The 57,671-nt window shown below is 38.6% G+C and carries 48 protein-coding genes, 1 other RNA gene and 2 pseudogenes (1 of these 51 cut by a window edge); 39 read left to right on the forward strand and 12 right to left on the reverse strand.

Features of this window, described 5'->3' with window-relative positions:
- From LI954_RS04700 to LI954_RS04735, 8 genes are all read left to right on the forward strand, one after another.
- A protein-coding gene (locus LI954_RS04700) for a branched-chain amino acid aminotransferase (protein ID WP_324254746.1) crosses the window boundary here: on the forward strand, window positions 1–791 show its 3' portion. It extends 235 nt beyond the left edge of the window; only the last 791 of its 1,026 coding nucleotides appear in the window; its start codon lies beyond the left edge, outside the window; it ends in the stop codon at window positions 789–791.
- 206 nt (window positions 792–997) lie between these two features.
- On the forward strand, window positions 998–1,291 hold the full coding sequence (locus LI954_RS04705; protein ID WP_202068640.1) for a WXG100 family type VII secretion target: 294 nt from the start codon (window positions 998–1,000) through the stop codon (window positions 1,289–1,291).
- 106 nt (window positions 1,292–1,397) lie between these two features.
- Complete coding sequence (esaA, locus tag LI954_RS04710) at window positions 1,398–4,775, forward strand: type VII secretion protein EsaA (RefSeq protein WP_229443830.1); 3,378 nt, start codon at window positions 1,398–1,400, stop codon at window positions 4,773–4,775.
- Window positions 4,772–5,233: a hypothetical protein gene (locus LI954_RS04715; RefSeq protein ID WP_229443831.1), complete on the forward strand. Its 462-nt coding sequence runs from the start codon at window positions 4,772–4,774 to the stop codon at window positions 5,231–5,233. The genes esaA and LI954_RS04715 overlap by 4 nt, the downstream gene beginning before the upstream one ends.
- A 7-nt stretch (window positions 5,234–5,240) precedes the next feature.
- On the forward strand, window positions 5,241–5,513 hold the full coding sequence (locus tag LI954_RS04720) for an EsaB/YukD family protein (RefSeq protein WP_324254748.1): 273 nt from the start codon (window positions 5,241–5,243) through the stop codon (window positions 5,511–5,513).
- Entirely contained in the window at window positions 5,497–6,711 is a 1,215-nt protein-coding gene (gene essB / locus LI954_RS04725; RefSeq protein WP_229443833.1) for a type VII secretion protein EssB, read from the forward strand. The genes LI954_RS04720 and essB overlap by 17 nt, the downstream gene beginning before the upstream one ends.
- Window positions 6,712–6,930: 219 nt before the next feature.
- The gene (gene essC / locus LI954_RS04730) at window positions 6,931–11,175 is read left to right on the forward strand and encodes a type VII secretion protein EssC (RefSeq protein WP_229443834.1); all 4,245 of its coding nucleotides are present in this window, start codon (window positions 6,931–6,933) and stop codon (window positions 11,173–11,175) included.
- Between the two features lie 267 nt (window positions 11,176–11,442).
- Window positions 11,443–12,267 carry an aldo/keto reductase gene (locus tag LI954_RS04735; RefSeq protein ID WP_229443835.1) on the forward strand — a complete coding sequence of 275 codons (825 nt, stop codon included), beginning with the start codon at window positions 11,443–11,445 and terminating at the stop codon, window positions 12,265–12,267.
- 139 nt (window positions 12,268–12,406) lie between these two features.
- Here the strand turns inward: LI954_RS04735 and LI954_RS04740 are convergent, their stop codons facing one another.
- On the reverse strand, window positions 12,407–13,129 hold the full coding sequence (locus LI954_RS04740; RefSeq protein WP_229443836.1) for a gamma-glutamyl-gamma-aminobutyrate hydrolase family protein: 723 nt from the start codon (window positions 13,127–13,129) through the stop codon (window positions 12,407–12,409).
- Between the two features lie 724 nt (window positions 13,130–13,853).
- Window positions 13,854–14,231 carry a VOC family protein gene (locus tag LI954_RS04745; protein ID WP_202068653.1) on the reverse strand — a complete coding sequence of 126 codons (378 nt, stop codon included), beginning with the start codon at window positions 14,229–14,231 and terminating at the stop codon, window positions 13,854–13,856.
- A gap of 258 nt (window positions 14,232–14,489) precedes the next feature.
- On the opposite strand from LI954_RS04745, the gene LI954_RS04750 reads away from it, so the two are divergent.
- Window positions 14,490–14,933, forward strand: coding sequence for an NUDIX hydrolase (locus LI954_RS04750; protein ID WP_202068654.1), 444 nt, complete (start codon window positions 14,490–14,492; stop codon window positions 14,931–14,933).
- A 264-nt stretch (window positions 14,934–15,197) separates the two neighbouring features.
- Here the strand turns inward: LI954_RS04750 and yidA are convergent, their stop codons facing one another.
- The 4 genes from yidA to LI954_RS04770 are packed head-to-tail and all read right to left on the reverse strand — an operon-like array spanning window position 15,198 to window position 18,621.
- Complete coding sequence (gene yidA, locus LI954_RS04755) at window positions 15,198–16,007, reverse strand: sugar-phosphatase (RefSeq protein WP_202068655.1); 810 nt, start codon at window positions 16,005–16,007, stop codon at window positions 15,198–15,200.
- 29 nt (window positions 16,008–16,036) lie between these two features.
- Window positions 16,037–17,407, reverse strand: coding sequence for an HD domain-containing protein (locus LI954_RS04760; RefSeq protein WP_229443837.1), 1,371 nt, complete (start codon window positions 17,405–17,407; stop codon window positions 16,037–16,039).
- Entirely contained in the window at window positions 17,391–18,269 is an 879-nt protein-coding gene (locus tag LI954_RS04765) for a lipoate--protein ligase family protein (RefSeq protein ID WP_229443838.1), read from the reverse strand. Before LI954_RS04765 ends, LI954_RS04760 begins: the two co-directional genes overlap by 17 nt.
- Window positions 18,259–18,621, reverse strand: a complete 363-nt coding sequence (locus LI954_RS04770) for a hypothetical protein (protein WP_202068659.1) — start codon at window positions 18,619–18,621, stop codon at window positions 18,259–18,261. The genes LI954_RS04765 and LI954_RS04770 overlap by 11 nt, the downstream gene beginning before the upstream one ends.
- A gap of 378 nt (window positions 18,622–18,999) precedes the next feature.
- Here LI954_RS04770 and LI954_RS04775 point away from each other — a divergent pair, with 378 nt between their 5' ends.
- The 11 genes from LI954_RS04775 (at window position 19,000) to LI954_RS04825 (ending at window position 30,620) form a co-directional block, all read left to right on the forward strand.
- A complete protein-coding gene (locus LI954_RS04775; RefSeq protein ID WP_229443839.1) occupies window positions 19,000–19,995 on the forward strand; it encodes a thiamine pyrophosphate-dependent dehydrogenase E1 component subunit alpha in 996 nt (331 codons plus the stop codon).
- Window positions 19,995–20,987: an alpha-ketoacid dehydrogenase subunit beta gene (locus LI954_RS04780; protein ID WP_229443840.1), complete on the forward strand. Its 993-nt coding sequence runs from the start codon at window positions 19,995–19,997 to the stop codon at window positions 20,985–20,987. Before LI954_RS04775 ends, LI954_RS04780 begins: the two co-directional genes overlap by 1 nt.
- On the forward strand, window positions 20,988–21,935 hold the full coding sequence (locus tag LI954_RS04785; protein WP_229443841.1) for a sugar-binding transcriptional regulator: 948 nt from the start codon (window positions 20,988–20,990) through the stop codon (window positions 21,933–21,935).
- A 20-nt stretch (window positions 21,936–21,955) separates the two neighbouring features.
- Entirely contained in the window at window positions 21,956–22,390 is a 435-nt protein-coding gene (locus LI954_RS04790; protein ID WP_202068663.1) for a DUF1934 domain-containing protein, read from the forward strand.
- A gap of 75 nt (window positions 22,391–22,465) precedes the next feature.
- On the forward strand, window positions 22,466–23,095 hold the full coding sequence (gene rpoE / locus LI954_RS04795; RefSeq protein ID WP_236671945.1) for a DNA-directed RNA polymerase subunit delta: 630 nt from the start codon (window positions 22,466–22,468) through the stop codon (window positions 23,093–23,095).
- 251 nt (window positions 23,096–23,346) lie between these two features.
- Window positions 23,347–24,105, forward strand: coding sequence for an IclR family transcriptional regulator (locus LI954_RS04800; protein WP_202065628.1), 759 nt, complete (start codon window positions 23,347–23,349; stop codon window positions 24,103–24,105).
- Window positions 24,106–24,318: 213 nt separating this feature from the next.
- Window positions 24,319–24,966 (forward strand): bifunctional 4-hydroxy-2-oxoglutarate aldolase/2-dehydro-3-deoxy-phosphogluconate aldolase, encoded by a 648-nt coding sequence (locus LI954_RS04805; RefSeq protein WP_229443842.1) that lies wholly within the window; start codon window positions 24,319–24,321, stop codon window positions 24,964–24,966.
- A 2-nt stretch (window positions 24,967–24,968) separates the two neighbouring features.
- A complete protein-coding gene (locus LI954_RS04810; protein WP_229443843.1) occupies window positions 24,969–25,979 on the forward strand; it encodes a sugar kinase in 1,011 nt (336 codons plus the stop codon).
- Between the two features lie 75 nt (window positions 25,980–26,054).
- Window positions 26,055–26,894, forward strand: coding sequence for a 5-dehydro-4-deoxy-D-glucuronate isomerase (gene kduI, locus LI954_RS04815; protein WP_229443844.1), 840 nt, complete (start codon window positions 26,055–26,057; stop codon window positions 26,892–26,894).
- A 324-nt stretch (window positions 26,895–27,218) separates the two neighbouring features.
- The gene (locus LI954_RS04820) at window positions 27,219–28,007 is read left to right on the forward strand and encodes a gluconate 5-dehydrogenase (protein ID WP_202066189.1); all 789 of its coding nucleotides are present in this window, start codon (window positions 27,219–27,221) and stop codon (window positions 28,005–28,007) included.
- A 1,002-nt stretch (window positions 28,008–29,009) separates the two neighbouring features.
- Entirely contained in the window at window positions 29,010–30,620 is a 1,611-nt protein-coding gene (locus LI954_RS04825; RefSeq protein ID WP_229443906.1) for a CTP synthase, read from the forward strand.
- 106 nt (window positions 30,621–30,726) lie between these two features.
- Here the strand turns inward: LI954_RS04825 and LI954_RS04830 are convergent, their stop codons facing one another.
- Window positions 30,727–33,015, reverse strand: a complete 2,289-nt coding sequence (locus LI954_RS04830) for a PBP1A family penicillin-binding protein (RefSeq protein ID WP_229443845.1) — start codon at window positions 33,013–33,015, stop codon at window positions 30,727–30,729.
- 33 nt (window positions 33,016–33,048) lie between these two features.
- Window positions 33,049–33,663: a Holliday junction resolvase RecU gene (gene recU, locus LI954_RS04835; RefSeq protein ID WP_202065638.1), complete on the reverse strand. Its 615-nt coding sequence runs from the start codon at window positions 33,661–33,663 to the stop codon at window positions 33,049–33,051.
- Window positions 33,664–33,725: 62 nt separating this feature from the next.
- Between recU and LI954_RS04840 the strand changes: the two genes are divergently transcribed.
- From LI954_RS04840 to nth, 7 genes are all read left to right on the forward strand, one after another.
- Complete coding sequence (locus tag LI954_RS04840; protein ID WP_202065640.1) at window positions 33,726–34,259, forward strand: SLOG family protein; 534 nt, start codon at window positions 33,726–33,728, stop codon at window positions 34,257–34,259.
- A 93-nt stretch (window positions 34,260–34,352) separates the two neighbouring features.
- Entirely contained in the window at window positions 34,353–34,769 is a 417-nt protein-coding gene (gene gpsB, locus LI954_RS04845) for a cell division regulator GpsB (protein ID WP_202065647.1), read from the forward strand.
- Window positions 34,770–34,798: 29 nt separating this feature from the next.
- Window positions 34,799–35,170: RNase P RNA component class B (gene rnpB, locus LI954_RS04850), an RNA gene on the forward strand.
- A gap of 327 nt (window positions 35,171–35,497) precedes the next feature.
- A complete protein-coding gene (locus LI954_RS04855; protein ID WP_202066192.1) occupies window positions 35,498–36,670 on the forward strand; it encodes a THUMP domain-containing class I SAM-dependent RNA methyltransferase in 1,173 nt (390 codons plus the stop codon).
- Between the two features lie 2 nt (window positions 36,671–36,672).
- Entirely contained in the window at window positions 36,673–38,184 is a 1,512-nt protein-coding gene (locus LI954_RS04860) for a carboxypeptidase M32 (protein ID WP_229443846.1), read from the forward strand.
- A 14-nt stretch (window positions 38,185–38,198) separates the two neighbouring features.
- Window positions 38,199–38,918, forward strand: a complete 720-nt coding sequence (locus LI954_RS04865) for a DnaD domain protein (RefSeq protein WP_229443847.1) — start codon at window positions 38,199–38,201, stop codon at window positions 38,916–38,918.
- 12 nt (window positions 38,919–38,930) lie between these two features.
- Complete coding sequence (gene nth / locus LI954_RS04870; protein ID WP_202065655.1) at window positions 38,931–39,581, forward strand: endonuclease III; 651 nt, start codon at window positions 38,931–38,933, stop codon at window positions 39,579–39,581.
- A 127-nt stretch (window positions 39,582–39,708) separates the two neighbouring features.
- On the opposite strand, the gene LI954_RS04875 is transcribed toward nth, so the two are convergent.
- Complete coding sequence (locus LI954_RS04875; protein WP_229443848.1) at window positions 39,709–41,508, reverse strand: glycerophosphoryl diester phosphodiesterase membrane domain-containing protein; 1,800 nt, start codon at window positions 41,506–41,508, stop codon at window positions 39,709–39,711.
- A 745-nt stretch (window positions 41,509–42,253) separates the two neighbouring features.
- Window positions 42,254–42,643 (reverse strand): annotated as a pseudogene (locus tag LI954_RS04880) (TVP38/TMEM64 family protein); the annotation flags it as partial.
- 881 nt (window positions 42,644–43,524) lie between these two features.
- On the opposite strand from LI954_RS04880, the gene rimM reads away from it, so the two are divergent.
- The 3 genes from rimM to rplS all read left to right on the forward strand — a co-directional run bounded on the left by rimM (window position 43,525) and on the right by rplS (window position 45,570).
- Complete coding sequence (gene rimM, locus LI954_RS04885) at window positions 43,525–44,049, forward strand: ribosome maturation factor RimM (protein ID WP_202065658.1); 525 nt, start codon at window positions 43,525–43,527, stop codon at window positions 44,047–44,049.
- A complete protein-coding gene (gene trmD / locus LI954_RS04890; RefSeq protein WP_229443849.1) occupies window positions 44,039–44,782 on the forward strand; it encodes a tRNA (guanosine(37)-N1)-methyltransferase TrmD in 744 nt (247 codons plus the stop codon). Before rimM ends, trmD begins: the two co-directional genes overlap by 11 nt.
- Before the next feature lie 440 nt (window positions 44,783–45,222).
- Entirely contained in the window at window positions 45,223–45,570 is a 348-nt protein-coding gene (gene rplS / locus LI954_RS04895) for a 50S ribosomal protein L19 (RefSeq protein WP_202065660.1), read from the forward strand.
- Between the two features lie 108 nt (window positions 45,571–45,678).
- Here rplS and LI954_RS04900 read toward each other — a convergent pair whose 3' ends face one another.
- The gene (locus LI954_RS04900) at window positions 45,679–46,365 is read right to left on the reverse strand and encodes a phosphoribosylaminoimidazolesuccinocarboxamide synthase (RefSeq protein WP_229443850.1); all 687 of its coding nucleotides are present in this window, start codon (window positions 46,363–46,365) and stop codon (window positions 45,679–45,681) included.
- 804 nt (window positions 46,366–47,169) lie between these two features.
- Between LI954_RS04900 and LI954_RS04905 the strand changes: the two genes are divergently transcribed.
- The gene (locus tag LI954_RS04905) at window positions 47,170–48,069 is read left to right on the forward strand and encodes a hypothetical protein (RefSeq protein WP_202065668.1); all 900 of its coding nucleotides are present in this window, start codon (window positions 47,170–47,172) and stop codon (window positions 48,067–48,069) included.
- A gap of 555 nt (window positions 48,070–48,624) precedes the next feature.
- Window positions 48,625–48,915 (forward strand): hypothetical protein, encoded by a 291-nt coding sequence (locus LI954_RS04910; RefSeq protein WP_229443851.1) that lies wholly within the window; start codon window positions 48,625–48,627, stop codon window positions 48,913–48,915.
- 240 nt (window positions 48,916–49,155) lie between these two features.
- Here the strand turns inward: LI954_RS04910 and LI954_RS04915 are convergent, their stop codons facing one another.
- Window positions 49,156–50,025 carry an AraC family transcriptional regulator gene (locus LI954_RS04915; RefSeq protein WP_229443852.1) on the reverse strand — a complete coding sequence of 290 codons (870 nt, stop codon included), beginning with the start codon at window positions 50,023–50,025 and terminating at the stop codon, window positions 49,156–49,158.
- A gap of 168 nt (window positions 50,026–50,193) precedes the next feature.
- Here LI954_RS04915 and rhaB point away from each other — a divergent pair, with 168 nt between their 5' ends.
- The 7 genes and pseudogenes from rhaB to LI954_RS04945 all read left to right on the forward strand — a co-directional run bounded on the left by rhaB (window position 50,194) and on the right by LI954_RS04945 (window position 57,311).
- Entirely contained in the window at window positions 50,194–51,660 is a 1,467-nt protein-coding gene (rhaB, locus tag LI954_RS04920) for a rhamnulokinase (protein WP_229443853.1), read from the forward strand.
- Complete coding sequence (gene rhaA, locus LI954_RS04925; protein WP_229443854.1) at window positions 51,661–52,908, forward strand: L-rhamnose isomerase; 1,248 nt, start codon at window positions 51,661–51,663, stop codon at window positions 52,906–52,908.
- A 73-nt stretch (window positions 52,909–52,981) separates the two neighbouring features.
- Complete coding sequence (gene rhaD, locus LI954_RS04930; RefSeq protein ID WP_229440889.1) at window positions 52,982–53,809, forward strand: rhamnulose-1-phosphate aldolase; 828 nt, start codon at window positions 52,982–52,984, stop codon at window positions 53,807–53,809.
- A 129-nt stretch (window positions 53,810–53,938) separates the two neighbouring features.
- Window positions 53,939–54,016: pseudogene (locus tag LI954_RS16315) on the forward strand (1,3-propanediol dehydrogenase); the annotation flags it as partial.
- A 1,076-nt stretch (window positions 54,017–55,092) separates the two neighbouring features.
- Window positions 55,093–56,316, forward strand: a complete 1,224-nt coding sequence (gene arcA, locus LI954_RS04935) for an arginine deiminase (protein ID WP_229443855.1) — start codon at window positions 55,093–55,095, stop codon at window positions 56,314–56,316.
- Window positions 56,317–56,677: 361 nt separating this feature from the next.
- Window positions 56,678–57,001 (forward strand): DUF3139 domain-containing protein, encoded by a 324-nt coding sequence (locus LI954_RS04940; protein ID WP_229443856.1) that lies wholly within the window; start codon window positions 56,678–56,680, stop codon window positions 56,999–57,001.
- A 1-nt stretch (window position 57,002) separates the two neighbouring features.
- On the forward strand, window positions 57,003–57,311 hold the full coding sequence (locus LI954_RS04945; protein WP_229443857.1) for a hypothetical protein: 309 nt from the start codon (window positions 57,003–57,005) through the stop codon (window positions 57,309–57,311).
- The last annotated feature ends 360 nt before the right edge of the window (window positions 57,312–57,671 follow it).

Consider the following 57,671-nt stretch of genomic DNA (forward strand, 5'->3'; position numbering starts at 1 on the left):
AAGAAAATGCAAAACGAATGAACCGCAGTGCTGAACGTCTATTGATGCCTCAGGTTCCGGAGGAAAAGTTTGTAAATGCAGTTAAAGAGGTAGTGAATGCAAATAGAGACTTCGTACCGCCATATGGTTCGGGCGCTACTTTATATATTCGACCTTTGCTTATAGGGGTTGGAGAAGGGATTGGTGTCAGTCCAGCCCCAGAATATCTGTTTACAGTTTTTTGCATGCCGGTTGGTGCCTATTTCAAGGGCGGTCTGACGCCTACAAACTTTATTGTATCTGACAGTGATCGGGCAGCACCGCATGGAACAGGAGCTGTGAAAGTCGGTGGAAATTATGCAGCCAGTTTGTATCCTGGAAAAGCAGCTCATGACAGACATTTTTCGGATTGCATCTATCTGGATCCGGCAACACATACAAAAATAGAAGAGGTTGGTTCTGCCAATTTCTTTGGAATTACAAAGGATAATCGTTTTGTTACACCGATATCCCCGTCTATTCTGCCAAGTATTACGAAGTACTCACTTTTATATTTAGCTGAACATCATTTGGGGATGGAAGTTGTTGAAGGGGATGTTTATCTGGATGGGCTGGATCAGTTTTCAGAAGCAGGTGCTTGTGGAACTGCAGCAGCTATCTCTCCGATCGGAGGCATTCAAAATGGTGATTCGTTCCATGTTTTTTACAGCGAAACAGAAGTAGGTCCTGTTACGCAAAAATTGTATGATGAACTGACAGGAATTCAGTTTGGCAAAATCGAGGCTCCGGAAGGCTGGATTCAAAAAGCCTGACAAAAAATAAAAAAGAAAATACTTAATCGGCGTATTCTATTAAAAGGGTACGTCGATTTTCTTTGTGTCTATAAATATAAAAAAATTTTGTGGTTCAATAATTTTTACAAAAATTGCGTATATTACTTTTGAGCGTGCCGTTTTTAAAGATGAATTGAAAGGTGAAAGGCATGAAGCATTTAAACTAAAAAATTGGAGGAATGAATGTGGCAGATTTAACGGTAAATTATCAGCGTTTAGAAGAATTATCCGGAGTTTATGGAACAAAGGCAGAAGAAATCAGAGGGATTTTAGATCACTTGACTTCAGCGCATCGTGAGACGATGAATGAATGGAGAGGGGAAGCAGCGCAACAGTTTGATGGACAGTTTATTGAACTGACACCCAAAGTCCAGCAGTTTTCGGAGCTTTTGGATGAAATTGACAGCAGATTGAAAAAGACCGCCAATGTTTATGAAGAAACCGATCGGCAGCTTAAAGGCATGCATGGATTTCAATAGCAGATGACAGCGATGAGTAAATACAATTTGGAAGGTGAATTACTTTAGTGTTTAAACTATAAATCAGCTTGCTGAAAAAGAGAGCAATGACAAAGGAGCAGGAGTGATGATGAATAGAAAGAAACTTATTTACATATTAAAAGCTGTTTGGATATTGCTTGTTCTTCTCATACTGCTGCTGTTTATAAATAAAAAGTTCAGTACTGTTTCATCAAATAATGAAAAGGAGACTGTACGGCTAAATATTGCCTTAGTGAACGAAGATCAGGGAGTAACAAGCAACAATAAGTTGTATCAGCTTGGATCGGACTATGTAAAAAAAGTTGAAAAAGAGACAACACATGATTGGTATACTGTCGCAAGAGGAACTGGCGAGAACGGACTGAAGAACGGTTCTTATCATCTACTGATTATTATCCCAAGTAATTTCTCTGAGAAGCTGCTTGATTTGGATAATCCTTCACCGGAAAAACTACGGCTGAATTATAAAGTCAATGGGGACGGGAACAGTACGTTTGAGAATGAATCAAAACGAATTGGACAGCAGATTGTAAATGAATTAAGCAAGCAATTAGTAGATATGTATGTAGTCAGTATTATTGATAACTTATATACAGCTCAAAAGAATATTGAGAAAGTGTATGGCAGTGAACAAGATCTGGAAGAGGGATTCAAAAAAAACATGTATCTGCCGGCAGCTCATCTTAAAGAGTCTTTTCCACAAATTTCTACTCAGATTGAGGAGACACAGCAGGCAAACCAAATGGTAAAGGATCATTTTACTCATTTAAAAGAAACGGTTGTTTTTTCTGAGGATAATTTTAGTGGGTTCGAAACAGAATTAGAAAAACTTTTGGCTATGCGATCTGAAGGAAAATTGACTTATGAAGATCTTGTTCAGTCATTGATTTCTTTGGATAATACTCTTTTGAGTCAGGAAACAACGGAACTATTTTCCGCAATCAATAAATCGAGTAATTTTTTTTCTGACTTGTTTTTCTCAGCAAAAGAAGATCAGTATTTTTATCAGGCAAAAGCATTAAGTTTCAATTTATCAGAATCCAGGCAGCTTATTCAAGATCAGATTGAACAATTGATCAGGCTTCGTACTGATTTTTTTAACCAGAATAAAAAACAGTTTTACCGAATCTTTGGATATGATGAAGCAGAACAGATGGAAAACGGTCAGAAAATTACATTAGGAGATGTAATAACCAAAAAACGTAAAATTGATTCAGGATCAGAAAGTATAGAAACGGATTCTTTTCTTAATCAAGCTGTAAAAGTAAACAGAAGGCAAATTGAAAAGCTGCAGGAAAGGTTGAATTCATTGCCGATAAGGAACACTGCTGATCATTCAGAATTTCTAAAGATATTTCGATCTAACGATAGGCTGTATGGAAAATCAGAGGAGCAAGAAAAGTGTTTGCTCGATGAAATTGACAGCTTTTTAACTGCAATCCAAGAACAGGTTAATCATATCAATTTGCGAATAGATGAATATAATAAGGGAGAGGGAATATCAGCTGTTGAAAGTACTGGAATAGAGCTGCCCTTATTAGACTGGAGCACTAACAATTCAACAGTTTTGAAAGAACCTGACAGTTATTATAAAAATTTTGAATCTGCATACTATTTACTAGCTGAAGAAAAGGAGAAGCTTTGCAGCAGAACAGCTTCATTTAACATTCATTGGGAAAATAATAAGCGAAGGGCACTGTTACAACTAACTGTTCCTGAATGTGTAGATTTTAAATCGCTCTCAATGAATGGAGAAGGAAGTACGCTTGTTTATGTATCTGGAGATAGATATATCTATGAAGTTGATGAATTTTCTGATAAACGAATCTATACAATTACTTATCGATTAAAAGGAGAAGGAGAGAATCTGGCAGTTACCAATAATTTTTTGATAAGCGTTTCTCAGATGACAGAAGAGATGAACGAGAAAGAGCTGGGAGTGAGCCCATCACCAAATGAAGAAGCTGACACCGATTCTCCTACTTTAAAAGCAGCTAAACCAACTGAACAGGAGTCTGGTAAAGAAATTATTGTTCCGAATCCGAATATCGATCAAATTGACAGGATTCTGGAATGGGCGCTTCCAGTAGATGTTTCTTTATTCTTGACTGAGGATTTCCAGAAAATAGCGAATGCTTATTCAGAGCAGGCTGGAAAGATAAAAGAACTGTATGAACAGGTTGTAGATGAACTTACTGCCTTTGAAACTGAGTCGTTTTTAAATGAGCAATCATATTTAAATATGGACTTAACAGTTTTTTTCAATATAGTTATAGATGAATTATTTGCAAGTAATGGCGGTGATTTTGATAAACAGAATCAGAATCTGCATGAGCTTCTGAGAATAGCTGATTCAATGGCAGAGAAAAGCAGTGACCTACAAATTATGTTGGAAGAAATACAGAAAAATACTGAGAACTTGAATACAATGGTCGGCAGACAGCTGCAAAAACTAAGTGATTGGCAGAAAATGACACAAACTGCTATGGGGGAAAAGGGACCGGCGGATGTAGTCAATGAACAAACAAATTCCAGTATTCCAGCAATTGACGATTCCTTTATGAAGCTTCTCACGAAGTCCGAAGAAGTGAGAGAAGCCTCTCAAAAGATCATTCAGGAGACTTCAGAAATAGAAGGAGCTTTTGATTTGTTTAACAGAGAGATTCAGGAGGCTCAGAAAAACAGTATGAATCTTTCTGCCAATGCAGAAAAGTTTAAACAGGAGATGTCGGGAGCATTTGCTGGCAACCGTGATTTTTTTGAAGAGTTTACGGATGTATTAAACAATGTTTATCAGGAGGGAATGCCTAACAATACGCTGTTGGAATTTATATCAGATCCGGTGTTCGGAAATTTAGAGACAGCTGTTCAAACAAGCTTGACTAATCAATCTTTTGCATGGGTTTTAATCATGTTTACAGTAAGTTTGTTTCTATCCTTTGTTTTTGTATTTCAGCCGCCAGTTCAGAGACTTAAGGTATTTTATTCGAAGCAAAAATGGATTGGTCAAAACATAGTAGATACCCTGTTGCTTTGTGTGAGCTGTCTTATTTTGGGAATCATTTTGACAGCACTGAGTATCAGTGAACTTCAAATTCCAAAAGATTTTCAATTTATTTGGGGAGTAGTGCTGCTAATTTTTTTGACACTCTTTACTTTGATAAATCATTACTTATTAAAACAACTTCACCTTGCAGGCTTTGCTGTAAGTCTCTTTATATTTGTCAGTTATATATTTTCTGTCAGCTCGTTTGGCAATGAGGCTGGTTCTAACTGGATGTTGGATGTATTACAGCGAATAAGTCCTCTTGAGAATGGTCAGGCAGTTCTAAATGACGTTTTATCAGAGAAACTATTGGATAGTGCAAAGTTATTCATCTATGGGGTGGTTCTTTTAGAACTGGTCCTATTCAATATTTTTATTTGGAAACCGCAAAAAAATTTGAAAGAAGAAATAGGATGAAGAAAGCGGCTGTTTGTGTCGGTATTTTGGGTTGTATGTTTTTTGAAATGTCTATCGGGCAGGCCAAAGAAGGGTTTCAGGAAAACAGTTTGAATATAAGAGGGGAACGTTTAACGGAAAACCATACAAATAAGAGTAAAAAACAAAGCAATATCATTCAAGAAGACTTATTTGTACTGGAAACAATGGACGAGCTTAGACAGAGAAAAGAGATGGCTGACAGGGAGATGCGGCAGGAAAAAGCACAATTATTTTTAAAAGAGTTAATAGCTGTTGAAACACCTGATTTAGAACTGTTATTTACTGGGAATGAGCAACTAAAACTAAGGGCATATTCAGAAAAAGGTTCGTCAGACTTGTTTTCTGCCACTTTCGTTCTCCCTGCGATATTTATAGCAGTTAATCTTGGAGGAATTACAGGGGTATTCTTATTTTATGCTAAAAAAAGAGGAGGTTAGTGTGAATATCAGCAACGAACATATAAATATCACACTTTCATATTCAAATAATGAAAAAGCAGGTGTGGATTTGCGAATTCCTGTTACCAGCAGTGTTTATTCTCTAATCAGGGAGGTGAACGAGATATTTAATAAAGATATTTTATTAAAAAAATATCAGCTCAAGGTTTTAAATAAAGGTATTCTTTTGGGAGAAGAAGACAGGCTGAAAGATTACTCTTTAACTGATGGTGACAGGATTGAAATATTGGAGAATGAAGCATATGAAAGAAATGACTAAGAAATGTATGATTACTTTTGAAAATCACAGTTTTAGATTTGCTAAAACAAAAAGTAAATGGCTGCTAAGTATACAGAAATCAGATGTTCGAATACAATCCCGTCAAAAACTGACTTTACTGGAAATTTCTCATCCTCTGCTTTTACCTATGAACTGTCATCAGAAAGAAGAAGCTGTTATAGAAATTTATACTCTTCCGTATGAATACTTAAATTTTGAGGATTTAAAGAAACATTCACATGAAGATAAGTTAAGAGCAATGGTTAATACTGCTTCGATAGAGGAACTGCTCGATTTGCCTCTGACATTTTTTTTGCATCCGGACAATCTTTTATTCAATCATAATCTGATTCCCTCACTAGCATACAGAGGACTAAGGGAAAAGATGCCGCCTTTTATCATCAATAAGAAGAAGCTGCTGCGTCAGTATAAATGCCTGATCCTTGAATTGTTTGAAAAAAATCAGAATTTTTCAACTCTTTATGAAGGACAGCTGGAAATAAAGAATGGAAATTCTTTTATTCAGACAATTATTCAATTGGAAAGTATAGAGGAAATCAGAGCCTATTTAATGGATACTTATCTCCAGACCACAGCATATTCAGAAAGAACGATGTGTAAAGTCAGCAAAGTAAAATTTATGTGGATGAAACGGATGGCATTATGTATGTCCATACTGTCTGTGGTTATGTTGGGTCCGCTTATCTATGGCAGCTTTTTTTACATTCCGTTTCTATATCGGATGCAAGAGGCAGATACTGCATTTTTGAAAGGAAATTATGAAGAAGTAATCACTACTCTTAAAAATGAACAAATAGAAAAAATGCCGTTTACACAAAAGTATGAACTTGCATACAGTTTTATTCAGGGAGAAATTTTGCAGGAAAAACAACGAGCTGTTATTTTAAACAATATTACCTTGCGTTCAGAGGAAGATTATCTAAACTACTGGATTGAAAATGGTCGGGGGAATTATGATGAAGCTCTGGATATTGCAAAAAAACTTGAAGATTCAGATTTAATTCTATTTAGTATTATTCAAAAAATGGAACAGGTGCGAAATGACGGAAGTCTGAAAGGAACAGAAAAGGAGGTATTTATGATGGAGCTGGAGGAAGATTACGTCCGCTATCAAGAAAAGCGCAGCAAAATGATGGATGAAGCAGTAGAAAGTTTTTCTGAGGAGGTGGAGAAATAAATAAGTAAATGGCAGATAATTTTATATTATGGCGAGTTTCGTTATCAGTTATTTTTAGATAAAACACAAACCTACTACTTTTCAGAAGAGGCTGCAGCAACCCTTCATCTTCCATTACCGAAAGAAAACAGCTTTTTTCTTTGTTATAAAAATGGCTGGCAGCTGTCACATAATTTTACAGAACAGGTAATAGAAGTCAATGTTTTCTATACCTTTTCTGTGACTGCAGAACAAAAGCTTACACTGATTGTTACTCCTGCAAAAAAAATACAGATTTTTGATTTACTTGATAAAAAAGAGCTATTGATCAGTAATCAAAAGAATGTCGGATTAACTATTACTGATCATGATTTTTCCGCCCTTCTCAAGAAAATAAACGCCAAGTGGCAGCTGATTCTGATAAGCGGATCAGGTATGTTGAATAATCAATATATGATAAAGAGTGAATATCTTTTGAAAAAAGGAGATGAAATATCTTTTGGCATCCATACATTAAAAATCTTTCACCGGGAGATACATGCAACTTTTGGGACTGTGATTGACACTGAACTATGTGAAATTGATATTTCCCGTTATGAAGAATATACAGAGTATCCTGATTTTCATCGTTCGCCGAGAATTATTTATCGCGGACAGAAAGAGGAAATAACAATAAATTCTCCGAGTGCTCCTCTAAAGGCTCCAAATGACCAGCTGATTAAAACAATCCTTCCACCGATAACTATGCTTGCAGTAACCGGAGTTATGGCATTTTTCCGTTCAAATGTATTCTTCATGATGGCAAGCGGCATTACCACCTTGATGACTGTTGGATTTTCAATTCACAGCTATTTTAAAAACAGAAGAGAGTATAAAAAAGACATGGAAAAACGCGATGAAGGGTACAGTCGCTACTTGACCGATAAAGCTATTACACTGTATCAATTGAATGAGAAACAGAAACTGGGACAGCTTTATCATTTTCCAGATATAATAGAACTGCTGAAAATGGGGCGGTCATATAACGCCCGAATTTATGAAAAGATACCCGGACATTATGATTTTTTGTTTTATCGTCTGGGCTTGGGCAAGATAAGCAGTACGGTCAAACTTACCTATGCTAACAAAGAGCGTCAGGGGGAAACAGATGCTCTTGAACGTCAGGCTTATGAGCTTTATTCGAAGAATCTTAAGCTCGAAAAAATGCCGATTTTATCTAATTTAGTGAAAGCCTCTGTGGGGTACATTGGTCAACGAGAACTGGTATTGGAGCAGCTGCATCTGCTGATACTGCAGCTGTCTTTTTTTCACAGCTATCATGATTTACAGTTTATTATCGTTTTTTCTGAAACAGAAATGGATCAATGGTTCTGGTTGCGCTGGCTTCCGCATATCAAATTACAAGATGCAAATATCAGAGGTTTTGTTTACGATCAGAGAAGCTGTGATCAGGTGATGAACGCTTTAAATCACAGGTTAAAGGATCGGAAGAAGATGGTGGAACAGACTGGGAATAATAAAACTGCTAGCTTATTTACACCTCATTATGTATTGATAATTACAGATGAAAAATTAATTCTGGATCATAGTATTATGGATATCCTAAATGAGGAAACCGGTAAACTAAGCTGTAGTGTCGTCTATGTAAAAAATGAATTAAGCAGTCTGTCTGATTATATAAAAACAATTATTGATATTCGTGATAAAAATACAGGAATTTTGCTGCTTGAAGAGGGGGATTTAAAAGAAATTTCATTTAAGCCGGATCATTTTCCGGAAGAATTTGATTTCGAAGAACTGCCACGGCTGCTGGCACCGCTGAATCATCTGCAAACTATCCAATCAGCGATTCCGGAAACTGTTACTTTTTTTGAGTTGTATGGTGTAAAATCTTTTGAAGAGCTAGGGGTAATTGAGCGCTGGAGGAACCATTCTCCGCATAAAACACTGTCAGTGCCTATAGGAATGCGGGGAAATGAAGAAAAGCTGCTTCTTAATCTTCATGAAAAAGCCCACGGACCACATGGGCTGATTGCTGGAACAACTGGGTCCGGCAAATCTGAGCTGTTGCAGACCTATATTTTAAGTTTAGCAGTCAATTTTCATCCGCATGACCTTGCATTTCTTCTTATTGATTATAAAGGCGGAGGACTGGCAAATCTTTTCAGTAAGCTTCCTCATATGCTTGGAAGTATAACAAATTTGGATGGCTCCCAAAGCAGAAGAGCTTTGATGTCTATCAATGCAGAGTTAAAACGTCGGCAAAAGTTGTTTGCAGAGAATGACGTAAATCACATTAACCAGTATCAGATACTTTATAAAAGAGGTGTCGTCCTAGAACCTCTGCCGCATCTGTTTTTGATTAGTGATGAATTTGCAGAATTAAAGTCAGAGCAGCCTGAATTTATGAGTGAGCTGATTTCTGTCTCACGTATCGGGCGCTCCCTGGGAATTCATTTGATTCTGGCAACACAAAAGCCTTCTGGGGTAGTTAACGATCAAATATGGAGTAATTCCAATGCCAAACTCTGTTTAAAGGTTGCGGATCGATCAGACAGTATGGAAATGCTGAAGACTCCTGATGCATCAGAACTTGTTCAGCCGGGTCGGGCTTATTTGCAGGTTGGGAACAATGAAATTTATGAGCTGTTTCAAAGTGCATGGAGCGGAGCTGGTTATCAGCCGGAAAAAAAGAAGCAGCAAGATGATGACCATAGAATCTACCGAATCAATGAGCTGGGACAATACGAGCTGTTGAACAGAGATTTAAGCGGTCTGGAAAAATTTGAACATATAAATCGAAATCCTACACAGCTGGAAATAATTATTGAAGGAATCTGCACTATTACTAAGGTCAAAAAGATTCAGGAGATTCCAAGACCATGGCTTCCTCCGCTAAAGAAGAGATTGTCAGTCAATGAACTGCATCCCGCAGATTTTAAACATTTATGGCTAACTGAAAAGCAAAAATTAGAACCTGTCCTAGGTGTTGTTGATTTACCTGGAAAACAAAGGCAGAAATTGTTGAAGATTAATCTAACAGAAGAGGGACACATGGTTGTCTACAGCAGTCCGGGATATGGGAAAAGCACCTTGCTGCAGACGGTGGTTATGGATTTGGCTCGCACACATAATCCTGAGCATCTAACCTTTTATCTTCTGGATTTTGGAACAAATGGATTGCTGCCTTTGAAAAACCTTCCTCATGTTGCTGAAATAATGGAATGTGATGAGAATGAGAAGATCCTCAAGTTTATGAAAAGAATCAATGGTGAATTAAAAAAAAGAAAAGTATTGCTAAAAGAATATACAGCTGCCAGTCTTGAAATATATGAGGCAGCAAGCGGCAAGGTTGAGCCGACTATCTTGATAGTAATCGATAATTTTGAAGGTGTGAAAGGATCGGATTTTGAGGGGGAATTTGAGATGATGCTTAATCAGACTGCTCGTGAAGGTGCGGCAGTCGGCATTCATCTACTTCTTTCTGCCGGACGTCAAAATTCGCTGCGTATGTCGTTGTCAGGAAATATCAAAGTTCAGATCCCCTTACATCTGATTGATGATTTTGAAGCAAAGTCAATTGTTGGAAGAACAAGTATTGCGATAGAGGACCTCCCTGGAAGAGGGTTAATCAAAATGGAAGAACCAGAATTATTCCAAACAGCTTTGCCTGCTTCAGGAGAAGACACATTGAAACTCATTGAAGCAATTCAAAAGGAAGTCAATGCCATGAATACTTACTGGATGGGAAAACGACCCAAACCTATTCCTATGGTCCCCATGCTTCTCAGCTTTGACAGCTTTAAAGAAATGAAAGCTGTTCAGCAAATGGTGTGCCAAGGACTTCTTCCACTAGGCTTAGACTTTGAACAGGTTGAACCTGTAACTTTTGAGTTAAATCGTCAATTGAATCTTGCATTAATCGGTGACTCGCCCAAACCACTTCTGACATTAAAATGTTCAATGTTATTGTCTGTGGAACTGCTGACCGGTCAAGTTAATACTGTTGTTATCGATTCCGGAAAGATTAGTACAGGAAAGAATTTATCCGTTCATTCGTACAGGGATCAACCTGCAGAATTTATCGAATTTAAAGAAGAATTGTTGTGTGAAGTGAGAAGGAGAGAGCAGGCTGGATGTCACGGGCAGAAACCTTGGCTAATCTATATTACAGAGATGGAAAAGTTTGAACAGACAGTTCACCTGACAGAAGATGAGCTGAAAAAAATATTGTTGTCAGCTGAGCAGACAGGCATCCATCTCATTATTGCCGGAGATCATCGATATATGGCTAAAACACGAGTCGGGCTTCCCAGATACTATCGGCAATTAATTCAAACTGCTGTTTTTGCTATGAAAATCTCGGATCAGGAATTTGCGGGAAAATCTTATATATCCAAAGAACCAGAACTGGCGGAATCCAGCGGCTATTACTATACAGAAAAAGAGTTTATCAAGATTAAATTCGTACAGGAGATCAGCTGAAGCAGACATATGGAAGATGATCCAGATACAGAAAGACTTTGAATGGAAGGTTACAGTATATGGTGTCCCTATATTTTTTGTTTGAATTGATTTTACGAAAATTTGATACAGATTCGCCATCAGCTTTATTCTGCTGAATTTGATCAACTGCTGCTTATCAAAAAGGTCTGATTTTCTTTGTTTTATAGACCAAATTTTTTTTTAATCAGTCTGTTTTTGGCGTATAATGAAAGAAGTATTGGATTTAAAGAAAGGTGGAGTAATATTATGACGTTCGAGAAGACAAAGAAGTTAGCAAATGGATCGGTCATTCCTCGTTTAGGTTTAGGTGTCTGGCGTGTTCAGGATGGACAAGAGGTCATTGACTCTGTGAAATGGGCGCTGGAAACAGGCTATCGATTGATTGATACGGCAGCTGTGTATAAGAATGAAGAAGGAGTAGGAGAAGGCATACGATTGTCTGGTATTCCCAGAGAAGAAATTTTTGTGACAACCAAACTGTGGAATGAAGATCAGGGCTATGAATCCACGATGAAAGCTTTTGACGAAAGTTTAAATAAGCTGGGATTGGACTATGTTGATCTGTACCTGATTCATTGGCCGGTGAAGGATAAATATAAAGAATCTTGGAGAGCAATGGAGGAGATTTATGAAAGCGGACGGGCAAAGGCTATAGGGTTGTCTAATTTTCATAAGCATCATGTTGAAGATATTTTGGCAGATGCGAAAGTCAGACCTGTGGTGGATCAAATTGAACTTCACCCTACACTTAGTCAGGCACCTCTAAGAGAATATTTAAAAAAAGAAAATATCGCAGTTGAAGCATGGTCTCCGTTGGGACAAGGAAAAAGTTTGGAAAATCCTGTTTTAGTTGAAATGGGTAAGAAATATGGAAAATCAGCTGCTCAGGTAATTATTCGCTGGCATCTGCAAAATGACATTATTGTTATTCCTAAATCTGTTCATGAAGAACGAATCAGAGAAAACTTTGATGTGTTTGATTTCGAACTTAGTCAGGAAGATTTAAAAGTAATTGATGACTTGGATATGAATGAACGTCTAGGTGCTGACCCTGATAACTTCAATTTTTAATCTAGAAATTGGCAAGAATGTCTATTCCAGATTTACCATAAATTATTGAAATGACCTCAACGGGTATTACAAGCAATAATATACAAAGAAAGACGACAGCCTGAAAAAATTACTTGGGACTGTCGTTTTTGTTTTGATGTTATAGCTGATTAACAAAGTAATCGAATAATGCACATTCTCTTTCATCTTTGTCAAAATTTAATTCGGGATGCCATTGTACAGCAAGAAGACGCTGTTCCGGATTTTTGGCTTCTACTCCTTCAATAATTCCGTCTGTCGAGTAGGCAGTGGGAATAAGTTCAGGCGACAGATCGCGAACAGCCTGATGATGATAGGAATTTACCCGTTTCTTTTCTCCTAGGATATTCTGCAAAATACTGCCTTTTTCTGTAACAATAGAATGTGTGGCAAATTCAGGTGTTGTTGGCTGTTGAACATGTTTAACCTTCCAGTCTTTGTATTCAGAAAGATCCTGATACAAAGTTCCTTTTAAAGCCACGTTCAATAATTGCATCCCGCGACATACTGCAAAAATTGGTTTTTTCTGTTTCATTGCTTCAGTGATCAGTGCCAGTTCGAAAATATCACGATTCCTATTAGTTTCTTCCAGTTTTGGTTGAGGCTCTTCACCATAAAGATCAGGTGATACATCCTGTCCGCCTGCTAAAAGCAGCTTGTCTATTTGATTAATATACGTTTTAGCCAAAGCTGAAGCTCCAATAGGCAAAATGAAGGGGATTCCCCCAGTTTTCTGTATGCCATTCACAAAGCCCTGCGGAGTATATGAAACCTGATTGCCATGAAAGAATTCTGTAGGATGAATTAATTGATTTCCGGCGATGCCGATAATAGGTTTGACCATAACTTGTCTCCTTTATTCTTTTATTTTTCTGACTGTAACGTAGTTTCTGTCTGAAAACTTTAGTGGCGAGTCTTTTCGAAAAAATAAATATAGGCTAGTTCTGTTTAAAGAAGAAATGTTACTATATTCTTTAACTTGTCATATTGTTACCATGATTCATCCCCCAGAAGCTAATACTTTAATAAATTACTTAGGAAAATAGGGGGTTATTATCAGCTTTCAACAAATAACTAATTGAAGCTCCTGTTTTTGACGAAATAGCATAGGCAATTTGGGAATAGTTAGCTGAAAATTTTCTTTTTTTATTTCTGGAGGGACGAATCATATCATTCTGCTAAATGAATGTTTACTATAGAAAATTTTTGTATCTATGAGTTTCACTACACTACACTACACTTCGTTTCGATCTCATCAATTTCTAAACGGCAAAGCCATTAAGAATTGAAGGACCTTGTTTGATTCTCGATAGTTTTCAGACAGGTCATAGTTATGCGGAAACAAGATATAAAGATTAACATCAGCTTCCTTTGGTGTTCAACTGTATGTTTACTTCAAGTAAACCAGTTTAAAATTTCTTTTTCTATTTTATCACTTTTAGCAGGAAAGGCTATTAAAGTGTTTTAACGTATTGAAAAAAAGAATCCAGATCTGAAGAAGCATCCCGGATTCCTTTTCAGAATAATCCATAAGAGAAAGACTGTTATATTTTCTCCGCTGTTCAATTTTAATATTTTGTACGAATTACTTCTACTTTGTAACCATCTGGATCTGTTATGAAGTAGTAAGAAGGCGGTGTTCCAGGAAGTCCTTTCATGTCTGTTACATTAAATTCAGCATCTTTATGTTTGCTGTGAAGAGCTTCAATATCATCTGTGCTGATTGCAATATGACCATAGCCGTTTCCAAGATCATATGCTTCATGATCATAATTATAGGTTAGTTCAAGCTCATATTCATCTCCTGGAAGAGTTAAATAGACTAAGGTGAATTTATTTTCAGGAAAATCCCGTCTGCGGCTTTCTTCAAAACCAAATGCCTTCTGATAAAATTCCAGAGAAGCTTCCAAATCTTTTACACGGACGCAAGTGTGTGCCATTTTCATCTGTGAATCATCCTTTCAAATTAAAAATATCAAATAAATAGTGTTTCCTTTTTAATACTAGCACAGAGCGTATAAAAAGATAAGTTTTTGCTTGTTCATTAAAAATTTCTAATGTAGAATTAAAAGGATTAACAGGCTTTCGAAAGTTCTGGATGAACTAGATGGCGAAGGAATGAGAATCAGAATAATTATGTGAAGTCAGTTGGTTCATCTATTTAGTCAATCAGCTGAGGTCAAAAAATTCAAGGAGTTGCTTTTATGGAAATTCCCACTTTTGGAGAAAAATCAAACCAGAGGGATTATAAAAAAAGGTTGGGTGCGTATATTGTTGTAACAAGAAATAATCAGCAGGAGATGGTATTAATTCAAGCACCAAACGGGGCATACTTTCTGCCTGGTGGAGAAATAGAAAAGGGGGAAACAAAGGAACAGGCAATTGATCGGGAAATGCTGGAAGAATTGGGTATTGAAGTAGTCATTGGTGCGTACCTGGGACAGGCAGATGAATATTTTCATTCACGTCATAGAGAGACAGATTATCATAATCCTGGCTATTTTTTTATTGCTTCGGAATGGACACAAGTCAGTGAGCCTCTTGAGAAATGTAATGGTATTCAATGGGTGATGATTGATGAGGGGATTGAACTTTTGAAAAGAGGAAGTCATAAATGGGCAGTCCGCAAATGGCAAAACAGCTTATAAAGTCGTGATTCAGCTTTTGTAAATAGGCAGGAAAAAAGCTGCAAAATTTTCAGATTTTAAACAGTATAAAGTATGAGGATTTTTTTAGAAGAGAAACAGATAAATCAGAGCTTTTTTCTATATTCAAAATATTGAGTTTGAATGTTCATTATGAATAACAGTACTGCTGCTTTTTTAAAGAGGAAGTTGTGACAAAGCTGCTCCATGCGACGAGTAATCGCAGGAGCAAGCTTTGTCACAACTTTCTTTTCTTGAATTAAAAAGTCAGTTCAAATATTTAAATAAAACTTCAGCCACACCATCTTCATCATTTGAAGAAGTATGCACATCCGCAGCATTTTTAACATTTTCAGTTGCATTGCCCATAGCTACGCCAATACCTGCTTTTTCAATCATGGACAAATCATTTTCATTGTCACCAATCGCCATGGTTTCTTCAATCGGAATATTTAAATGAGCAGCCAGTTTTTCAAGGGCATTTCCTTTGCTGGCTTCTTTATTTAAAATCTCATAGTAAAATTCTGTACTTTTAACAGTTGTGTATTTCTCCTTTAAGCTGCTCGGCAGCTGACTGATAGAATGATCTAAAATCTTAGGTTCATCGATCATCATCATTTTAATCACGTTAATATCTGGCGTGATTTCTTCCACTGAACGATATTTCAGCGGCATATCCACCAGATAAGCTTCATGAACTGTATATTTGCCAATATCACGATTAAAAGTATAAATGTTCTGCTCATCACTCATGTGTAAATGGCTGCCGACCTTTCTGGCTTCCAGCTCAATTTCAAGGAAATCAGTGTAGGACAGCGTATATTTTGAAATCACTTCTTTGGATTTTGTTGCCTGCACCAAAGAGCCGTTATAGGTAATCACATAATCATTGTCCCGATAAAGATTCAGCTCCTCCAACAGGCTTTTCACACCCGGCAACGGTCTGCCGGTACATAATACAATAAATACACCCTGTTTGTTGGCCTTTTGCACAGCTTCTTTTACCCGGGCAGTGATATTTCTGTTGGAATCCAGTAATGTTCCGTCGATGTCGATTGCTACTAGCTTAATTGTCATGTTTTCCTCCTGCAGTGTCTATTAAAAAATTAAACTTTATTGTCAATAATTGCGCCATTATGAATAAATGACTGAAATTCATGGTAGGTTTCTTCAAATAAATCCAAATGCTGATCTTTTGCTGGTTGAAGCATTTCTTTAGGGAAGTAAAAGCGTCGATCTCCTTGGCCCTGACCGGCAAGCGCAGCAACTAGTTGGCTGACTTTCGAAAGCTCTACCAGTGTTCCGTCTTTTTGAATGATTTCAATTTGTGTCCGGTGACTGTTTTTTTCCGGGCGATAGAAGTCATACGGTAAATCATAGCTGGAATTAATTGCTGTATAATATTTTGGATTATAACCAACTTTTTCTATCAGCATTTTTAAGTGCTCGATTATCAGCGGATCTGTTTCGTTCGAGAATTTGGCTGATTTTAAAGGCTTGCGCATTAAAAAGCGTTTTGTCAAATCGGTCAGTACAGAGTCGCCTAGTTCACTCCATTGTGTAAAGTAGGTAGTCAGAACACCATCATCCAGTTTTAGATATTCCTGTAGTGTGTAATCTCCTTTGAAAAAGGGGACCAGCAGTTGTGAGTGCAGAAGATAGTCGTCAGGCTGCTCTTCATACAGACTTTTAGCCCGATGGAGCAGATGATCTAAAATAACTTCCATTCCTCTGGAAACTGGATGGAAATAGACTTGAACATACATTTGGTAACGACTGACAATGTAATCTTCTACTGCGTGCATGCCGTTCATTGTAAAGGCCAAACCGCCTTTATATGGTCGGATAACACGTAGAATTCTGGTCAAATCAAAAGTGCCGTATTCTGTACCGGTAAAATAAGCATCTCTCAGCAGGTAATCCATCCGATCTGCATCGATCTGACTGGAAATCATTTGGACTACCTGAGGATTTCTGTATTCCTTGGTAATCACGCTGGCAACCTTCTGAGGAAAGTCAGCTGAAACCTGATTGAGGATTTGAAAGACGTCAGTTTCCGGAGAAGTGATTATTTCCACAGTAATCTTTTCGTGATCTGTTTGAAAGATATGTTCAAATGTATGTGAATAAGGTCCATGACCCACATCATGCAGCAAAGCGGCACACAGGGCTACCAAACGTTCCTCATCATTCCAGCCATCTTCTCCAATCTGTTCAACAGAATAATTCCGTTGAAAAATATCACAGATTCTTCTGGTTATTTCATAAACGCCCAGTGAATGAGAAAAACGGCTGTGTTCTGCGCCGTGAAAGGTCAGGGAAGAGGTACCCAGCTGTTTGATTCGTCGAAGTCTTTGAAATTCTGCAGAATTAATCAGGTCTAAAATCACCTGATGTTGGACATGAATGTAATTATGGACAGGGTCCCGAAAGACTTTTTCAATAGGCAGTAACTGATTTTTATAAGAAATGGTCATGCAGTTCCTCCTCCAGCTGCTGATTGCGCTGAATCATTTTTTTCAGCTGTTTTTTATAGTCTGTCTGAATTTCAGACAGCTGCATTAAACTGTTTATCTTTTTTTCCTCAACCAGCATTTGATTTTCTTCTTGAAAGACATGCAGCAGCCTTTCCTTTACACTATCGATTGCCAAAGGTTTCTTCAGCAGATTGCCAAGATTTTCCATTACTGCTGGTTCAACCGGCGGAAAACCATTCTCTCCGAAGCCTTCCTTTAATCCATGTTGATAAAATCGTCGGACTGCTTCTCCTCTGGATTGTTGATTGCCGTTAATGCTTAGGTAAGCCATTACGGCAACGCCGTCTTTTATTCGTCGTTGTGCGATGCCCGCAAATTTTTTCCCGGCGATACTTAAATCAAATGTACCAGGGCAGTAGGAATTGGAAATTTCATAGGCCTCAATTGTTTTCCCGCTGGTTTCAAAGGCTGAATGAATCCATTCTCTAAAAAAATGATAGGCATTGTCAATTGAGAGTTTATGTTCTGCTGACTGCGGCAGAATGAGAGAGACATTCAGTATGCCCTTATCAGCGATTACACCTAAGCCTCCTGAGTTGCGAATAATCGGTTTATAGCCATCTGCTTTCAGCGATGCAATCCCATCAGAGAAATAAGGAACACGAGTGTCTTTCATGCCCAAAATCATCGTTTGGTCCAACTGCCAGAAATGCAGGATCGGCTGTTTATGAATACCTGAAAAAATCGTCAGGGTATCTGTCAGCGCAAAAGGAGAAAGAACTTCCGCTTTGGAAAGGGTACCTTGATCGATTATAAAAGCTTCTTGGTTTGAAAGGAGTGTTTTTAAAAGGCTATTCTTCATCTGCTTCTTCATCCTGTTTTGCTTTTGAGACATAGTTTTTTACTTCTTTATTCATCTGCGAATATTCATTTGAAAACCGAACAGGTTTGCTGAGCAGCCTCATCGGCATCGAAGACAGGAATTTGCTGAAATCTTTCCGTGCTTCTTCGGTTAAGCGTCCAGGCTTGGACATCATGCGCTCATAGAGATAATGATGGAATTCTTTCATTGCATCTACATCGATACTCATTTTATTATGGCATTCCTCACATTCAATACTTGAAATTATTTCGTTCATATATTGAATGTCGTGGAGTGTTTCCTTCTGGCAATGCATACAAAAAAGCATTGCTTCTTCATCGTGAAACAACATTGTCTTCACCTCCCTTATATATTATAAACCATTTATGGCTAAAATTATGTAGTAAAAGTATAAAGAAAAATTTATTTTTAAATGAATAAAGGAACAAACGTGCTGATTGACTTGCAACGAAGCAAGGAAAAAGATAGAATGTTTACATATGATTTGATGGTGAACAAATGTAAAGGCGGAAGATGGCAGAGATTGATAAATTAGATTGGTTAAATGATAGGCACGTTTATGGCAGGCGGTCTGTGGTCATATTTTTATGAAGGAAGAAAACTGCCTGTTCAGTTATGCAATTATTTTGCAGTCAAATCAGCTGCTGTTAAACTAAATGCTTTTATTTAGAATTAAGATGAACCCAAATGCAGATAAAAGGAGAAACGCATGATTGATCAGAAGAAAGCAGAAAAATCTGCCAGCTTTGCACTAAACAGCTACCGGACAATGTGGGAAATAAGATTGTTTGAAGAAGCTGTACAGGACTTATTTGACGATGGAAAAATGTACGGTACAATGCATCTTTGTATCGGGCAGGAAGCAACGGCGGCTGGCGGAGCGGGTGTATTGAACAAGACAGATTGGGTACTCTCCACTCACAGAAATCACGGGCATGCGATTGCCAAAGGAACGGACCGCAGAGCAATGCTGGCAGAAATTCTTGGAAAACAGACAGGAACTAACCGGGGGAAAGGCGGCAGTATGCATATTGCAGATTTAACTGTTGGAAATTTGGGCTCAAATGGTATTGTCGGCGGCAATTTTCCGATTGCTGCGGGTGCGGCTTTAACAGCTAAAATGAATCAGACAGAGCAGGTAGTTCTTTGTTATGGCGGTGATGGTGCAACGAATGAAGGAAGTTTTCATGAAGCGTTGAATCTGGCTTCTATTTGGGCTCTTCCGGTTGTTTATCTGATTGAAAATAATCAGTACGGCATGAGCAGCGCCATTCAACAAATGGTGAATGTCAAAAAGCTTTCTGATCGGGCTGAAAGCTATGGAATAGAGGGGCTGACAATTGATGGAAATGATGTGTTTGCTGTTCAAAGAGCAGTAGAAATATCCGTTGAAAAAGCACGGAAAGGCGGCGGTCCAACCCTGATCGAAGCTATTACTTACCGTTATAAAGGTCATTCGAAATCAGATAAGCTCGTTTATCGTTCGAAAGAAGAATGTCAGTACTGGATGGAAAATCACGATCCAATTTTAAAGCTTGAGCAACGATTAGCGGAAGAATTTTCAATATCAAATGCGCAGCTGGCTGAGATCAGAACAGCTGTTCAGCAGGAAACAAAAGAAATGGTTCGATCTGTTTTAAATGATCCTGAGCCTGAATTGAAAGAACTGTGGCAGGATGTTTATCAGGAAGGAGTGAAGCAATAATGCGGACGATTACTTATTTGGAAGCATTAAATGAAGCTCTGGGAGAAGCGTTAAGTGCTGATTCAAAAGTCTTTCTGTTAGGCGAGGACATCGGTTTGTATGGCGGCGGTTTTGGTGTGACGAAAGGTCTTCAGGAAAAGTATGGTTCTGAACGCGTAAGGGAGACACCCATCTCTGAAAGTGCCATTGCAGGTGCGGCTGTAGGAGCGGCTATGACAGGGATGAGACCGATTATGGAGCTGCAGTTTTCAGACTTTATCACAGTGGCGATGGATCAGCTGGTGAATCAGGCAGCTAAAATTCATTATATGTATGGTGGGAAAGCCAGTGTACCAATGGTTATGAGAACGGCAGGAGGATCAGGAACCGGAGCTGCTGCACAGCACTCGCAAAGTCTGGAAAACTGGATGACCCATATTCCCGGACTGAAGGTTATTCAACCTTCCAACGCCTATGATGCGAAAGGCCTGCTGCATGCTGCAATTGAAGACGATAACCCGGTGATGTTTTATGAACATAAATTACTTTATAAAACAGAAGCGTCTGTACCGGAAGGAAAGTATGTTTTGCCTTTGGGGGTTGCAGATATTAAACGGGAAGGAACGGATGTAACAGTTGTTGCAACAGGGATTATGGTTGAAAAAACACTGAGAGCTGCAGAGGAGCTCGGTAAGTCAGGAATTAGTGTAGAGGTGATTGATCCAAGAACACTGGTTCCTTTAGATAAAGAGACGCTGCTGAATTCTATTGACAAAACCCGTCGTGCAGTAGTGGTAACGGAAGCTGTTAAAAACAGCGGCTTTAGCGCTGAGCTGACAGCAGTTATTGCCGAGTCTGCGGTCAGCAGAAAACTTTTGCATCCGGTTGTTCGTTTAGGCGGAGAATTTGTCCCGATGCCTGCACAGCAATTACTTGAAAAACGTGCGATTCCACAAAAAGAAACAATCATAGCGTGTATTAAAGAGTTGATGAATGAAAGTGATGAGGAATAGATGAAAATCAGTGAAGACCGAAGAAAAATGATGAAAATAGTCACTCTTTATTATGATAATGGGCTGACACAGGCAGAGATTGCCCGAAAAATGAAAATCTCCCGACCAGTCATTTCGAAAATTCTTCAACAGGCTAAGGAAGAAGGGATTGTGAAGGTCTCAATTCAGGATGAGTCCGCCCATACCGTAAAGCTGAGTCTGGCTCTGGAGGAAAGGTATCAGCTGGACGAAGTAATCATCGTTTCAGACAATGATCACGCACCGGATATAAAGATAAGACAAAAAGTCAGTGAGGCAGCAGCTGATTATTTGAGCAGTATTTTAGTGTCGTCGATGTCAATTGGATTATCATGGGGAACAACATTGGCAGATATGATTGATGCGCTGCCGTTTTATTCGTTCCCATCAATTAATGTTTGTCCGCTTGTCGGAGGAGTCTCCGGTGAGCATCTTTATTTTGACACCAATCATCTGGCTTTTCGTTTGTCTGAAAAATTAAACAGTCAATGCCAATATGCCTATATTCCTGCATTGGCAGAAAGTGCTGAACTGGCAGATGTATTAAACCAAAGTCAGTTGATGCACACCATCCTGATGTCTGCAAAAAAAGTGGATCTGGCAATTATAGGTGTAGGCAATCCGGTGAAACGGTCAACCTGGAATGACTTGGGATATTTCGGAAAAGAAGAAATGGAGACCATAAAAAAAGATCAGGTTAAAGGGGATGCAGTGGCCTCCTTATTTGACAAAAATGGTCAAACAGTTAACAATACTATTAGCAGCCGTATGCTGGGGATTAAAGTAGAAGATTTGGTCAATATTCCGCAGGTCATGGTGATTGGCAGCGGAAGGGAAAAAGCAGAGAGCATTCACCCGTTGCTGATGGGGAACAGCTGCTCTATTTTAGTGACAAATCAGACTGCAGCTGAAGCATTACTGGCGATGTAAAGGTAAAGGAGATTGTTTTGATGGATTTAACACAGGGAACAACTATTTCTATTCAATTGAAGACAGAAGTAAAACAAGCTGGTGAAACGAAAGATTTCTTTTTTGACCTGACTGGGCAAATCGTTAAAATAGGAGATACATTGTATATTCGCTATAAAGAAGTTCAGGATGGCGGGGAGGAAACACCGGTTACCATAAAAGTGGAGCCGGATGGAAAAGTTCAGTTGATTCGTTCGGGAGAATTACGGATGCGATTGAAATTCGGTTATCAGGAAAGACTGGAAACTACCTATCGAACGCCTTATGGTTTATTCGAAATTGCTACATTTACCCATAATGTTCGATTCAGTTTGAAAGATCAGCCGGTCTCCGGTTCAATTATTATTGACTATGATCTTTATTCTCAAAGTGAAAAAGTGGGAGAATATCATTTAGAGTTGGAATTTACTGCGTAATTCTTAAAGAATCAATTGCTTTTTTTTACATGTTTTTGTATGATAAAGTGTAGACTGTGAAAGGACGTGTACCGCTTGGAAATTAATGTATTTGAAGGATTAAATAAGAACGAACTATCCATGATTGAAGTTGCTCACGCAATTTTGGAACAAAAAGGAGATGTCATGGATTTTTCAGACTTAGTTAACCAAATCCAGAACTATCTTGAAAAGTCTGACAGTGAAATTCGTGATTCTTTAGCACAATTTTACACTGACTTGAATATTGATGGCAGTTTTATCTCTCTGGGCGATAACCGCTGGGGCCTTCGTTCATGGTATCCAATCGATTCAATCGATGAGGAAGTAACACATGGCTTGGATGAAGATGAAGAAGACAAACCACGTCGTAGAAAACGTAAAAAAGTGAATGCATTCATTATGGATACAAATGATGAAGATGTAATTGATTATAACGATGATGATCCGGAAGATGCAGAATTGACTGCTGATGACATCGATTTATATGAGGATGAAGACGACGACGATGAAGAAATTAAAGCGTACAACAGCGACCTTCAGGAAATTGGGGCAGATGAAGATACTGATGATGACTTATCCGGTATTGAAGAAGATCTGACAATTATTGACGATGAAGATGTAGACAGCGACTTTGATGATGAAGACGAAGAGGAGTATATCGGCGGGGCTGAAGAAAAAAACTAATCTGTCTTTAAAATAGGATAGGAAATGGCTTGGAAGGAATATTTTTCCAGGCTGTTTCTTTTTTTTACAGAAATAAAAGTTATTCTACTGCAGCTCTAAAAAGTATGCTGGATTTTAAATAGTGAAGAACTCTACCGAATTTACTGTAAGAAGTTTCTCAACAAAAGAATTATAAATTTTTACCAACAAAAAAAGTAGTTGCTTTTTCTCATTTGTACTATATAATTTCCTATATAGAAAGGGTGAGACGGATGTCAGAGTCAAAACCATATGGAACAGTACTTATTAAAGCAGCAAAAATTATGGATTTTTTAGCTGAGGAGTCGAATAAATCGTTGCAGGAAATTACTGCTGGGACGGGGATGACGGCTTCAACTACAATTAAAATATTGGATACCTTGGCTTTAATTGGCTATGTAAAAAAAAGTGAAGACAAAACGTATCGATTGGGTTCAAAGCTGATCCGCTATGCCAATCAGCGTCTTGAACAGCTGGATCTTGCAGAAATTACGCTGCCCTATCTGGAAAAGCTGCAGCAGACAATTGATGAAACCATTCATTTGGGGATTTTAAACGATAATGAAATTCTCTATATTAATAAATTGGAAGCCAAGCATCAGACGATTCGTATGTCTTCAAAAATTGGCATTACACGACCTTTGTACAGCTCAGCAATGGGTAAAGCTGTTTTAGCTGCATTTTCGCAGGAAGAAGTTGACCAGTATCTGGCTGAACACGTATTGGTACCGCACACTGAACATACGATAACCAATCCTTTGCGGCTGGAAAAAGAACTGGAAGAGATACGTCGTGCAGGAATTGCATTTGACGATGAAGAAGTGGAGCTGGATATCTTTTGCGTCGGAGCCTCATTGGAAAAAGAAGAAAAAGCTATTGGTGCATTCAGTGTCAGTATGCCTAAATATCGTTTGAATGAAGAGAAAAAGCAGCTGATTATACAGGCGATTCTTCAAACAAAAAGAGAGCTGGAACAGATTTTAAATAAATGAAAAGTAAATGTTTGACTAGCTGATTTGACAGAAGGATGTTGAATCAGCTTTTTCTGCTATTCATGGAAAGCTTTTACAAGGTCTACAATAAAAGCAGAAAGAATAGAATTTTCTTTCTTAAACCGTTTGCAATTTCTATTTTTACATGTATAATGAAATTATAAATTTCCTATAAATAAAATAAAATTTCCAAATAAGAAAAGAGTGATTTTTTTGAAAAAAGTTAATATTCTTCAGCGATTGAAAAAGGCCGGGGTGATTGCAGTAGTTCGGGGGAAAACAAAAGAAGAAGCATTGCAGGCCAGTAATGCGATTGTAAAAGGCGGCATGCATGGGCTTGAATTAACCTTCACTGTTCCGCAGGCAGAGGAAGTAATCAGAGAATTGGCAGAAACTTATCAGGATTCACCAGAAGTGGTGGTTGGTGCCGGAACGGTTTTGGATGCGGTGACTGCACGTCTGGCAATTATGGCAGGAGCCGATTATATCGTCAGTCCGACTTTTGATCAGGAGACTGCAGAACTTTGCAACTTATATCAAATTCCTTACTTACCAGGCTGTATGACAATCACAGAGATGAAACAGGCGTTGAAGAGCGGAGTGGATATCATTAAGCTGTTCCCGGGAAGTGCTTATGGACCAAGTATTGTTTCTGCATTTAAAGCACCAATGCCGCAGCTGAATATTATGCCGACAGGCGGAGTCAGTCTGGAAAATATGGAAGATTGGTTTAAAGCAGGAGTAATCACTGTAGGGGTTGGCGGTAATTTACTTGCACCGGCAGCAACTGGAGACTTTGAAAAAGTAACGGAAATAGCCGCACAATATATGGCAAAGTTCCGTGAAATAAAAGAAGGTTAGCTATGGGAAAAGTTGTAACTTTAGGAGAAATCATGCTGCGGCTGTCTACAACGGCTGGTACAAGACTGGCTCAGGCGGAACAATTTTCAGCACACTATGGAGGCGGGGAGGCCAACGTTGCAGTTTCGCTGGCAAATTATGGACATCATGCTGTTTTTGCCGGCAAAGTACCGACAAATGAGCTAGGGGCTGCTGTAAGGAAACATTTGAACCGTTATGGAGTGGATACCTCTCAGCTTTTGATGGGCGGTCCCAGACTGGGAACGTATTATCTGGAAGCCGGTGTTGGTGAACGTGGGGCAAGCGTTGTTTATGATCGTGCCGGTTCAAGCTTTGCAGTAATGGAAACCGTTGAATGGGACATGGATCAGTTATTCAAGGAAACAGATATTTTTCATCTGTCCGGTATCACTCCGGCTCTTTCAATGAAGTGGCGAGAACTGACTATTGATCTTTTGAAAGCTGCAAAAAGTGCCGGTTGTAAAATCAGCTTTGATATTAATTATCGGGGCAAATTATGGACACAGGAAGAAGCCGGAGAAACAATTCGAACAATTCTGCCCTATGTAGATTATTGTTCGGCTGGGGGGCTTGATGCACAGCATTTTCTGGGAATTTCACCCTATGAAGATGAATCTGAAAAAGAAAAAGCCATTTATTATTATAAAAAAATGCAGGAAGCTTATTCCAATATCTCTGTCTTTTATTCTACAAAGCGCACGGTTCACTCTGCCAGCGTTAATGAATTGACTGGCTCAGTGTGGGCAGATAATACCTATTATGAATCGCAATGTCATTTGATTGATCCGATTGTTGATCGGGTGGGCGGAGGAGATGCCTTTGCAGGAGGGCTTCTTCATGGTCTGCTGAGCAATGACAACTATCAGGAGGCGGTTGATTTTGCAACAGCGGCTTCTGCTTTGAAGCATACTGTTCATGGAGATTGTAATCAATTCAGCAGGGAAGATGTTGAAGCATTTTTAGCCCTTGGATCAGGACGAATTATTCGATAAAGATGTTAAAAGATTGAAGCAACTGAATTTTTATTAAAACGAGCAGTTGGTTAACTATAAGAGGAGGATTTGCATATGCAAAACATGGAAACACGCTATACACACAGTCCGGAGGATATCCGTCATTACTCTACAGAACAGCTGAGAAATGAGTTTTTAGTGGAAAAAGTTTTTGAGCCAGGAGTGATTACATTAACGTATACACACAATGACCGTATGATTTTTGGCGGAGTGACACCTGCACAAAAACCGCTGGAAATAATTCTGGATAAAGAACTGGGCGTTGATTATTTTCTGGAGCGTCGTGAATTGGGGGTAATTAATATTGGCGGTCCTGGATTTATCGAAATTGACGGCCAAAAAGAAGAAATGAAAAAGCAAGACGGCTATTATATCGGTAAAGAAACACGTCATGTTATTTTCTCATCACAGAACCCTGAGGACCCGGCGAAATTCTATATAAGTTCAGTTCCTGCCCATCATAAATATCCGAATGTGAAAATCAGCATTGATGATATTAAGCCCATGGAAACAGGTGAACCCTTAACGCTGAATGAACGTAAGATTTATCAGTATATCCATCCGAATGTCTGTGAAAGCTGCCAGCTGCAAATGGGCTACACTATTTTGGAACCGGGCAGTTCATGGAACACGATGCCTTGCCACACGCATGAACGTCGAATGGAAGCCTATGTCTATTTTGATATGGAACAAGATACTCGTGTCTTCCATATGATGGGTAAACCGGATGAAACCAAACATTTGGTTATGGGCAACGAGCAGGCAGCGATTTCTCCAAGCTGGTCTATCCATTCCGGAGTGGGAACAAGCAACTATTCATTCATTTGGGCGATGTGCGGAGAAAATATTACTTATACGGACATGGATATGGTTCCAATGGATCAACTGAAATAAGCAGTACAGCTACAAAAATTTGAAATTATGGGTAACTCAAAATAATCTATAAAAACGCTGTGCTAAATAACCAGCTTACTTGACAGCAGGCCTCCAACATTGAGTATTCTGATAATAAAAAGTGCAATAAGAAAGCATGTCAGAATACCAATTTTAGCTAATAATGCTCATTGCAAAGTTTCGCTTCACTACGCTGGATAACAGATCTGCTTCGGCACGAGGGGGAGAAGCAGTGAAATGGGTGTAAATCGGACTGTTGTTAAGTTTTTAGAGAATTTTTTAGAATATATTTTGAAATACGAAACTATGAAAAGGGGTTTAATTATGAATTTTAGTATGGATAATTTTCGACTGGACGGCAAAGTAGCTCTGATTACAGGCGGTGTTTATGGAATCGGTTTTGAGATTGCCAGCTCACTGGCAGAAGCAGGTGCAACGATTGTCTTTAACAGTATCAATCAGGCTTCAGTGGATGAAGGTAACGAAAATTATAAAAAAGCTGGAATAAATGCTGCCGGATATGTTTGCGATGTGACAGATGAGAAACAGGTACAGGCAATGGTTGAACAAATCAAAGCTGAAATAGGGTCAATCGATATTCTGGTAAACAATGCAGGTATTATCAAGCGTGTCCCTATGGTTGACATGTCAGCAGAAGACTTCCGACAAGTAATTGATGTTGATCTGAATGCACCATTCATCATGTCTAAAGCAGTAATTCCTGATATGATCGAAAAAGGCGGTGGGAAAATCATCAATATCTGTTCTATGATGAGCGAGCTTGGGCGTGAAACAGTCAGTGCTTATGCAGCAGCTAAGGGCGGATTGAAAATGCTGACAAAAAACATTGCATCTGAATATGGACAGTATAATATTCAGTGCAACGGCATTGGTCCTGGCTATATCGAAACGCCTCAAACAGCTCCTTTACGTGAAGACGGACATCCATTCAACAACTTTATTTTGGGAAGAACGCCAGCAAATCGCTGGGGTACAACAACAGATTTGGCAGGTCCCTCAGTCTTTCTGGCTTCGAATGCTTCTGACTTTGTGAATGGACATATCCTGTACGTTGACGGCGGGATTCTAGCATATATCGGAAAACAACCTTAAATCGTTCAAACTCCTAAGTAAAAGAATAAATAGAAACAGCTGAACACTTGAGATGGTGTTCAGCTGTTTTTGCCAGTCCCACTGATGCAGGAACATCTAGTGGGATGGTATGCGAGCCGACAATCTGATGAATGTGTAAACATTCAATCATTTTTTGGAGGTAGCTGCCAGTCCCACTGTTGCCGGAACATCTAGTGGGATGGTATGCGAGTCGACAATCTGATGAATGAGCAATAATTCATTCCTGTATTAAAAGCTTGCTTCTACGAATGCTCGTCGCATGTTTTATGGTCATACAAGACAAGCTGTATGCGGACAACAGGTTACTAGTTAGTGCTGAATCAACAGCCAGTTGCAGTTGAGGTGCTCCTATACTGACAACCGAATTTCTTCTTCTGATAGCCTCTGATTGGCTTGAACTTGACAAGATCACTAAATATTTCAGCAGTTAGTCTTTATACTTTTGATGTATGCTTTTCCTTAGAAATACTGACCACTATTATTGGCTGTGATATAGTAAATATACTTCGGTGTTGTACTGAGTGTCGCAAGTATGATTTTCAGCGTACAGATTCAACTTATGCCAACTTCCCTGCATATGTACATTCTCATTATCGGGATGATTGCTGCCGGAACTGGCATAATCTTAAAAGGCTTTTTTTAAAAGAAATAAGTTATTTGCATTTCCAGCAGATTGACTGGTTTTGAACTGCTGTTTTCTGCAAGAAGGTATTTTTGAAGAATATTGAATCGAACCGCTTTTTGTAAATGTATAACCAATTCATGAGAAACGGGAAGGAACAATTTTTATTTTATTTCTTTTGATATTACTTGACCTCCTGATGATTTGCTTGTATTATACTACTTGGGCACCTTTGAAAAGGTCAGAAAATGAACAATGTACGCTCCCTATTCTTTTTTGAATAGGGGCGTTTTCTTTTTTATTGAAGAGGGTTCATTTTTCTCTCCACACTACTACTTATAGAAGGGATTTTTGTGAATATGACAAAATATATTTTTGTTACAGGCGGCGTGGTTTCTTCCATCGGAAAAGGGATTGTCGCAGCTTCTCTTGGACGCTTATTAAAAAATCGTGGCTTGAAGGTAACGATTCAGAAATTTGATCCCTACATAAATGTGGATCCGGGAACGATGAGTCCCTACCAACACGGAGAGGTTTTTGTAACGGATGACGGTGCGGAAACAGACTTGGATTTGGGGCATTATGAACGCTTCATTGATATTAATTTGAACAAGTATTCCAATGTCACAACAGGAAAAATTTATTCCGAAGTTCTTAGAAAAGAACGCAAAGGAGAATATCTTGGTGCAACGGTTCAAGTTATTCCTCATATTACCAATGAAATTAAAGACAAAATCATGCGTGCAGCTAAAATGACGGATTCTGATATCATTATTACCGAGGTTGGCGGGACAGTAGGGGATATTGAATCTCTGCCGTTTCTGGAAGCTTTACGTCAGATGAAGGCAGATGTGGGATCGGACAATGTAATGTATATTCATACTACATTAATTCCTTATTTAAAAGCTGCCGGTGAAATGAAAACAAAACCGACGCAGCACAGCGTAAAAGAGCTCCGCAGTTTAGGTATTCAGCCAAATATTCTGGTTGTCAGAACAGAGCTGCCAGTTTCACAGGGGACAAAGAACAAGCTTGCACAATTTTGTGATGTGGCTCCTGAAGCGGTGATTGAATCAAGAGACGTGGAAACACTTTATTCCATTCCACTGGCTTTACAGGCACAGAATATGGATCAAATCGTCTGCGATCATTTAAAACTGGATGCACCAAAAGCAGATATGGCAGAATGGCGGGCACTGGAAGAAAAAGTACTTAATCTTAAAAAGAAAACGAAAATTGCACTGGTTGGCAAGTATGTGGAGCTTCCTGATGCTTACCTTTCAGTCGTTGAAGCATTGAAGCATGCAGGTTTTGCGTTTGATTCCGACATAGAGATCGACTGGGTGGATTCTCAGAAGCTTACTGCTGAAAATGCAGCAGAGAGCTTGAAGAATGTTGACGGTATTTTAGTACCTGGAGGATTTGGCGACCGCGGAATCGAAGGGAAGATTGAAGCCATTCGTTTTGCGCGAGAAAATGATGTACCTTTCCTAGGGATTTGTCTCGGTATGCAGATGGCCTGTGTGGAATATGCAAGAAATGTGGTAGGTCTTGAGGATGCCGGATCAGCTGAAAACAATCCAAGTATTACTAATAATATTATTGATTTAATGGCAGATCAGGAAAATATTGAAAATCTTGGCGGAACACTGCGTTTAGGTTTGTATCCTTGCAAGTTGAAGAAGGGCAGTGTGACAGCGGATGTCTATGGAGAACAGGAAGTTGTTCAGGAACGTCACCGTCACCGCTATGAGTTCAATAATCAGTATCGTCAGATTTTTGAAGATACTGGGATGGTTTTCTCAGGTGTATCGCCGGACAATCGTTTGGTAGAGATCGTCGAGCTGCCGGATAAAAAATTCTTTGTTGGCTGTCAGTTTCATCCGGAATTAATTTCACGGCCAAATCGTCCTCAGTTGTTGATTAAAGGCTTTGTTGGAGCAGCTTTGAGAAATAAAGAGCAGAGATAATTTTGAATAGAATTCAAATCGAATAGAATACACAAAGAAACAGCGAACAAATCAGAAGCACGTGATTTGTTCGCTGTTTTTTACTGATTTTGTTCCCCTTTATCTGTCAACTGGGCTGTAAAGGTACTTGATTCTCCCCCTCAGCGGGGTCAGTTGAGCTAGTGGGTGTTGATGATTCTGTGGGTTCTGCTGATGACTCCGTTACTTCCGATGATTCAATCGGCGGTGTCACAGGCTCTTCAGAACTGGAGGAGCTTGTTGATGACTCAACCGTACTGCTCGATTCCATTGTACTGCTGGAAGAGCTTGGGATGGTTGAAGATGGAACGGTTTGCAGATTTTGTGCTCCTTTAACATACAATTCTGAGCCAATACGAATGACACTGTCGGGCATGACCCAGTCCTCGTTGGAAACATTTTGAGCCATATAAGTCATCATTTCCCGATAGACATCTGAAGCAATCGCATAGTAATCAGAATAGATCGGGGTTGACTTTTCATCGTAGCCAGTCCAGACTGAAATGGCATAATGGGGGGTATAGCCCACAAATGTACTGTCCGGAGCAATATTTGTTACACCAGTCAAACCCATCTTTGCAATTTCTTCATCTGTATAATTGGATGTTCCTGTTTTTCCTGCTTGGATTAATCCATCAATACCTGCATTAAAAGCAGTCCCTCCGGTAATAACATCTTTCAGCATATCAGTCATCATATAAGCAGTAGAATCTTTCATTGCCCGTTTACTTGCAGGCTGGAATTCATCTTCAGCTACAGAGTCATCCTGATAGACTACTTTATTAACATAAGAAGGTTCGTTATACGTACCGCCATTTGCAAAAGCGGCATAAGCAGCTGCCAGTTTCAAAGAGGAAACCCCGTATTTAACATCATTACCAGTATCGGCAGTATTACTTGATATCGCATTGGCATCCACGATGGGATTAAATTCAATCCCCAGCCCTCTAAGAAACTCTGCCACCTTGTCACTGCCGACTTCGTTAAAGGTTTGGACAGCAGTGGTGTTTCGTGAAGTCATTATCGCACGCCGCATGGTCATTGATCCGTAATACAGCAAATCTGCATTATAGACAGAAGTCGTAGTGCCGGCAAAAGTTGTCGGTTTATCTACCATGATCTGCCCGGTCGAATAATCCAAATACTCAATGGCCGGACCATAATCTGCAATTGGCTTCATAGTTGATCCCACATCCCGGTTTGTCCGCGTTGCCAGATTCAGAATCTGCTGTGCATCTTCCGGAACATTTCTTCGGCCAATTTGTGCTCTGACTTGTCCGGTGTTCACATCAATAACAGTGGTGGCAACCTGCATTTCTTCATCAGGATACTGTACAAATTCATCAGTATTGACAATATTATAGAGCTGTTTCTGAGCATCCATGTCCAGATTTGTATAAATATCAAGTCCGTCAGTATAGACATTTTTCCCGGTTTTTGCTTCAACTTCAGCAATCACCTCTGTGACATAGTTATCCACGATTTTACGATCTCCAGATGACTGAACCTGCGGCTGCAGTCCATCTTCAACAGGAGCAGCCTTTGCCTGCTCATATTCCTCCTGAGTAATTTTATCATTGTCTCTCATTGTATAGAGAACAACATCCCGGCGTTCTTTAGTAAGATCCGGATGGACATACGGATCATAATCATTTGGCGCCTGCGGCATTCCTGCAAGTAAAGCAGTCTGGGAAAGATTTAATTCAGAAAGGGGCTTGCCGAAATAAGTCTCTGAGGCCGTCTGCATACCATAAAGTCCGTTAGCCATATAAACTTTATTTATATAATAGGTAAGGATTTCCTCTTTGGACTTTTCTTTTTCCAGTTTGATAGCCATCCAGGCTTCCTGAGCCTTTCTTTTCAGTGTCTGATCAGACTCTTTTGTAGAAAAATAAGACAGTTTAATCAATTGCTGAGTCAGCGTACTTCCGCCTTGGAGTCCACCTGTTTTGACATTTGAAAAAAAAGAGCCTACTATCCGAATCGGATCAATCCCATTATGATTGTAAAACCGTTTGTCTTCCACTGAAACAATTGCATCTTTTAATAATTGAGGCACTTCTGTCGGTTGAATTGTTTCACGCTTTTCCGAACCGAGATCCTGAAAGACATTATTGTTTATATCATAAAGCTTGGAAGAAAGAGGATCACTTAAGGCACTGTCTTCCAGCGCCGGAGCATCCTTGGCATAGTACCAGAAGAGTCCGAGTCCGCTCAGACCTCCAAGAACCCCTAATCCGAATAATCCAATTAGTATTTTTACAAAAATTTTCTTTTTTCTCTTTGGCGGACCATCGCCTGCTGTTGTTTTATTCTGTTTTTGCCTAAACAGTGAACTAGAATGTTTTTGGGAACGTGATTCTATTTCGCTTGACATAATGACCTTCTCCTTCTTTAAAACGTAACAAAATTAATTTTTTTTCTGCAGATACTTATCCACTGCATTCAGATAAGGAACGCGTGGAGCAAGTCCCAGCTTAATCTCAATGCCTTCAGATTCGAGCAGCTTTAATGGCAGAGATTTTTTTCCGTTTTGCTGTTCTGTCCAAAAAACGAGCAGCTTTTCAGCACTTAAAAAGAAACAACGATTTAAAGAAGAAAACCATAATAAAACAAAACAGATTCCTTGCTGTTCAATACATTGCTTCATATGCTCGATTTGATGATTGTGAAAATTCTTAAATGGAAACGATGTCTTATTCCGTGTTTCTTTTGCTTCAAAATCCAGATAACGCCCATTGTATACTCCGTTATAGTCGGTTGTAGATGCCTGCCTGAAATAAGCTTCTTTAATTACTGCAGCACTTCGACGAGGGTAGTCCACTTTAACAATCTGCACAGGGGTCGGTTTTTTATGAATGACTGCGACTTTGTGATTGAGATAATAAACGTTGCTTTGGTTGATCTCTTCTTCAAAGTTCATCCCGCGTTTCCCGAAATCAACAGGGACCTTTTTTTCTTGTTTTTTTGTTTTAGATGCTTCATTATTATTGTAGGGAGCTCCATTTGGATAACGGAAAACCATGTCTATCACACTCCTAGCGATTATTATAACAAAAAAAGACCGGTAAGGAAAAGGAAACTCTTATGAACCCACTAAAAACCGTATTTATAACAGGTTACAGAAGCTTTGAGCTCAATGTATTTCAGGAAAATGACCCAAAGGCAGAGGTTATTAAAAAAGTGTTAAAAAGCGAGATCATCAACTTTTTAGAAGAAGGGGCAGAGTGGTTTCTTGTTTCAGGGAACCTTGGAATAGAGTTGTGGGCCGGAGAAGTCATCATTGCGTTGAAAAAAGAATACGAAATCAATTTGGGTGTTATCTATCCATTTCAGGGATTTGGTGAGAACTGGAATGAAAAGAACCGTCAGTTGTTGGAAAAAGTGGAGGGAAATGCGGATTATGTGGACTATGTCAGCCGTGCGCCGTATCAGTCGCCAGCACAGTTAAAATCACACACGAGCTTTATTCTTGAACATACACAGGCAAGTCTGTTAATTTATGATAAGGAATATCCGGGTAAAACATTGTTTTTTGAAAGAGAAGCAGAAAACTTCAGTGAAGCGCATTCATATGAAATTCGAATGATTTCAATGGATGATTTGCAAAATTTTGCTTAGGAATAAAGAATCTGTTTGATTTTCCTGTGATTTTTAGATACAATGAAAATGTTGAATTATGAAATCGAGTAAAGAATATAATGAGGTGTAGAGATGGCAAACTTAATATACAGCCCAAAAGAGATTTTACAAAAAGAATTTAAATCAAAAATGCGTGGATATGATCCAATCGAAGTGGATGAATTTTTGGATAATGTAATCAAAGACTATGAAGCGTACAACAAAGAAATTTTGGCTCTTCAAGAGGAAAACAGCCGTCTTTCTGCAAAACTTGATCAAAGTGCTAAAGTACAGCAGTCAATGCCTAGAAATACAATGGGTATGGGACAGGAAATGCCTAAGAGTGCTGCCGTAACAAACTTTGATATTTTAAAACGTCTTTCTAACTTGGAAAGAGAAGTTTTTGGAAAAAAACTGGATGATACACCAGTTGCACCTAGTCAGCCAATGCCGAGCTATGAACCTGTTCAGCAACAACCGGTTGATAATTCAGAAACACGTCAGTTTTAATCCAATACCCAATTGATTGATAGCCTGTAGTTTTCGGGTTACCGCGGTTTGATTTAGTCAGGCTGAGGAAAGTCCATACTCGCACAGACTGAGATGTCTGTAGTGTTCGTGCTTAGCGAAACCATAAGCTAAGGTACTCTTTTAGAGTAACGGCAGGAAAAAAGGCTAAGGCTTTTGCTATGTCTGAGTATCCTTGAAAGTGCCACAGTGACGAAGCAGTACGGGAAACGGTACTGGTGGAACGCGGTAAACCCCTCGAGCGAGCAACCCAAATTTTGGTAGGGGCACTCTTCTAAAGGAAATGAACGAATAGAAGAGGCAGAGTATATCTGCAGATAGATGGTAACCATTGCGTTTTTTTTTACCTGAGAAAATCGTGATACAGAACATGGCTTACAGAAAATTACAGGCAATCAGGTTAACCTTCCAACATTGTTGTGAAGGCTTTTTTTAAATCTAAAAGAGTTTGAAAGAAGAGAAAAATCAGTAGAATATCAACGAATAGAGCATTTTACAAAAGATTTAGTCAGCAGTTTCAGAGCTGATTGCAAGTTTTTGAAAGAGATTAATTATAGTAAAAAAACAGGATTGTGACAGGAATTTTCTGAATTCGCTGAGTTCAGGCAAATTTTCCATCATTTCCTGATTGTATGACCAAGTATAATAATAGAGGCAAACAGAAGATGAATAGAGAAGCTGTCTTTGCCAATGAAGAAGAGGAGAACAACATGAGCAATCAAACATATCAGCTTGTAGCGACTGCTGCCAGCGGACTGGAAGCACTCGTCGGCAAAGAATTAAGAGATTTGGGCATTCCTTGTCAGGTAGAAAACGGCAGGGCACGTTTTGAAGGGACACAGGAGACGATCGCTGTTGCTAATCTCTGGCTGCGCACAGCTGACCGGGTGAAAATTGTTGTCGGTGAATTTGATGCATTTAGTTTTGACGAGTTATTTGAGAAAGTAAAAGCTCTGCCTTGGGAAGATTATCTTCCGTTTGATGCAGAATTTCCTGTAGCCGGAAAATCAATTAAGTCCAAGCTGTACAGTACACCGGATTGTCAGGCTATTACAAAAAGGGCAATTGTAAATCGTCTGCGGGAGGTCTATCATCGCCCTGCAAGTGTACCGCTTCCTGAATCAGGTGCTTTTTTCCAGTTGGAAGTGGCATTGCTGAAGGATCACGTGATGGTGACCTTGGATACAACCGGACCAAGCTTGTTTAAACGCGGCTATCGAATTGATAAGGGCGGGGCACCATTGAAAGAAAATATGGCGGCTGCATTGGTGATGCTGACGAACTGGCGGAAAGACCGTCCGTTTTATGATCCGGTTTGCGGTTCCGGTACTCTATGTATAGAAGCTGCGTTGATTGGACATAATATTGCTCCCGGGTTTAACCGTGAATTTGCATTTGAGGCATGGGAATGGTTTGATTCAGCGGTGATTGACAAAGTTAGAAATGAAGCAGAAGCACAGGCGGATTATGATGTTGAGCTAGATATTGCCGGATCAGATATTAATGGACGAATGATTGAGATTGCCAAAGCGAATGCAGAAGAAATTGGCTTAGGAGATTCGATTCAATTTAAACAGCTTGCAGTAAAAGATTTCTCAACTACCAAAGATTATGGTGTAATGGTTGCCAATCCGCCCTATGGAGAGCGACTGGGCGAGGAAGAAGCAGTTAGAGAGCTATACAAAGAGATGGGGGAAGTGTTCCGTCCATTGAAAACCTGGAGCAAATATATTTTGACCAGTGATTTGTCTTTCGAACAATACTACGGTGCAAAAGCAACAAAAAAGAGAAAGTTATATAATGGTGCACTGCGGACTGATTTGTTCCAGTACTGGGGCGAGCGTCCACCCAGAAAACCAAGAGATGAAGAGAATGAGGGATAGAAATGGATGAAAAATTATTTCTTGAAGATATAAAAGAAATCGATCTGTTAAATCAATCTTTGGGATTGCTGGAATGGGATGCCCAGACGGGAATGCCTGATGCATCAAGCAGTTTTCGCGGAGAAACAGTTGGATATATCAATAAACTGGCCTTTGAAAAAAGTACAGGACCTGTCATTCAGGAAGCAGTTGCCTACTTCACTGAACATCCAGACGAGTTATCACAAACAGGTGCAGAGGTATTTAAGGAAGTAAAAGAGGACTATGAACGAAATCACAGTATTGCCCCTGAAAGAATGCAGGCGTATCATGCAGAGGTTTCAAATGCACATGCAGCCTGGCTGAAAGCCAGAGAAGAAAAAGATTTTTCTGTGATGAAGGATACAATTGGTCGTCTGATTGATTTCTTAAATGAGTTTATTCCTCATTGGCAGAAGGATGAAAAGACACCTTATGATGTTCTGCTGAACCAGTATGAGCCTGAGCTGACAGTAGAAAGGCTGGATCAGCTGTTTTCAGAACTGAAAACAGGGATTCTCTCTATTAGAAAGGCGATTGCGGAAAAGGGTATGGCTCCTCGAACAGATTTTCTTTCCCGTCATGTGTCGAAAGAGCAGCAGAAACGTTTCGTTGTTGAAGTAGCAAAACAGCTTGGGTATGATTTTGCAAGAGGTCGTTTGGATGATACGGTTCATCCGTTTATGCTGGATCTGAATCGAAATGATGCACGGATTACCACTCGCTGGGATGAAATGAACTTTACGATGGCTGTCTTTGGTGTAATACACGAAGCAGGTCATGGAATCTATGAACAAAATATTGATCCGAAATATGATTATACGCCGTTATCCACGGGTGCTTCCATGGGGATACATGAGTCACAGTCATTATTCAATGAAATTATTATTGGAAGCAATAAGAGTTTCTGGGAAAAGCAGTTTCCGCTGTTTCAGAAATGTACAGATGGACTATTTGATGACATTGATTTTGAGATGTTTTATAAAGGGTTGAAGGAAACGAAAGCGAGTTTGATCCGTATTGAGGCAGACAGTCTAACGTATCCGCTGCACATTATCATCCGTTATGAAATTGAAAAAATGATTTTTAACGAAGGTGTATCTCTAGATGAGCTGCCAACAATTTGGGCAGACAAATATGAAGAATATCTGGGTATTCGCCCTGAAAATGATCTGGAAGGAATTCTTCAGGATGTTCACTGGTCAGGAGGAAGCTTTGGGTATTTCCCTTCTTATGCAATGGGCTATATGTATGCTGCTCAGCTAAACCATGCACTTAGAAAAGAAGTTGCAGTGGATGAAGTCCTTCTTTCAGAGGATTACTCCCCAATTTATCATTGGATGACAGAAAAAATTCACCGGTTTGGTGCTTCTAAAAAACCAAATGAACTAATTTTGGCGGCAACAGGAGAAGAGCTGAAGTCTACTTATCTGGTTGAGTATATGAAATCTGTTTATTTTGATGTATATAGAATCAGTGAGCAGAGCCAGTCATAAAGGAGATGAATATCATGCTTTCGATTGAAGAGTATTTACAGGCTGGGGAAACGGTTGTTTCAAATTTGATCATTGAGAATTATCGAAAGATAGGACTGAGCGATGAGGAATTTTTGTTTTGGCTGCAGCTCTATCGTTCTCAATCCAAGGGGGACCTATTCCCGGATCTGTTATCAATCAGCGGTATCATGGATAAACCCAAAGAACGAATCTATCAGTTGTTAAATGAACTGGTTTCCAAGGGATACATTCGAATCAATACCAAACAGAATGAACAAGGACAAATGATGGACACCTATGATTTGCTTCCTGCTTTTCAAAAGATTGCAGCTGTTCAGCAGAAACAAAAGTCATTCACTGAACAGCAGACAGAAGAGCAGATCATTAATAAGCTGTACCGGGATTTTGAAAAAGAATTTTCGCGCCCCCTTTCACCGATTGAGTTGGAAATGATCGGTCAGTGGCTGGAAACAGATGGTTATAAACCAGAGCTTATTCACCTTGCCTTAAGAGAAGCAGTTTTGAATCAGGCATACAGTCTGAAGTATATCGACAGGATTCTGCTGGCATGGGAACGAAAAAATATCCAGACGAAAGAGCAGGTTATTGAAGACCAGAAGAAAAGAAAGCAGGCGCTGCAGCAGAAAGAAATTGAAGCAGAAACCAGCACAAATGAACCTTTGCCTAAAGTGACCCTGCATAACTGGCTGAATCCAGAAGACAGCCGGGACTAAAGGAGGCAATAAATGATTTCTAAAGCTAAAACAATGGAAGCCATTGGAATAATGTATGAGATGTTTCCTGATGCGGCGTGTGAGCTGAAGCATCAGGACCCTTTTCAGCTGCTGATTGCTGTCATTCTCAGTGCCCAGGCAACAGATGTCTCAGTAAACAAGGCAACACCTGCTTTATTTGCAGCTTTTCCAACACCTGAACTTCTGGCAGCTGCATCAATTGATGAGATTATCAGTAAAATAAAAACGATCGGACTGTATCGAAACAAGGCAAAGAATATCAAGGCCTGTGCTCAGCAGCTGATTGAACGCTTTAATGGAGAAGTACCGAAAACCCGAGAAGAGCTTGTGACGCTCCCGGGAGTGGGCAGAAAGACAGCAAATGTGGTGATGGGTGATGCGTTTGGTGAACCGGCTATTGCGGTTGACACTCACGTTGAAAGAGTCTCAAAACGCTTGAGAATCTGTAAGCTGGATGCCAGTGTAACGGAAGTGGAAGACACGCTGATGAAAAAAGTGCCGAAGCAGCTGTGGGTAAAGACACATCACACGATGATTTTCTTTGGGCGATATCACTGTCTGGCAAGAAATCCCAAATGTGAGGTTTGCCCGCTCCTGTATATGTGTCAGGAAGGAAAAACTAGGATGGCTGGGAAGAAGTAGAATAGCAGGTATAAGTACAGAAGAATATGAATGCCTACAGATACAATATCCAACCATCATAATTCAATAGCCCCATTCTCTAAACGCAGCTGCAAGGCTGCTGATTGGAGGATGGGGTTCTTTTTTATTATCCAATTCCTGTTATAAAGTAAAAGAGTTTATCAGAATATGTTGGTTCCGTTAAGTCAGTTCTTATCGTTTCTTTTAATAGTGTCATATTATCTGTAATGATTCCGTCTACTCCATAAAATATCATCCGGGTCATGGTACCTTCATCATTTGCTGTCCATGCATAAACCTTTTTGTCATCAGTATGAACGGCTTCCACAAAATTTTTGTTAAGAGTTGTATATTCCATCGTGAAAAAATCAACTTTGGAAATCGGCGGTCCGACAATATTAAAAGGCAGAATGTAGCCGACATAAAATTCAGGTTCTTTTTCTTTCAGCTTCTGAGCAATATCAAATGTCAAGGTATGGATAATATGTTTTTCCGATAAAATAATTTCCCGATAGTCTTCAATAAATCGATCAATCATATCGGGGCTGTCCTGTGAAGTCGCTTTGATTTCAATTAATAATGGCTGATGAAGCTTTTTAGCTTCTGCTAGATAGTCATCAAAAGAAACAACTGGTGCTTCCATGCCGTTTTCTACAACAGTCAGATTCTGGAGCTCGGTCAGAGTCAGCTGATTTGGTCGTTTTTTTACACCAGTGAGAGCTTTTAGGTTAAAGTCATGCATGACCACAAACTTTTTATCCTTTGTTTCTTGTATATCCATTTCAATATAAGATGGGTGTAGCTGGCTTGTTTTTTTTAACGCATCCAGGCTGTTTTGAACGGCATTTCCATTATCTACCCCTCTGTGAGAAATTGTCAGAGGCTCCTTAATTGAGTGGTTGCTTAGGTAGTTCGTATTATACGTTCCAACACCAATTCCGAAGATAACAGCCGCAGCCGCAAAAGCCATCACTTTGCCAAAAGACCAGTGAGGTTCTGTTTTTTCTTCTTGTTTAAACCATGAGGGCAAAGCAGGAAGAAAGCCTTCGTCATCCATAAAATCAATTGTGATATAGAAAATTCCAACCGTTGAAAAAACAATATTCAGCAGATACATTCCCTGTAAAAAAGTCATGGCGATAACGGCACTTGGCAATGCATAAGCAGAGAAGTGCGTTTCAATCGCTGACTGAATAACAAAAATCAGCGCATAGCTTAATGCTGATATTAAGAGGATGGTTCCTTCGATAAAGAGAAATTGTCCGATAATTTTGAAGAAGTTTTGTTTTGTACTGTGCCAGCTCTCGGTTACGGCTTCTTTAAAAGATAAATCTCGCAAAATCATTTCAGGTAATGCAAAAATCAAACGAATAGCCAGATAGATCAGTATCAGGTACAGGATAAGTACGGATGCAACAATGATGACACGATTGGCAAAAATATAATCTAGAATGAAAGCTGGAATTTTAATTTTGGAAAGCAAATCTGAGTTAAAGCCTAAACCGCTGATTGGCAGAATCAGAAAAAAATAAAACAGAAAAAACAAAATAGTACTTGCTTTAATTTTTTTCAGCTGATAAAAAGTGCCGCGTAACAGCTGTTTTAATGTAATTGGTTCTTTCTTTTTAATAAAAAAGACACTTAGCAGTAGAAAAGTAAATTCAAAAAAAACAATAACCAGAATAGCTGTCAGCAGTAATACCAGTGCTGTAAGAACAAAAGGATGTTTCTGAAAAAGAAGACCCAGTGCATCTGAAGATATGTAGTTAATGCTTCCCTGCCGCAGAATAAATTTTGTCAGGCTTGACAAAGCAGGTAAAAGAATAAAGAGCATAAAACCATGAAGTAAAAAGACATCACGAAAATACGATGTTGTACTTCGTAAAAAATCAATAATGTTAACTAAACTATTTTTCCAATAATTCATAAATCGTCCTTCCAATTCTCATCAAAATGGGGGAGGGGGGAGACATTAGTATGCCCAGCCTCCTAAAACCGAATAAACGGTATTTCAGTCTTTGTATGTCCCTGCGGTTAGCTATCTGCTATTTTAGGTAAATGTCTATGCATTCAACAGATCGTCGTTTCGCATACAGCTATCTATTTGTATATGGAATAAATTCTGACAAATTCTCTCCATCAGAGCTGCTCATACCATTCTATTAGCTGTTCCTGCAATAGTGGGGACTAGCAATGTCCTCCAATTCATTGGATGAATTTTATCAAATTCAATGGCTCGTCGGACACATACCATCCCACTAGAAGTTCCTGCACCAGAGGGACTGGCAATGCCCACCAATTCTCTGGATGAATTTTATCAAATTCAATAGCTCGTCGAACACATACCATCCCACTAGAAGTTCCTACACCAGAGGGACTGGCAATGCCCACCAATTCTCTGGATGAATTTTATCAAATTCAATAGCTCGTCGGACACATACCATCCCACTAGAAGTTCCTACGCCAGAGGGACTGGCAATTCTCCTGGAATTCCCTATACTAAAGAAAAGCCTTGTCTCTAGGAGTCTCACATTGTTTGATAATGTGTCTATTTGAAAAGGCGTTGGCAACGCAAGACAAACAAAGATTGTCACAACCTGATTCTTCCATTTAAAAAGCTGGGATTTTTTTCTCCCAGCTTTTCTTTCTATATTATTATAATTTTTTTCTGTTTAAAAGCCCAGTAAAGAGTTCAAGAAAGTTCCTCCATAAATTAATACCAAACTGTAAATAATAATGGAAAAGGGCTTAGCGAAAATCATAATCATAACAAACTTTTTCAATGTCATTTTTGTTAATCCTGCCATTAGGCAAAGTGCATCATCCGGTGAAAACGGAAAGAAGATTGCAAAAGTGAACAATCGCTCAAAGTGTTTGTCATTATCAACCCAGCCAATATAGTTATTATAGGTTTTATCACTGATCAGACTTAGAATCAATGGTTTTCCATATTGCTTGCTCAAAAGGAATATAATAACTGAGCCAATGAAAATTCCTACATAGTTGTATATAAATCCGGCAACTGGACCAAAAATTAGAACGCCTGCCGCACAGCTGATTCCTCCTGGAATGATCGGGATGACGACTTGAATGATCTGAATAAAGATGAATATCAATGGTCCGAGAAAGATTGAATCACCGACCAAGCCTCTCATAGCATTAATATCTTTAAAGACGCCCAGTTTAAAAAAGTAGATCGTTATTGCTATAGTTGCAAGGATTCCTAAAAAAGAAACCATTTGGATTATTTTTCTTGAAAGGCTAATACTCATCTGTTTCATCTCCCTGTTGTCATTGTGTCTCTATCTCGCTGTATTTATTGTAGCACTGTCAGCCTGCATAGTTGAGTAACAAAGTTGTAAGAACTCAATATCTAAAATCAGTATACCTTCTTTTTTTTAGCCGGACATCAAACTTTAGACCCAATTATTAAAATTGATTTTTATACTAATACTTCCATTTTACTCTAAAATAAGAAGGGGTGGAAGCGTTTTTAGGGATGTAGACACGACAAAAGCATGAAGAAATATTTTTTTGAAACTACAGAAAGGTTTCTGAAATATCTAAAATACATGATTATTGATCAGAAAATTTGAAATTGGTACGTAATAACCATGTATTTTTTTTATTGATTATCTGCTATCAACAAAAGTGAATGGGAAATAATAGAGAAATGTTGAATTCAGAAAATTAATGATCTGATTTTTACTATTACTTTCTTCATGCTTTTGCCCTGGGGATGTGGAACAAATGACTGAGACGGAGAAGAAATCATAGGTTGTTAGAAGAGAAAATGGAAAAAAACTGACGAATCAGTTTCTTCATGCACAGATCGAAAACCTGCGGATATATTCTATCTGAATTTTTAAGTGGGTTGTTCATAGTATTCAAGTAATAAAAATGATAGAATAAAAAAGATTATGAAGGAAATGAGGGTATCTAAGTGACAGAATATTTAAATGTTGGAAAAATAGTAAACACACAGGGAATTAAAGGAGAGGTCAGAGTGATTTCTCAAACAGATTTTCCTGAGCTTCGTTATAAAAAAGGGGCCATGCTCACATTATTTCAGGATGGGAAAAAGCCGATTGAACTTGTTATTAAAAGTCATAGAAAGCATAAAAACTTTGACATCGTCAGCTTTGAAGATCATTCAAACATCAATGATGTAGAAAAGTATCGTGATGGTATTTTGAAAATTGCGAAGGATCAGATCGGTGAACTGGAAGAAGATGAATTTTATTATCATGAAATCATTGGTCTGAAAGTGATAGATGAAGAAGGAAATGAACTTGGCAAAGTAAAAGAAATTCTTTCGCCTGGTGCCAACGATGTCTGGGTGGTTCAGCGTGTGAAGAAAAAGGATTTATTACTGCCTTATATTGAATCGGTGGTGAAAAAAGTTGATTTGGATAATGGAGAAATTATTGTTGAAATTCCGGAAGGACTGATCGACGATGAAAATTGATATCCTTACACTGTTTCCCAGAATGTTTGAAGGACCTTTAGGCGAGTCAATTATTGGTAAAGCAGTTGAAAAGGAACTGTTGAAGATCAATGTTCATAATTTCAGAGAGTATTCAGACAACAAGCATCAGACCGTAGATGACTATCCTTATGGAGGCGGAGCAGGCATGCTGCTTAAGGCACAGCCAATTTTTTCTGCGGTTGAAGCGATCGAGGAAGCCGCCCCCGAAACAAAGAAGCGGGTTGTTTTACTTGATCCTGCAGGCAAACCTTTTGACCAGAAAATGGCAGAAGAGTTTTCGAAGGAGGAGCATCTGATTTTTATTTGCGGGCACTATGAAGGCTATGATGAACGGATTCGGACACTGGTAACGGATGAAGTGTCGCTTGGTGATTATGTGCTGACTGGCGGAGAGCTGGGGGCGATGGTGATGGTCGATGCCACAGTACGTTTGCTTCCGGAAGTTTTAGGGAATAATTTATCCGCGCAAACAGATTCGCATTCAACAGGCTTATTGGAGCATCCTCAATATACCAGACCGGCAGAATTCAAAGGAATGTCTGTCCCAGAAGTTTTGACAAACGGAAATCACAAGCTGATTGAAGAATGGCAGTTGAAAGAATCCTTAAGAAGAACGTATTTGAGAAGACCTGACATGCTTGAGCAACTGGAAATGACGGATCAAATGGAGAAGATGCTGAAAGAAATTATAGTGGAAGAAAGCGAAGCTTAGTTAATGAATGGTCTGTTCAACTGAAAAAATTTCTAAGAAAATAATTAAGCAGTAAAATAAAGCTAAAGTAAGAGCACTTCTGACAGGAGAGGTTGTACCGCCGTTTATTCGGGGGTAAATGTGAAGAAAGTTTGGAACTTTATTTCTGTCTTACTCTCCTTCAAAAAACATTTGAATTTACCTCAATTTTTGAAAGTAATGCAGAAAATCATTGAACTAACAGTATTTCGAAGTGTATTTTATTTGTTTAGAAAACAGATTCTGTAACTGCTGATATAATAGGGAGTTTAGTGAGAAATGGGTAAAGTCAAAAAAACATTCTTTACATAGGAAAGGCTCTGTGCTACAATGTTTTGGTGAGCGCAAAAGTGTTCATCTATTACGATATTCCGCTGTGAAAGATTATTCATAAGAATATTTGGTATAAGGAGAAGGATAACATGAATCCATTAATTGAAGAATTAACAAAAGAACAACTACGTTCAGACATTCCGGCATTTCGCCCTGGGGACACAGTACGTGTTCATGCGAAAGTTGTCGAGGGTACTCGTGAACGTATCCAGATTTTTGAAGGTGTTGTAATCAAACGCCGCGGAGCTGGAATCAGCGAAACTTACACTGTTCGTAAAATCTCAGGCGGTGTAGGCGTTGAGCGTACATTCCCAGTTCACACACCACGTGTTGCACAAATCGAAGTAGTTCGTTATGGTAAAGTACGTCGTGCGAAACTGTACTACCTACGCGCATTACACGGAAAAGCAGCTCGTATCAAAGAAATTCGTCGTTAATTTATTGTTATTATCGATACGAAAACCTCTTGTATATCAAGGGGTTTTTCTTTTTCATCAAAAAAACAACAAAAGGTGAGGCACTCATAACAGAACCTCACCTTTTGTTTATTGAATTTTATCTAGGATAAGCTGTGCACACTCAATTTGGTTGGGAATATTACCTGCTTCATCTTTGACACGCCAAATATCAGGAGTGATTTCATCAACGACATACATTTTTCCATCATTATCGCAGCCAATTTCAATTTTAAAATCAATTAAGGTTAAGTTCATTTCTGCTAAAGAATCTTTAAGAACTGTCCCAACTTTTGTTAAGAGATCGAGTGCTTCTTCGTATTGTCCGGGTTTTAAAATCCCCTTCATCTGGCACAGACGATCAGTAATCAACGGATCACCTTGTTCATCGTCTTTCAACGTGACTTCCAAATAAGGCGGGTCAAATGGTAATCCTTCTGGTAAGGTGAAGCGGCGACACATACTGCCCGCCGTGAAATAGCGTAGAACAAATTCTAAATTTGGTACCATTAGTTGGCGAACATTCATTATACCTTTTTCGATATCTGCCCCTAAGTAATGCGTAGGGATGTCATTTTTTTCCATTAGTTCAAAAAAGTATTGGGAAACAGTTAAACCAATTTTTCCCTTGCCGACAACACTGCCGCCGACTGTGTTGGAACCTGGATCAAAGACGCCATTTTCACCGGTTGCACTGTCTTTAAATAATAAGTAAACTTCTTTACTTTCTTCATCCAGTAAGACTGTTTTCGTTTTACCATCGTACAATTCTTTCATGTTCTTCCCGCCTTCTCAAAAATATTCAGTGTTTTCAAAAATGATACCATTGAATATTTATGATGTCGATGTTTTTCCGTATTTTAATGATGAAAAAAAGAATAAAGTTCGGTTTTGGATGATAATTAGTGTGGGTTCTAGGTTAAATTGGTTTTTACACTGTTTTTTTCTGATGTTTAATCGGCATAAGTTTTCATTAAGGAACCAGAAAACAATCGAAGTCATGGATGTGGATACCAGAGATGTTTTCTTCTGATAAGGGGTGTTTCCTTTTTTTGTAATCAACTGTTAAAAAAGGGAGATAGAGATTCTCCAACGATGTGAAATAATTATATAACCCAGTTTCCTTTGCTTGTCCATAAGTCTCTTGAACGTGTATGACAAATGAAGAACATAATCGAATTTATTTGTTTATTCATTGACCAGGGAGTGGAAAAGTCGAACAGGCTGCTGCAAAATATTTTGTCGTCTAAAATATCAATTGCTTATTGTGACAAAAGGCTGATAAAGAGGAGCAGCTTCGATGCTATACAGTTTCTAGTAGTTGCTGTTCCAATGCGCTAAATAGTTTTGCTGTGAATGAATTCATTGCTTCTCTTCCAGTAGGGTAGTTCATACGGTTGAATTAAATTATTCCTTTACGTATAGTTCGGATTTTTGTTTGTATTCAGTCTCATTAGAATTTGCTATAATATATATTACCTGTTATTTTTAATGATTAAGTATATTTTAAGATGAATAATTCAGTTAAAATAAATGAAATATAGGTCAGTTATTTCAATTTGGAAAGGATGTAAAGAATCAATGCCAAATTCTTCTCGACAAAAAAAACGACATAGGAAAAAAAGAAAAACTGGATTTCCCTGGATTGCAAAAGCTTCAATCATACTGTCTATTATTCTAATTTTGACAGTCAGCTATTTTTTTTGGAACCAGCCAAAGAAGCAGCTGACTGAAGCAGAAAAAACGACCTCTTTTTCAAAGACTTCAGAGGAAGAGGTACTTTCAACATCCTCAACATTCTCCGAAAGCAGCTCCAAGGATTCAGGTAAAGCGGAAGAATCAACAATGAGTTCTGAGCAACAGCCTACTGAGGAAGAGTTGGAGGATCAGCGGATCGCCAAACAAATGGAAAACACAGTTATTTCGCGACCGATGACCTATGAACGCTTGGATGAGGGCATAAATGGGGAGCTATTGGGAAAAATAATTTGTGATAAGATTGGACTGAATATTGACTATTTTCAAGGTGTTGGTTATGAAACTGGAAGTGAATGGTCTAACGATCCCAACTCTGATGATCAGCGTTTACTAAATGCCTGTGGAGCAAAGAAAGAGCAGGTACTGGGTCAAGATAACGTGGTTGTTGCTGCTCATTCAGCATTTTATGCAACTCCTGAAGAATATTTTAATCCGCTTTTAAAAACAGAAGCAGGAACAATCGGTGAGTTAGACACTGTTGAAGGATTAATGTTAAAGATAAATGATACAATCCATGTTTTACAATTTTCTGATAATAAAGAGTACAAATTTAGGGTTTCTGATATTTTTCTTGATGATGAAACAGGTATTTTTTCTAAAACAATAGATGCACAAGGAGATATTGATGGGCGACCTCAACTTACCCTCTATGTTTGTGCTGATCCAATAGGCAATAAACGCTTAGTTATTCAAGCCGAATTAGCTAGTATATCTGAGGCTTAATTCAAGTGCACAAGGGAACAACCTTTCTGATGATTTGCGGTTTTAGATGATGCCATTTTATCAGTAAAAGTTGTTCCTTTTTTATGTTTGAACACTTAAAAAGCACTGGTCAATTTTCCTTAAGGAATTTCTGCCAGCATGAAACATTATAGGGACTTTTTTGTCACTCTTTTAAAGCTAGAATGGATACTTTTATAGATACCTATCCACATCCGCTAATAGATTTTTTTATTTCATAGAAGAAGTTAGCTAACAATACTCCTTTCATACTATATGTAATATTCATTCCTCTTTCAGGTATAATTTCCCCAATATCCATTTTACTGATTTTGAAAGCTCAACATCAGCAATTTTCCAACTCTCATCATTCTTTTTATTATCCAATGCAAGCGTAAATAATTTTGATTGAATTAAGAGTATAAAACTAATCAAAGAAAGATAACGTGAACGCTATTGACTTATGAATCAACTGAACCAGTTGATTTGAAATAGAATAAATAAAATACCGGATGCTTCTCTGGTTGAATGCATGAAGACAATTCCACTTGAGTAAGTTTGTCCGACATCTTAAAAGAAACTAACTCATGTCGTGGCGGCACTTATAAATATTTTGAAAATATTGATGATATGCTAATTGCATTTATAAATCGAGAAAGTCAGAAGCTTGATGGAAATTATGGACAAACGATCAAGATAATTCTAGCGTTCAATGAAGTTTTTGAAAGAAAAATTGAGAACTTCCTCAATTTTTTGCGTGAAAGAGTATTGGCAATGCTCAATGTATATGGAAAGATTTATTTAGATGGGGCTATTATCTTGGCGAATCAAAATAGAGAGGCGATTTAGATGAGAAGACGTAAATTGTTGGTTCTCTGTTTACTTATCTTTGTGCCATCTGGATGCAGCGTATAGTCTTCTAAAAAGAAAATATCCTGTTCTTCGTTAAATCAACATATACGGTATGGAATAATAATGGCTAGAGATACCCATTAGAATATGCGAATGATTGAAATATTCAGTTTTCAGTTATTTGCCGGATTATTTTGGAGCGCTTTATTCGTTCTAAAATAACCCGGCGATGTTGTTTTAACCAATTTTTCTGTAGACCCCGGGTGTAAGTCCGGTCTTTTTTTTAAATAGTCTGCTGAAATAAGCAAAATTATCCCAGCCCAGCTCCAGAGCAATTTCCTGAATCGATTGATCGGAGTAGCGCAGCAGGTCTTTTGCAAAGGAGATCTTTTTGTTGATTTGGTAGTTGATGGGCGGCTGTCCGATAAACCGTGAAAACTCTCTGTTTAGCTGATATTTATTAATATGAAACTGTTTTTCCAGCTGTTCCATTGAGAGTGATTCTTTAAACTGTCGGTCAATAAAAGCCTTCATGGCTAATACATAATCTGGAATTTCTTCATAAGTAAAATCCAACTGATTTTTCTGAATCAGCAATTCATTTAGGAGCTGATGCAACAGTACAGAGCTTTGGAAATCTGTTTGGGCATGCCGGTTTTCCTGTACATGTAATAATTGACGAAGGATTAAATGAATCGGATTTTCCAAATTAGCTGTGTTACTGTGAAAAACATTGGAGCCGTTCTTCATGAATTCCTGATAGAACAATTCAGAATTTCCTCCATAAAAATGCACCCAGTACATTTCCCATGGCTCTTCACTGATGGTCTGGTAATGCTGATAGTCCATACAGTCAATAAAAAAAATATCTCCGGCTTCGAGTATGTATTTCTGATTCTTATAGGCGAGGCAGCCTTTACCTGAATGGGTGAACTTCATTAAAAAGGATGGCAGATTTTCTCTTTCTGTGAAATAAGGGCGGGAAGCTTTAAAATAACCTATTTCCTGTACATAATAAAAAAGCTCTTTACTTTTTTCAGAAGGCGTATTGATGTAACGGATGGAATCCTGGCTCCAAGAATGGTTTGCTTTTTCCCAATAAGACATTCGATTTTCTCCTTCTATCAAGATAGTGCAATTATATATCAAAAATGTTTGATGTGAAAGAGGTGAAATCATACTATTATTAGTTTGTGATCGGAACTTTTGTGGATTCATCTTTATAAATGATACCGCTTTATGTTCTGACAAGAAAGTGAAATGGAAGGTGGGAGAATGATCGATACTTATATTGCTGTAGATATTGGTGCTTCAAGCGGCCGTTTAATGAAAAGTAAATGCAAGGCAGATGGCAGTATCACTCTAGAAGAGATCCATCGATTTAAAAACGGCTTTAGAAAAGTTGATGGTCATGACCGTTGGGATATTAAACGGCTGATAAAAGAAATACTCATCGGGTTGGAAAAATTAAAAAAATCCGGAGTTGCTTCTTGCTACGTTGGGATTGATACATGGGCGGTTGATTATTGTCTGGTTGATGAAACAGGCAGGCTGTTGGAAGAACCGATTTCCTATCGGGATGTCAGAACGGAAAATGCGATTAAATTTTTTTCTGAGGCTTACTCATTAGAAAAATTATATGACAAAACAGGTATCCAGATACAGCCGTTTAATACACTCTTTCAATTATTTGTTGAGGATAAGGAGAAGTTGAGTCAGGCTGCGAAGCTGCTGCTTATTCCAGATTATTTGGGTTTTGTTTTTACTGGAAAAGCAGTTACGGAGAAAACCAATGCTTCTACCATGCAGCTGCTAAATCTTGCCACACAGGATTGGGATCAGGAGCTGTTGGCATTAGCTGGAATTACTAAAGAGCAGTTATCCTTATTGGCTGATCCGGGAACTTTTCTTGGAGAATTGATAAAGGATCAGTTCTTGGAATATGACTTGCCGAATGCCAGCTTTATAACAGTTGCGACACATGATACCGCCTCGGCTGTGATCGGCACGCCGGGATGCGGCAAAGAGTGGGCCTATCTCAGCAGCGGAACTTGGTCTCTTTTAGGAATTGAAACGAAGGTTGCCACTATCACACGCAATGCATTTTATGAAAATTACACCAATGAATGGGGGGCACATAATACGATTCGCTTTTTGAAAAATATTATGGGCATGTGGCTGATTCAGGAGGTTGCCCGCATACAGAATTATCAATACAGCTATGCTGAACTAGCTGTTATGGCAGCAAAGGAAGAGCCCTTTCAGCAATTCATCAATGTGAATGATGAACGGTTTCTGAATCCGGAAAATATGATCCTCACAATACAAGATTATTGCCGTGAAACTAGTCAAAGGGTTCCGAAAACTACCGGACAAATCGCTCGCTGTATTTATGACAGTCTTGCTTTGTGCTATGCCGTGGAGCTGGAGAAGATGAAAGTGCTGACGGATACCGGTCGGCCGATTGATAAACTGCAGATTGTTGGTGGAGGATCAAAGAATAAATTTTTAAATCAGCTGACAGCTAATGCTGCTTCAATCACTGTTGAAGCCGGACCGGATGAGGCAACTGCTATCGGTAATATACTTTTGCAGATGATCGCTGCAGGTACGTTTAAAGACCTGGAAGAAGCAAGAGAGGCCATCAGGCAGTCATTTGAGATCTCTGTTCATGAACCTGAAGCATTCGATGCAGCAATACTTGATTCGTATAAAAATTTTTTAAAGGGAGCGAAAAGCTAAATGACAATAAAACAGCGTTATGAAGAAGCGAAAAAGAAATATGCTGCTCTGGGAGTGGATACAGATAGAGTAGTGGAAAAGATGGATGAAGTGAAAATTTCCATGCATGTCTGGCAAGGGGACGATGTCAAAGGATTTCTAAGTGATGCTGAGCTTTCTGGCGGTATTTCCGTAACAGGTGATTATCCGGGAGCAGCACGAACTCCTGAAGAACTTCGAAAGGATCTTGAAAAAGCGTATGCAATGATTCCGGGAAATCACAAGCTGAATCTTCATGCAATCTATCTGGATACGGAGGAGCAGGTGGATTTGAATGAGATTGAACCAAAGCATTTTGAAAAATGGGTAGCCTGGGCTAAAAAACAGGAGGTGGGGCTGGATTTTAATCCGACCTTTTTCTCACATCCCATGTATAAGGATGGCTTTACGCTTGCATCTGCAGATAAAGAAGTTAGAGATTTCTGGATTGAGCATGGCAAACGTTCAAGAAAAGTGGCTGAATACTTCGGAAAAGAGCTGGGCCAAGTCTGTGTAAATAACTTTTGGGTACCTGACGGCTTTAAGGACAATCCAATTGATCGCTTATCGCCAAGAAAGAGATTGATGGAATCGCTGGATGAGATTTTCTCAGAAAAACTGGATGAAAAATATATCTTAGATGCCGTTGAAAGCAAGCTGTTTGGGATCGGTGCGGAAGCTTATACTGTGGGCTCTCATGAGTTTTATATGGGGTATGGTCTGACAAGAAAGAAGCTGGTTTGTCTGGATGCCGGACACTTTCACCCGACAGAGGTCATTTCAAATAAACTTTCTTCTTTGTCATTGTTCAGTGAAGGAATCCTGCTGCACGTCAGCCGTCCGATCCGTTGGGATAGTGATCACGTGGTAATCATGGATGATGAGCTGCAGGAAATCGGAAGAGAACTTGTCCGTAATGACTTGCTGCCGATAACCAATATCGGTCTGGATTTTTTTGATGCGACAATTAATCGTGTTGCTGCTTGGGTCATTGGAACAAGAAATACACAAAAGGCAATTATGAAGGCGATGCTTGAACCCACAGAAGAGTTAAAAGAGATTGAGCTTTCCGGCGACTATACCACTCGTTTGGCAATGATTGAAGAATTAAAGGATTACCCATTTGCAGATGTCTGGAATTATTACTGCGAGTTGAAGAAGGTACCTGTTGGGCTGGATTGGCTGACGAATGTCAAGGAATATGAAAAAAATGTATTGAGCAAACGATAATGAATAGGAGTCAAGAAAGTATTGACTTAAATGAATTGTTGGATAGTTTAAGAAAGGAATGTGTAACGTAAATATGAAAAAAATGGATATTTTACAAGCACCATTTGTACGTGAAATGGTTGAGGTGACAACGAATTTATACCGTTTAGGCTGGGATGAGCGCAACGGCGGCAATATCTCCTATTTATTAACGAAGGAAGAAATTTTGCCATTTCTTGATCCAAATGAGGTACTAAGAACGATCCCCATGATTTTTGACGGAAGCAAGCTTGCCGGAAAATACTTTATCGTGACAGGTTCCGGAAAATATTTTAAAAATGTTTCTGCCGCTCCGACTGACAACCTTGGTGTTGTTCGCGTAAGCGATGATGGGAAAGGGGTAGAGCTGCTGTGGGGACTGACAAATGATGCGGTACCAACGAGCGAGCTGCCCAGTCATTTTATGAGCCATATTGCTCGTTTAGAGGTTGATCCGGAAAACCGGGTGATCATGCATAATCATGCCAGTCATTTACTGGCGATGAGCTTTACTCATAATTTGGATGAAAAAGCATTTACTCGTACCTTATGGCAAATGTGTACAGAGTGTTTAGTTGTCTTCCCGGAAGGTATTGGGGTTCTTCCCTGGCTGGTTCCTGGAACGAACGAGATTGGTAAAGCCACAGCAGCAAAGATGAAAGAAACACGCCTAGTATTATGGCCCCAGCATGGTATCTATGGTGCTGGAAAAGATATGGATGAAGTCTTTGGATTAATTGAAACGGCTGAAAAAGCAGCAGAAGTCTATACCTATGTTTGTGCCCAGGGCGGGATAAAACAGACAATCTCAGATGAGAATCTTTGGACACTGGCTGATGCGTTTGGTGTAATCCCTAAAGAAGGCTATCTTGAAGAACGATAGGAATTAATTTTATGGCGTGAGGAGTACTTGTTGATTATAAAAATACAGCTTTTGCAAGTACTTAATCACTCTTACTTCAATTGTTTTGAAAGTAGTTTATATAGAAAAATGCAAGGTGGGACTAGGGAGATGGCAAACAGAATGATTTTAAATGAAACATCATATTTTGGAAAGGGAGCCATTAGCGAGGCTGCAGGAGAATTCAAAGTCTGATGCAACAGTTATGAAAACTATCGGATGGTCTAGCCGGAGAATATCATATTCTATAAATTGGAAATAAACCCTCAACTGGTGATGGTGAGTCCATAGCTATTAAAAATGAAAATTTTTTGTTTTGGAATACACGGATTTTGGCTATTCTCATTTAAAGTGATACTTTATTAACCTGTAAAATGCCCGTCTTTAAGTGATGAATTTTAATAGCTGTATACTATTTTGAGTTGGCAGAGTATTCTTTAAGATGCTCTGCCAACTCTTTTTAACTGCAATTAAAGATAAAATAGATTAAAGTTGTAAGTAAGGATAAATGATGCTGTTCTTCACTGGTATATTTTCAGGATGATTTGCTTATTTATCCTATTTATCAATCGATAAATTTGACGGCAGCTGTAGGAGCGTGCTCCTGCAGCTGATCTATCAGTTATTCTTGATGACAAAAGAAAGAATATTCAAGTTCAGCAAAAGTTTTTGAATGAATAGGAATGTCTGAGAATATTAAGGAATGGTCGTTCTAGTTTAGAATTTTTCTGAGTTAGAATTATCATTTCTTTTTCATCAAAATCTTTACTTCCATTTTGAGCTGGTAGTAAAAGCAATGTTTCTATCATTCCAGAGATAAAGATTGCTGCTTTAGGAGGTTATTAATTATTTAAATTACTCTTTAAAAAAACTAATGAAAAGATTCGTTTATTTATTTTCAAATGTTATTTATTAATTTGAAATCGACAAATAATATCCATGTAATTAAAAGCCTTCAATTTAATGACCTGCTGACTCCTGCAGTGATAATGAATGTTGTTTTAATAGTATCTTTTTTAACACTGGGAAAGCTTTATTATCTTATTTATTAAGTTACTCCTCTTTTTACATTAGAAAAAACTTATTTTGGATTAATATAAATTTTTAAAAGGAACAAGTGTAAATTTATTTAAAAGGATGTATATATTCATCTTTTCTGCATAATGAGAAGGATTGGGCATTAGTGAAGAGAAAAGGCTCGTTTGGAAGCGTTTAAATAATTGTTATTATAAGGGTGTCCAAAATAACAATGGGAGGTTTTATTTATGGAAAATGCAATTAATGTTTTTTCAGAAATTGGAAAGCTGAAGCAAGTGATGCTGCACCGTCCAGGTAAAGAATTAGAAAATTTGATGCCTGACCATCTGGAGCGGCTGCTGTTTGATGATATTCCTTTTTTAGAACAGGCAAGAAAGGAGCATGATTATTTTGCAAATACACTTCGCTCAAAAGATATTGATGTCTTGTATTTGGAAGATTTGGCAGCAGAAGCACTGATTTCTGAGGAAATTAAGAATCTGTTTCTGGATGAATATCTTAATGAAGCAGCTATTCAGGATGAAACAATTAAACATGAAATTAAAGAATACTTTCTGTCACTTGATACAAATCGTGAATTGATCGATCAGTCGATGGCAGGCTTAAGAAAAAATCAACTGTCGGGGATTCAGTCCACTTCATTAACAGGATTAGTAGATGATCACTATCCTTTCTTCATTGACCCAATGCCGAACTTATATTTCACCAGAGATCCGTTTGCTACGATTGGTCACAGTGCTTCTTTGAATAAGATGTATTCAGAAACAAGGCGAAGAGAAACACTTTATGGGAAATATATTTTTAAATACCATCCAATGTTCAAGGACAATCCGGTTAACCTACTTTATAATCGTGAAAATAATACAAGAATCGAGGGTGGTGATGAACTGGTTTTATCCAGCAAAGTAATGGCAGTGGGCATCTCTCAAAGAACTGATGTTGTTTCGATTGAGCGGCTTGCATGCAATATTTTTGAAAGTGAAAAAAGCTTTGAGCATTTATTAGCCTTTAATATTGGGGAGAAAAGAAAATTTATGCATTTAGATACGGTGTTCACTATGGTGGATTACGATAAGTTTACCATCCATCCGGAAATCGAAGGGGATTTGATTGTCTATTCTATTTCAAAGGAAAATGGGGAGATAAGGATTGTTGAAGAAAAGGATACACTGGAACATATACTCTGTCGTTATTTAAAATTATCGGCTGTTGAGCTGGTTCGCTGTGGAGGTGGTGATATTACTGCAGCTGCAAGAGAGCAGTGGAATGATGGATCAAATACATTAACGATCGCACCGGGAGAAGTAGTTGTCTATGATCGCAACGTGATTACGAATAAGCGTCTGGAAGAAGCCGGAGTGAAATTAAACTATATTCCAGGCAGTGAGCTTGTTCGCGGTCGCGGCGGACCAAGATGTATGAGTATGCCGTTTGTAAGAGAGAATATCTAGCGTGAGTACGGAAACTAGCTGAGATTTCAAAAAGTAAAACGAAAAATGTACCTGGCTTAGTCAAACGTCCAGCCAAATTGTTTATGAACCAATTTTAGGGGACACCCAATAAACTTACGATCCGTCATTTTTTTAAATAGCAATGATTCAAGCGGAAGTAAGCTGTACTAGATGGGGATCAACACACGCCATCAAGGTGTAAAAGAAGTTTCGATGTTTTTATGTAGCTTCATCGTTTCCAACCCATGATCGACCAATACTTGTTTATTGATCCGCCTTGATTGAACCCAATTAGAACAATATTTTGCGAGTTTCCGGACTTGCTCATAATTTGAAAGAGGTGTTTGTTATTAAAAGGGTAATGTTAGTTATAATTGGAATTGTTGCGATTGTATTTTCCTCCATCTATGTTTACCAAATTCCTGTTAAAAAATATATTGCAGAACAAGAGTTGTATGAATTACTTGAAAATGAATATGGGCTGAAATCAACCAATATTCAAATTACTAATATTATTAGGGATATAAAAAGTGTGAGAGGAGGTGTTGGCATCAGATTTACCGTGACAAATAGTTCGTTGTTATATGATTACGATTACTCTGTTTTAAAGAAAAATTGGATTCGTGGTTATGTAGAAAATGGCAGGTATTATAATACAAATAAAATATTTTTTGAGGAGGAATGATATGAAAAAATTTTTGTGTATTCTAAGTTTTTTAGGAATTTTCACTGCTCTTTTGTTTAATAGTAGTAAGGTATTTGCAAGTGAGATGGATGATTTCTTAAGCGAGTATGCGTTAGTCGGAGAAAAATTAGATGAATTTGAAAGAAACGATGAGGAAATTACTTTTGATTTATATGTTCAATTAGCAACAACTCCCCCTCCATCTGATCCAGTAATTCCAGAATTTCGAAGTGTTGCCGGAAATCCCCAAGCTGGTGATATATTAATTACTAAATTACATGGCAATAGCTCAAAGCTCCTTCATAAATAAAACCAAGTTATTTGCCAGTTTTAATTTTAGATTAAGAAACTATGCAGTTCAAAAGAATTGTTGGATCTTTGGTAGGTTTTCCAGTATGAGAATAGGCCTATCGAAGTAATGGGATGGCTGGATCCAAATCCAGCATTTGGAAGAGTTGGATATTGTTGTGATGGAAGATCAAATTGTCATTTGGTATTTTCGCTAAGGCGACATTCAATTAAGATAAATAACAGGAATGGGTCATAACTTGACGGAGCATAAAAAAGATCACCTTTCATTTAGATACAGGGTACTTGTTCACAAGCGATTATCAAGAACGGTTTTTCTTGCCAAGTAAAAACCCTTAAAAATAGGAAAAAATTGAGGTAG

Source organism: Enterococcus sp. CWB-B31, assembly GCF_020567645.1.
GTDB lineage: Bacteria > Bacillota > Bacilli > Lactobacillales > Enterococcaceae > Enterococcus_L.

What these genes read in the sequence shown, in the direction of transcription:
- LI954_RS04875 (WP_229443848.1), bottom strand. Translation starts at nt 41,508, where the DNA reads ATGAATTATTGGAAAAATAGTTTAGTTAACATTATTGATTTTTTACGA.
- gpsB (WP_202065647.1), top strand. Translation starts at nt 34,353, where the DNA reads ATGGCAAACTTAATATACAGCCCAAAAGAGATTTTACAAAAAGAATTT.
- rplS (WP_202065660.1), top strand. Translation starts at nt 45,223, where the DNA reads ATGAATCCATTAATTGAAGAATTAACAAAAGAACAACTACGTTCAGAC.
- LI954_RS04760 (WP_229443837.1), bottom strand. Translation starts at nt 17,407, where the DNA reads ATGACCATTTCTTATAAAAATCAGTTACTGCCTATTGAAAAAGTCTTT.
- LI954_RS04900 (WP_229443850.1), bottom strand. Translation starts at nt 46,365, where the DNA reads ATGAAAGAATTGTACGATGGTAAAACGAAAACAGTCTTACTGGATGAA.
- LI954_RS04765 (WP_229443838.1), bottom strand. Translation starts at nt 18,269, where the DNA reads ATGAAGAATAGCCTTTTAAAAACACTCCTTTCAAACCAAGAAGCTTTT.
- LI954_RS04735 (WP_229443835.1), top strand. Translation starts at nt 11,443, where the DNA reads ATGACGTTCGAGAAGACAAAGAAGTTAGCAAATGGATCGGTCATTCCT.
- LI954_RS04790 (WP_202068663.1), top strand. Translation starts at nt 21,956, where the DNA reads ATGGATTTAACACAGGGAACAACTATTTCTATTCAATTGAAGACAGAA.
- LI954_RS04945 (WP_229443857.1), top strand. Translation starts at nt 57,003, where the DNA reads ATGAAAAAATTTTTGTGTATTCTAAGTTTTTTAGGAATTTTCACTGCT.
- LI954_RS04825 (WP_229443906.1), top strand. Translation starts at nt 29,010, where the DNA reads ATGACAAAATATATTTTTGTTACAGGCGGCGTGGTTTCTTCCATCGGA.
- LI954_RS04855 (WP_202066192.1), top strand. Translation starts at nt 35,498, where the DNA reads ATGAGCAATCAAACATATCAGCTTGTAGCGACTGCTGCCAGCGGACTG.
- LI954_RS04785 (WP_229443841.1), top strand. Translation starts at nt 20,988, where the DNA reads ATGAAAATCAGTGAAGACCGAAGAAAAATGATGAAAATAGTCACTCTT.
- LI954_RS04820 (WP_202066189.1), top strand. Translation starts at nt 27,219, where the DNA reads ATGAATTTTAGTATGGATAATTTTCGACTGGACGGCAAAGTAGCTCTG.
- LI954_RS04830 (WP_229443845.1), bottom strand. Translation starts at nt 33,015, where the DNA reads ATGTCAAGCGAAATAGAATCACGTTCCCAAAAACATTCTAGTTCACTG.
- trmD (WP_229443849.1), top strand. Translation starts at nt 44,039, where the DNA reads ATGAAAATTGATATCCTTACACTGTTTCCCAGAATGTTTGAAGGACCT.
- LI954_RS04745 (WP_202068653.1), bottom strand. Translation starts at nt 14,231, where the DNA reads ATGAAAATGGCACACACTTGCGTCCGTGTAAAAGATTTGGAAGCTTCT.
- nth (WP_202065655.1), top strand. Translation starts at nt 38,931, where the DNA reads ATGATTTCTAAAGCTAAAACAATGGAAGCCATTGGAATAATGTATGAG.
- essB (WP_229443833.1), top strand. Translation starts at nt 5,497, where the DNA reads ATGAAAGAAATGACTAAGAAATGTATGATTACTTTTGAAAATCACAGT.
- rhaA (WP_229443854.1), top strand. Translation starts at nt 51,661, where the DNA reads ATGACAATAAAACAGCGTTATGAAGAAGCGAAAAAGAAATATGCTGCT.
- LI954_RS04770 (WP_202068659.1), bottom strand. Translation starts at nt 18,621, where the DNA reads ATGTTGTTTCACGATGAAGAAGCAATGCTTTTTTGTATGCATTGCCAG.
- rhaD (WP_229440889.1), top strand. Translation starts at nt 52,982, where the DNA reads ATGAAAAAAATGGATATTTTACAAGCACCATTTGTACGTGAAATGGTT.
- LI954_RS04800 (WP_202065628.1), top strand. Translation starts at nt 23,347, where the DNA reads ATGTCAGAGTCAAAACCATATGGAACAGTACTTATTAAAGCAGCAAAA.
- LI954_RS04905 (WP_202065668.1), top strand. Translation starts at nt 47,170, where the DNA reads ATGCCAAATTCTTCTCGACAAAAAAAACGACATAGGAAAAAAAGAAAA.
- arcA (WP_229443855.1), top strand. Translation starts at nt 55,093, where the DNA reads ATGGAAAATGCAATTAATGTTTTTTCAGAAATTGGAAAGCTGAAGCAA.
- LI954_RS04750 (WP_202068654.1), top strand. Translation starts at nt 14,490, where the DNA reads ATGGAAATTCCCACTTTTGGAGAAAAATCAAACCAGAGGGATTATAAA.
- kduI (WP_229443844.1), top strand. Translation starts at nt 26,055, where the DNA reads ATGCAAAACATGGAAACACGCTATACACACAGTCCGGAGGATATCCGT.
- esaA (WP_229443830.1), top strand. Translation starts at nt 1,398, where the DNA reads ATGATGAATAGAAAGAAACTTATTTACATATTAAAAGCTGTTTGGATA.
- LI954_RS04840 (WP_202065640.1), top strand. Translation starts at nt 33,726, where the DNA reads ATGAACCCACTAAAAACCGTATTTATAACAGGTTACAGAAGCTTTGAG.
- LI954_RS04915 (WP_229443852.1), bottom strand. Translation starts at nt 50,025, where the DNA reads ATGTCTTATTGGGAAAAAGCAAACCATTCTTGGAGCCAGGATTCCATC.
- LI954_RS04810 (WP_229443843.1), top strand. Translation starts at nt 24,969, where the DNA reads ATGGGAAAAGTTGTAACTTTAGGAGAAATCATGCTGCGGCTGTCTACA.
- LI954_RS04940 (WP_229443856.1), top strand. Translation starts at nt 56,678, where the DNA reads ATGTTAGTTATAATTGGAATTGTTGCGATTGTATTTTCCTCCATCTAT.
- LI954_RS04715 (WP_229443831.1), top strand. Translation starts at nt 4,772, where the DNA reads ATGAAGAAAGCGGCTGTTTGTGTCGGTATTTTGGGTTGTATGTTTTTT.
- LI954_RS04865 (WP_229443847.1), top strand. Translation starts at nt 38,199, where the DNA reads ATGCTTTCGATTGAAGAGTATTTACAGGCTGGGGAAACGGTTGTTTCA.
- recU (WP_202065638.1), bottom strand. Translation starts at nt 33,663, where the DNA reads ATGGTTTTCCGTTATCCAAATGGAGCTCCCTACAATAATAATGAAGCA.
- LI954_RS04740 (WP_229443836.1), bottom strand. Translation starts at nt 13,129, where the DNA reads ATGGTCAAACCTATTATCGGCATCGCCGGAAATCAATTAATTCATCCT.
- rhaB (WP_229443853.1), top strand. Translation starts at nt 50,194, where the DNA reads ATGATCGATACTTATATTGCTGTAGATATTGGTGCTTCAAGCGGCCGT.
- LI954_RS04775 (WP_229443839.1), top strand. Translation starts at nt 19,000, where the DNA reads ATGATTGATCAGAAGAAAGCAGAAAAATCTGCCAGCTTTGCACTAAAC.
- LI954_RS04860 (WP_229443846.1), top strand. Translation starts at nt 36,673, where the DNA reads ATGGATGAAAAATTATTTCTTGAAGATATAAAAGAAATCGATCTGTTA.
- LI954_RS04780 (WP_229443840.1), top strand. Translation starts at nt 19,995, where the DNA reads ATGCGGACGATTACTTATTTGGAAGCATTAAATGAAGCTCTGGGAGAA.
- yidA (WP_202068655.1), bottom strand. Translation starts at nt 16,007, where the DNA reads ATGACAATTAAGCTAGTAGCAATCGACATCGACGGAACATTACTGGAT.